The organism is Kribbella sp. NPDC050241 (assembly GCF_044459685.1).
Classification (GTDB): Bacteria; Actinomycetota; Actinomycetes; order Propionibacteriales; family Kribbellaceae; genus Kribbella.
Genome location: NZ_JBITJE010000005.1, coordinates 370,112 through 427,782 on the forward strand (window position 1 = coordinate 370,112; position 57,671 = coordinate 427,782).

At 68.8% G+C, this 57,671-nt stretch carries 45 protein-coding genes (2 of these 45 running past the window's edge); 31 read left to right on the forward strand and 14 right to left on the reverse strand.

Features of this window, described 5'->3' with window-relative positions; all coding sequences use genetic code 11:
- Positions 1 to 2,792: the 5' portion of a S8 family serine peptidase gene (locus ACIBG5_RS25295; RefSeq protein WP_396393930.1), read on the reverse strand. Its footprint begins 1,612 nt before the window's first position; the window shows 2,792 of its 4,404 coding nt (coding positions 1-2,792); its start codon is at positions 2,790 to 2,792; its stop codon lies off the left edge, out of view.
- A gap of 303 nt (positions 2,793 to 3,095) precedes the next feature.
- On the opposite strand from ACIBG5_RS25295, the gene ACIBG5_RS25300 reads away from it, so the two are divergent.
- From ACIBG5_RS25300 to ACIBG5_RS25310, 3 genes are all read left to right on the forward strand, one after another.
- Positions 3,096 to 3,701: a winged helix-turn-helix domain-containing protein gene (locus ACIBG5_RS25300; protein WP_396393931.1), complete on the forward strand. Its 606-nt coding sequence runs from the start codon at positions 3,096 to 3,098 to the stop codon at positions 3,699 to 3,701.
- Between the two features lie 66 nt (positions 3,702 to 3,767).
- Entirely contained in the window at positions 3,768 to 5,759 is a 1,992-nt protein-coding gene (locus ACIBG5_RS25305; protein ID WP_396393932.1) for a GAF domain-containing protein, read from the forward strand.
- A 26-nt stretch (positions 5,760 to 5,785) separates the two neighbouring features.
- A complete protein-coding gene (locus ACIBG5_RS25310) occupies positions 5,786 to 6,955 on the forward strand; it encodes a threonine synthase (protein ID WP_396393933.1) in 1,170 nt (389 codons plus the stop codon).
- Here ACIBG5_RS25310 and ACIBG5_RS25315 read toward each other — a convergent pair whose 3' ends face one another.
- Positions 6,956 to 8,944: an alpha-1,4-glucan--maltose-1-phosphate maltosyltransferase gene (locus ACIBG5_RS25315; RefSeq protein ID WP_396393934.1), complete on the reverse strand. Its 1,989-nt coding sequence runs from the start codon at positions 8,942 to 8,944 to the stop codon at positions 6,956 to 6,958. It abuts the gene before it with no gap.
- A 229-nt stretch (positions 8,945 to 9,173) separates the two neighbouring features.
- Between ACIBG5_RS25315 and glgP the strand changes: the two genes are divergently transcribed.
- Positions 9,174 to 11,771 carry an alpha-glucan family phosphorylase gene (gene glgP / locus ACIBG5_RS25320; protein ID WP_396393935.1) on the forward strand — a complete coding sequence of 866 codons (2,598 nt, stop codon included), beginning with the start codon at positions 9,174 to 9,176 and terminating at the stop codon, positions 11,769 to 11,771.
- A gap of 66 nt (positions 11,772 to 11,837) precedes the next feature.
- Positions 11,838 to 12,311 (forward strand): GNAT family N-acetyltransferase, encoded by a 474-nt coding sequence (locus tag ACIBG5_RS25325; RefSeq protein ID WP_396393936.1) that lies wholly within the window; start codon positions 11,838 to 11,840, stop codon positions 12,309 to 12,311.
- Here the strand turns inward: ACIBG5_RS25325 and ACIBG5_RS25330 are convergent.
- The 3 genes from ACIBG5_RS25330 to ACIBG5_RS25340 form a co-directional block, all read right to left on the reverse strand.
- Positions 12,298 to 12,831, reverse strand: a complete 534-nt coding sequence (locus tag ACIBG5_RS25330; protein WP_396393937.1) for a hypothetical protein — start codon at positions 12,829 to 12,831, stop codon at positions 12,298 to 12,300. The two genes, ACIBG5_RS25325 and ACIBG5_RS25330, sit on opposite strands and share 14 nt — an antisense overlap.
- A 105-nt stretch (positions 12,832 to 12,936) precedes the next feature.
- Positions 12,937 to 13,800, reverse strand: a complete 864-nt coding sequence (locus tag ACIBG5_RS25335) for a transglutaminase-like domain-containing protein (RefSeq protein ID WP_396393938.1) — start codon at positions 13,798 to 13,800, stop codon at positions 12,937 to 12,939.
- Between the two features lie 13 nt (positions 13,801 to 13,813).
- Positions 13,814 to 14,638 (reverse strand): MerR family transcriptional regulator, encoded by an 825-nt coding sequence (locus ACIBG5_RS25340; protein WP_396393939.1) that lies wholly within the window; start codon positions 14,636 to 14,638, stop codon positions 13,814 to 13,816.
- A 144-nt stretch (positions 14,639 to 14,782) separates the two neighbouring features.
- Between ACIBG5_RS25340 and ACIBG5_RS25345 the strand changes: the two genes are divergently transcribed.
- The 3 genes from ACIBG5_RS25345 to ACIBG5_RS25355 are packed head-to-tail and all read left to right on the forward strand — an operon-like array spanning position 14,783 to position 17,057.
- A complete protein-coding gene (locus tag ACIBG5_RS25345) occupies positions 14,783 to 16,096 on the forward strand; it encodes an alpha/beta fold hydrolase (protein WP_396393940.1) in 1,314 nt (437 codons plus the stop codon).
- Positions 16,093 to 16,602, forward strand: a complete 510-nt coding sequence (locus tag ACIBG5_RS25350; RefSeq protein WP_396393941.1) for an RNA polymerase sigma factor — start codon at positions 16,093 to 16,095, stop codon at positions 16,600 to 16,602. Before ACIBG5_RS25345 ends, ACIBG5_RS25350 begins: the two co-directional genes overlap by 4 nt.
- Positions 16,599 to 17,057 (forward strand): hypothetical protein, encoded by a 459-nt coding sequence (locus tag ACIBG5_RS25355; protein WP_396393942.1) that lies wholly within the window; start codon positions 16,599 to 16,601, stop codon positions 17,055 to 17,057. The genes ACIBG5_RS25350 and ACIBG5_RS25355 overlap by 4 nt, the downstream gene beginning before the upstream one ends.
- On the opposite strand, the gene ACIBG5_RS25360 is transcribed toward ACIBG5_RS25355, so the two are convergent.
- Positions 17,047 to 17,817, reverse strand: a complete 771-nt coding sequence (locus ACIBG5_RS25360; protein ID WP_396393943.1) for an SGNH/GDSL hydrolase family protein — start codon at positions 17,815 to 17,817, stop codon at positions 17,047 to 17,049. The two genes, ACIBG5_RS25355 and ACIBG5_RS25360, sit on opposite strands and share 11 nt — an antisense overlap.
- 63 nt (positions 17,818 to 17,880) lie before the next feature.
- Positions 17,881 to 19,977, reverse strand: a complete 2,097-nt coding sequence (glgX, locus tag ACIBG5_RS25365) for a glycogen debranching protein GlgX (protein WP_396393944.1) — start codon at positions 19,975 to 19,977, stop codon at positions 17,881 to 17,883.
- 148 nt (positions 19,978 to 20,125) lie between these two features.
- Between glgX and ACIBG5_RS25370 the strand changes: the two genes are divergently transcribed.
- The 6 genes from ACIBG5_RS25370 (at position 20,126) to ACIBG5_RS25395 (ending at position 25,946) form a co-directional block, all read left to right on the forward strand.
- Positions 20,126 to 21,145: a Gfo/Idh/MocA family protein gene (locus ACIBG5_RS25370; protein WP_396393945.1), complete on the forward strand. Its 1,020-nt coding sequence runs from the start codon at positions 20,126 to 20,128 to the stop codon at positions 21,143 to 21,145.
- Complete coding sequence (locus tag ACIBG5_RS25375) at positions 21,142 to 22,185, forward strand: Gfo/Idh/MocA family protein (RefSeq protein ID WP_396393946.1); 1,044 nt, start codon at positions 21,142 to 21,144, stop codon at positions 22,183 to 22,185. The genes ACIBG5_RS25370 and ACIBG5_RS25375 overlap by 4 nt, the downstream gene beginning before the upstream one ends.
- 92 nt (positions 22,186 to 22,277) lie before the next feature.
- Positions 22,278 to 23,057, forward strand: coding sequence for an enoyl-CoA hydratase/isomerase family protein (locus ACIBG5_RS25380; RefSeq protein ID WP_396393947.1), 780 nt, complete (start codon positions 22,278 to 22,280; stop codon positions 23,055 to 23,057).
- A complete protein-coding gene (locus ACIBG5_RS25385) occupies positions 23,057 to 24,001 on the forward strand; it encodes a class I SAM-dependent methyltransferase (RefSeq protein WP_396393948.1) in 945 nt (314 codons plus the stop codon). Before ACIBG5_RS25380 ends, ACIBG5_RS25385 begins: the two co-directional genes overlap by 1 nt.
- Positions 24,002 to 24,010: 9 nt before the next feature.
- On the forward strand, positions 24,011 to 24,871 hold the full coding sequence (locus tag ACIBG5_RS25390) for an acyltransferase (RefSeq protein ID WP_396393949.1): 861 nt from the start codon (positions 24,011 to 24,013) through the stop codon (positions 24,869 to 24,871).
- A gap of 370 nt (positions 24,872 to 25,241) precedes the next feature.
- The gene (locus ACIBG5_RS25395; RefSeq protein WP_396393950.1) at positions 25,242 to 25,946 is read left to right on the forward strand and encodes a hypothetical protein; all 705 of its coding nucleotides are present in this window, start codon (positions 25,242 to 25,244) and stop codon (positions 25,944 to 25,946) included.
- 9 nt (positions 25,947 to 25,955) lie between these two features.
- Here the strand turns inward: ACIBG5_RS25395 and ACIBG5_RS25400 are convergent, their stop codons facing one another.
- The gene (locus ACIBG5_RS25400) at positions 25,956 to 26,684 is read right to left on the reverse strand and encodes a methyltransferase domain-containing protein (protein ID WP_396393951.1); all 729 of its coding nucleotides are present in this window, start codon (positions 26,682 to 26,684) and stop codon (positions 25,956 to 25,958) included.
- 119 nt (positions 26,685 to 26,803) lie between these two features.
- On the opposite strand from ACIBG5_RS25400, the gene ACIBG5_RS25405 reads away from it, so the two are divergent.
- From ACIBG5_RS25405 to ACIBG5_RS25420, 4 genes are all read left to right on the forward strand, one after another.
- Positions 26,804 to 27,586, forward strand: a complete 783-nt coding sequence (locus tag ACIBG5_RS25405) for an electron transfer flavoprotein subunit beta/FixA family protein (protein WP_360440693.1) — start codon at positions 26,804 to 26,806, stop codon at positions 27,584 to 27,586.
- A 14-nt stretch (positions 27,587 to 27,600) separates the two neighbouring features.
- Positions 27,601 to 28,557 (forward strand): electron transfer flavoprotein subunit alpha/FixB family protein, encoded by a 957-nt coding sequence (locus tag ACIBG5_RS25410; RefSeq protein ID WP_396393952.1) that lies wholly within the window; start codon positions 27,601 to 27,603, stop codon positions 28,555 to 28,557.
- 192 nt (positions 28,558 to 28,749) lie between these two features.
- Positions 28,750 to 29,562, forward strand: a complete 813-nt coding sequence (locus ACIBG5_RS25415; RefSeq protein ID WP_396393953.1) for an NAD-dependent epimerase/dehydratase family protein — start codon at positions 28,750 to 28,752, stop codon at positions 29,560 to 29,562.
- 2 nt (positions 29,563 to 29,564) lie between these two features.
- Entirely contained in the window at positions 29,565 to 30,215 is a 651-nt protein-coding gene (locus ACIBG5_RS25420) for a nucleotidyltransferase domain-containing protein (protein ID WP_396393954.1), read from the forward strand.
- A gap of 27 nt (positions 30,216 to 30,242) precedes the next feature.
- Here ACIBG5_RS25420 and ACIBG5_RS25425 read toward each other — a convergent pair whose 3' ends face one another.
- Positions 30,243 to 30,719 carry a pyridoxamine 5'-phosphate oxidase family protein gene (locus ACIBG5_RS25425; protein ID WP_396393955.1) on the reverse strand — a complete coding sequence of 159 codons (477 nt, stop codon included), beginning with the start codon at positions 30,717 to 30,719 and terminating at the stop codon, positions 30,243 to 30,245.
- Positions 30,720 to 30,811: 92 nt separating this feature from the next.
- Between ACIBG5_RS25425 and ACIBG5_RS25430 the strand changes: the two genes are divergently transcribed.
- The 5 genes from ACIBG5_RS25430 (at position 30,812) to ligA (ending at position 38,949) form a co-directional block, all read left to right on the forward strand.
- On the forward strand, positions 30,812 to 33,427 hold the full coding sequence (locus ACIBG5_RS25430) for an ATP-binding protein (protein ID WP_396393956.1): 2,616 nt from the start codon (positions 30,812 to 30,814) through the stop codon (positions 33,425 to 33,427).
- Positions 33,428 to 33,479: 52 nt separating this feature from the next.
- The gene (locus ACIBG5_RS25435; RefSeq protein WP_396393957.1) at positions 33,480 to 34,682 is read left to right on the forward strand and encodes a cysteine desulfurase family protein; all 1,203 of its coding nucleotides are present in this window, start codon (positions 33,480 to 33,482) and stop codon (positions 34,680 to 34,682) included.
- Complete coding sequence (gene mnmA, locus ACIBG5_RS25440) at positions 34,682 to 35,776, forward strand: tRNA 2-thiouridine(34) synthase MnmA (protein WP_396393958.1); 1,095 nt, start codon at positions 34,682 to 34,684, stop codon at positions 35,774 to 35,776. Before ACIBG5_RS25435 ends, mnmA begins: the two co-directional genes overlap by 1 nt.
- The gene (locus ACIBG5_RS25445; RefSeq protein WP_396393959.1) at positions 35,773 to 36,753 is read left to right on the forward strand and encodes a methionine synthase vitamin-B12 independent; all 981 of its coding nucleotides are present in this window, start codon (positions 35,773 to 35,775) and stop codon (positions 36,751 to 36,753) included. The genes mnmA and ACIBG5_RS25445 overlap by 4 nt, the downstream gene beginning before the upstream one ends.
- Before the next feature lie 90 nt (positions 36,754 to 36,843).
- On the forward strand, positions 36,844 to 38,949 hold the full coding sequence (gene ligA / locus ACIBG5_RS25450; RefSeq protein WP_396393960.1) for an NAD-dependent DNA ligase LigA: 2,106 nt from the start codon (positions 36,844 to 36,846) through the stop codon (positions 38,947 to 38,949).
- Positions 38,950 to 39,022: 73 nt separating this feature from the next.
- Here the strand turns inward: ligA and ACIBG5_RS25455 are convergent, their stop codons facing one another.
- Complete coding sequence (locus tag ACIBG5_RS25455) at positions 39,023 to 39,514, reverse strand: hypothetical protein (protein WP_396393961.1); 492 nt, start codon at positions 39,512 to 39,514, stop codon at positions 39,023 to 39,025.
- Positions 39,515 to 39,589: 75 nt separating this feature from the next.
- Between ACIBG5_RS25455 and ACIBG5_RS25460 the strand changes: the two genes are divergently transcribed.
- On the forward strand, positions 39,590 to 40,573 hold the full coding sequence (locus ACIBG5_RS25460; protein WP_396393962.1) for a hypothetical protein: 984 nt from the start codon (positions 39,590 to 39,592) through the stop codon (positions 40,571 to 40,573).
- Positions 40,574 to 40,595: 22 nt separating this feature from the next.
- A complete protein-coding gene (locus ACIBG5_RS25465) occupies positions 40,596 to 40,820 on the forward strand; it encodes a hypothetical protein (protein WP_396393963.1) in 225 nt (74 codons plus the stop codon).
- Between the two features lie 18 nt (positions 40,821 to 40,838).
- On the opposite strand, the gene ACIBG5_RS25470 is transcribed toward ACIBG5_RS25465, so the two are convergent.
- Positions 40,839 to 41,486 (reverse strand): ACT domain-containing protein, encoded by a 648-nt coding sequence (locus ACIBG5_RS25470; RefSeq protein WP_396393964.1) that lies wholly within the window; start codon positions 41,484 to 41,486, stop codon positions 40,839 to 40,841.
- A gap of 226 nt (positions 41,487 to 41,712) precedes the next feature.
- On the opposite strand from ACIBG5_RS25470, the gene gatC reads away from it, so the two are divergent.
- From gatC to gatB, 3 genes are read left to right on the forward strand one after another with little or no spacing between them, the layout of a single operon-like run.
- Positions 41,713 to 42,009, forward strand: coding sequence for an Asp-tRNA(Asn)/Glu-tRNA(Gln) amidotransferase subunit GatC (gatC, locus tag ACIBG5_RS25475; protein ID WP_131355449.1), 297 nt, complete (start codon positions 41,713 to 41,715; stop codon positions 42,007 to 42,009).
- A 1-nt stretch (position 42,010) separates the two neighbouring features.
- Positions 42,011 to 43,516, forward strand: a complete 1,506-nt coding sequence (gene gatA, locus ACIBG5_RS25480) for an Asp-tRNA(Asn)/Glu-tRNA(Gln) amidotransferase subunit GatA (protein WP_360440736.1) — start codon at positions 42,011 to 42,013, stop codon at positions 43,514 to 43,516.
- Positions 43,513 to 45,009, forward strand: a complete 1,497-nt coding sequence (gene gatB, locus ACIBG5_RS25485; RefSeq protein WP_396393965.1) for an Asp-tRNA(Asn)/Glu-tRNA(Gln) amidotransferase subunit GatB — start codon at positions 43,513 to 43,515, stop codon at positions 45,007 to 45,009. The genes gatA and gatB overlap by 4 nt, the downstream gene beginning before the upstream one ends.
- A gap of 51 nt (positions 45,010 to 45,060) precedes the next feature.
- On the opposite strand, the gene ACIBG5_RS25490 is transcribed toward gatB, so the two are convergent.
- The 3 genes from ACIBG5_RS25490 to ACIBG5_RS25500 form a co-directional block, all read right to left on the reverse strand.
- The gene (locus tag ACIBG5_RS25490; RefSeq protein WP_396393966.1) at positions 45,061 to 45,540 is read right to left on the reverse strand and encodes a hypothetical protein; all 480 of its coding nucleotides are present in this window, start codon (positions 45,538 to 45,540) and stop codon (positions 45,061 to 45,063) included.
- Between the two features lie 131 nt (positions 45,541 to 45,671).
- Positions 45,672 to 46,793 carry a PQQ-dependent sugar dehydrogenase gene (locus tag ACIBG5_RS25495; protein ID WP_396393967.1) on the reverse strand — a complete coding sequence of 374 codons (1,122 nt, stop codon included), beginning with the start codon at positions 46,791 to 46,793 and terminating at the stop codon, positions 45,672 to 45,674.
- A 70-nt stretch (positions 46,794 to 46,863) separates the two neighbouring features.
- Positions 46,864 to 47,781: an LLM class flavin-dependent oxidoreductase gene (locus ACIBG5_RS25500; protein WP_396393968.1), complete on the reverse strand. Its 918-nt coding sequence runs from the start codon at positions 47,779 to 47,781 to the stop codon at positions 46,864 to 46,866.
- A 197-nt stretch (positions 47,782 to 47,978) separates the two neighbouring features.
- On the opposite strand from ACIBG5_RS25500, the gene ACIBG5_RS25505 reads away from it, so the two are divergent.
- The 3 genes in view from ACIBG5_RS25505 to ACIBG5_RS25515 are tightly spaced (at most 14 nt apart) and all read left to right on the forward strand, a layout consistent with a single transcriptional unit that may run on beyond the window.
- Positions 47,979 to 50,720: a LamG-like jellyroll fold domain-containing protein gene (locus ACIBG5_RS25505; RefSeq protein WP_396393969.1), complete on the forward strand. Its 2,742-nt coding sequence runs from the start codon at positions 47,979 to 47,981 to the stop codon at positions 50,718 to 50,720.
- Between the two features lie 14 nt (positions 50,721 to 50,734).
- Positions 50,735 to 57,394, forward strand: coding sequence for an RHS repeat-associated core domain-containing protein (locus ACIBG5_RS25510; RefSeq protein WP_396393970.1), 6,660 nt, complete (start codon positions 50,735 to 50,737; stop codon positions 57,392 to 57,394).
- On the forward strand, positions 57,395 to 57,671 hold the 5' portion of the coding sequence (locus tag ACIBG5_RS25515) for a hypothetical protein (RefSeq protein ID WP_396393971.1). 251 nt of this gene lie beyond the right edge of the window; the window shows 277 of its 528 coding nt (coding positions 1-277); it begins with the start codon at positions 57,395 to 57,397; the stop codon falls past the right edge of the window.

Below are 57,671 nucleotides of genomic sequence, written 5' to 3' on the forward strand. Positions count from 1 at the left end.
CTCAGCCGGCCCGCGGCCAGTGAGTAGTCGGCTGTGGTGACCCAGTCGGCCTCGACGCCCACCGTGTGCTGCGCGGTGACGTAGTTGCCGGCCTTGGCGGTGAAGCCCTGGTCGCCGGACTCCGAGGAGTACAGCCAGTAGAAGCCGTCGTTCAGACCGGTGTCCTCGGGCGTCGCCACGGTGGTCGCGGTCTCGGCCGGGTGGCCGTCACGGGTGACGACCGCACCGATCACGAAACCGTTCGTGTTGGCGTCCTTGACGTTGCCGACGACGATGCCGCCACCAGCAGGCTCACAGGTGACCTGGCTGCCGATCAGCACGTTGTCGAGCTGCCACCACCACTCGTACTGCGCGTTGTAGTAGTGGAACCGGACCTGCACAGCGGACTTGCCGGCCGCCTGCGGGATCGCGATCTCCTTGAGCCCACGGACGTCGGCTGCCTGGGTCAGCACGTTGGCCCAGGTGGCACCGCCGTCGATCGACAGGTCCACGTCGGCCTTCTCGCCGCCGAGCCAGTTGAGGTCCTGGTTGAACCGGATCACCGGGGCGGTGACCGCGGTCAGGTCCACGACCGGGCTGACCAGCGAGGTGTCCTGCGAACCGCTCGGACCGTACTTGTCGCTGTCGATGATCGCGGTACCGCCGGTACCGCCGGCCAGGTTGCCACGGGCACCCGGGTCGTTGAACTGCCAGACCTGTCCGTTGCCCTTGTTGTCGACGACGGACCAGCCGCTCGGCGTGCTGCCGGAGTCGAACGTCTGGTAGGTGCCGTCGGAGCCGTACCGGTAGCCCGGCGCCGTGGTGCAGGCGTCGGTGCGGACCGGGACAGCGATGTTCTTGGTCAGGTTGCCGGAGCCGACCGTGATCGGCTCGCTGACCGTCTGGTAGCCCGGGAACTTCGACTCCACCTTGAGCGAGTACGCCGCGCCGGCCGGAACCATCAGGCTGAAGCGGCCGTTGCTCGGGGTGGTGTAGTCGAACACGCCACCCGGACCTTCGACGCTGACCTTCGCGTACAGCGGCCAGCCGTGGCCGGAGCCGTCGGTGATGCTGCCGCCGACGTTCACCTGCGGCGAGCTCGCCAGGGCGAAGTTCTGGGTGGTGGTGTTCCCGGTGGTGATGGCGACCGTGGCGGTCTGGGTCTGGTACCCGAACGATGCCGCGGTCAGGTCGTAGCTCCCGGCCGGAAGGACGGACGAGAACGCGCCGGTGCTGGTCGTGGTCAGCACGCGGTCCGGCTGACCGGCCTGCTTCACCGTCACGGACGCGCCGGCGAGCGGAGCACCACCGGTGGCGGCGGTGACGGTGCCGGACAGGGTGCCGGTGTCGCCGATCGGCGCGGCGTTCAGCAGGGCGAGTGCGTCCAGACGGCCCTGGCCGAACACGTTGTTGTTGGCGTCGGTTCCGCCGCACTGGCTGTTCGGCGTGTCGATCGCGGTCTGGTTCAGCAGCGCCCGGGTGGCGTCCACGTCACCCTTGAGAGCCGGCGACGCGGCCCACAGCAGTGCGACGGTGCCCGCGAGGTGCGGGGTGGCCATCGACGTACCGTTGAAGGCGCCGTAGGTGTTGCCGGGGAGGCTGGACCGGACGTTGACGCCGGGGGCCGAGATGTTCGGCTTGATCGTGCCGTTCTGACCGACACCACGGCCGGAGAACGACGCGATGTTGTTGTTGATGTCGTAGGCGCCCGCCGAGTAGTTGCTGGTCAGGCTGCCCGGCGACCCGCTGCTGTTGCAGCCGAGATCACCACTGTTGCCGTTGGCGAAGGCCCCGAAGATGCCGGAGTCCTTCCAGTTGTTGGTGATGTCCTCCATGAACGGGTCGTTCGACGGCAGCTGCGAACCCCAGGAGTTGTTGATGATGTTCGGCCGCTTGCTGGCGTCGGGGTTGTTCCCGGCCAGGTCGGTCGGCTCGAGCATCCACTGACCGGAGGCGATCAGGGCCGCGTCGGTCGGGCAGCAGCCGTTCGCGGCGATCCACTTGACCCCCGGCGCGACGCCGATCTGGTTGCCGGCGCCGTCGTCACCGGCCATGGTGCCCATCGTGTGGGTACCGTGGCCGTTGCCGTCGCACGGTGCGTTGCCGCAGGTGCCGGCCGCGTCGAACCAGTTGTAGTTGTGGTCGAACGTGCCGTCGCCGTTGTTGCCGCGGTACTGCTTGACCAGCGCCGGGTGGTCGTACTGCACCCCGGTGTCGATGCTGGCGATGGTGATGCCTTCGCCCTTGTCGCCGAACTGCGACCAGACGTCGTCGGCGTTGATGTTGGCGATGCCCCACTCGACCGCGTTGATCTCGTGCTCGGTCGTGCCCTGGGAGATCTTGGGCACCTCGATCTTCATCGGGGCGTACAGGCCCTCGACCTCGGCGTGGGTGGCCAGGTTCTGGGCCAGCGTGAGCGATCCGCTGTTGATCCGGATCGCGTTCGTGCCCCAGAAGGCCTGGTACTTGACGTGCTGCGCGTCCAGCTCGGCGCGGATTGTCGCCTGGCTCTCCGCGGCGGTCTTGCGCAGTGCCGCGGCGACGGCGGTGCCGCGCTCGTTCCAGTTGGTGATCTTGCCGGCGGCGGTCAGGTCGGCCTTGGCGGCGAACCGGACCCAGTAGTCGGACGCCGCCTTGGCGTCCTTGCCGTCCAGTTGGGCCATCAGCTCCGGCTTGATCTTGCTCGCCGGAGTGGCCTCGGGCTTGGTGGGCGGTGACGCCTGCGCCTGGCCGGCACCTGCCAGCCCGGTCGCGACGACGGCCACCGTCGCCAGGGCGCCCACCAGAGTTCTGGCGAGCCCCCTTCGTCTCATGTCTGACATCTCTGCAGCCCCTCACTCGAAACGACCCCGAGTCGACTCCCCCGAGTCATTTGGTGCAGAGGTGCAAGGGTCCTCGCGTGGGCGGATTCGAGTCCCGTGCGCGAACGCTCCGTGCCCCCCAGGTCGCGACATGTGACGCCGCGAGCCTGACGAGGACCCTATGTGTCAGATCACAGGAGGAACAAGCACACATGGTGAGCAAGATGTGACTAGCCGTCGCCCTGAATCGAAGCAACGTGGTCAAAGATTGGCAGTCCGTTGACGATCCGAGGCAGAGGTTGACATCGTGATCAGATGGTCACCGCCCGTGTCCCCGCCCCCGAGGACGTCGACCTGATCACGCCCGACCGGGAATCGTTTCCGCTGCTGATCGCGGTCGCGGCCTCCCCGGAGGATCGTGTCCGGCTCGCCGAGCTCGTCGACGACGTCGCTCCGCTGCTCCTCGTGTCCAGCCTCGAGGAACTGCGCAAACTGCTGGCGCCCGCCCTGCAGTCCCCGCCGGCCCCGCCCGAGCACCCCGAACCACCCGAGCCCGAAGCGGTCGGGGCGGTCGTTGCGACGACGGCCGAGGATCCCGATACCGACGTACTGACGATCGACCGGATCCACTCGGTCGCCCGGTGGCGCGGCCGCGAGGTCCAGCTCACCGAGCTCGAGAACGACCTGCTCACCCGGCTGATGACGGCACCGCTGCGGGTCTGGACGTACGACGCCCTGCACCAGGCGGTCTGGCGCAACCGGGACCTGAGGGGGACCGCCGATGTGCACTCGGTGGTGAAGCGGCTGCGCCGCAAGCTCGACGAACTGGGCACCACGGTCACCATCGACTCGGTCCGCGGCACCGGGTTCCGGCTCACCGATCACCAGCGCCCGGCGATCATGGGGTTGCGGGCCGGCTGAGCGTTCCGTGTCTTTCCCGGGGCTGTTCTCTGTTCGCCGGGCGTTCCTCATCGCTAGCCTCATCGGGTGAGTTCCCTGCCGCACCCGCGACGGGTCCCTCGAGTCGCGGAGATCGTCCTGGCCTTCCTCGCCGGTGCCGGGACGTTCGTCGTGGTGGCAGTACTCGCCGCCTGGATCACCTCGGATGCGCTGATCGTGATCCTGGCCGTTCCGCTGGTCACCACTGTCGTCCTGGTGACCAAGTTGATCGGCATCGCGTACGCCGTTCCGATCGCGATGGCAGGCATGCTCGCCTACGACTGGTACCACCTGACGCCGACCCATCCGCTCGGGTTCCCGGGCTGGTCGAACCTGGTGGATCTGCTCGTCTATCTGGCGGTGTCGGTCCTGATCGGCGAGCTGGCGGCGCATGCGACTCGTCAGGCCCAGACCGCCGAGGTGGCACGAGCCGAGCTCGCCGACGAGCAGGCGGCGCTGCGACGGGTGGCGACCGGCGTCGCGGAGGGGGTGCCCGCACAGGAGTTGCTCGCAGCGGTGGCCGAGGAGGCCGGGACGCTGCTCGACGTGGACGGGACCCGGATCGTCCGCTACGAGGGCGACGACCTCGCGCATGTGACCGCCTGGAGCAGGCCCGGCTACGATCCCGGACCCTATGATCGCGTCAGGCTCGAGGGCAGGAGCGTGGCCGGCGACGTACGCCGTACCGGCCGCGTCGCCCGCATCGACGACTACGAAGACATCGAGCACCGGCTGCCGCTCACCCGCGGGCTGGGCATCAAGTCCGTGGCCGGAGCACCGATCGTCGTCGGCGGCGAGCTGTGGGGAGTGATGGTCGTCTGGTCCACGGCCGAGCCCCTCCCGGCCGCCACGGAATCGCGCCTGACCGACTTCACCGAGCTCGCGGCCACGGCGATCGCCAACCTGGAGGCACGACGGCAGGTCGAACGTCTCCTGGACGAACAGGCCGCGCTGCGGCGGGTCGCGACGCTGGTCGCTCGTGGTGGGCGTTCGGCCGAGGTCGTCGAGACGGTCATCCGTGAGGTCGGGGTGCTCTGTGATGCCGACCTGGCCAGGCTGGAGCGCTACGAGACGGACGGAACGGTGACCGGGGTCGGCGTGTGGAGCCGGAACACCGATCATCAACTGTCCAGCGGTACCCGCTTCGTGCTCCAGGGACCGAGCATCGCGGCGCTGGTGCGAGAGACGGGCCGCCCGATGCGGGTGGACAGCTTCGCCGGCGCGTCGGGCCCGATCGCACAGGAGGCGCAGGGGCTCGGGATCCGGTCCTCGGTCGGCTGTCCGGTCGTCGTCCAGGGCCGCCTGTGGGGTGTGATCGCGGCGTCGTCGACGGGCGATGTGCCGTTCCCTCCGGACACCGAGTCCCAGATCGGCGAGTTCACCGAGCTCCTGGCGACGGCGATCTCGAACCTGAAGGCGCACGCCGACCTCGAGGCGTCCCGCGCCCGGATCGTCGAGACCACCGACCTGGCCCGCCGCCGGTTCGAGCGTGACCTGCACGACGGAGTCCAGCAGCGGCTTGTCTCGCTGGGCCTCGAACTGCGTGGAGTCGAGGCGGCCGCAGCACCCGACCTGCGGCCCCGGCTCGCCCAGATCAGCAGCGGGCTGGACGGTGTGTTCAACGACCTGCGCGAACTCTCCCGGGGCATCCATCCGGCGATCCTCTCGGAGGGTGGTCTCGACCCCGCGCTGCGGGCGCTCGGACGGCGTTCGGCCGTTGCGGTCAAGCTGGACGTGAACGTCGGCGAACGGCTCGCGGAACGGGTCGAGGTGGCGGCGTACTACGTCGTCTCGGAGGCGCTCACGAACACGGCGAAGTACGCCGAGGCCACGCTGGTCGAGATCCAGGTCGCGCTCCACGACGACGTCCTCGAGCTGAGCATTCGCGACGACGGCATCGGCGGAGCCGATCCGGCCCGGGGCTCCGGCCTGATCGGACTCACCGACCGGGTCGAGGCGCTCGGTGGGCGGATCTCGATCACGAGTCCGGTCGGCGAGGGTACGTCGCTGCACGTCGAGCTCCCCCTCGAGGTCGCCTGATCGGCGCAGGAGTACCGTCAGCGTTCGTGCCCTTCTCCGCGTTGAGCCATCTCGACTGTCCCAAGTGCGGCCTCACCTACTCGCCGGACCAAGTGATCGGGCTGTGTTCGTGCGGGTCGCCTCTGCTGGCCCGGTACGACGTACAGGCGATCACGCTGACCAAGGACGAGCTGGCGACCCGGCCGCCGGATCTGTGGCGGTATCACGAGCTGCTGCCGGTGCGGTCGCCGGAGAACGTGGTGACGCTGGGGGAGGGGATGACCCCGCTGCTGCCATTGCCGCGGTACGGGCGTGAGCTCGGCGTCGAACGGCTGCTGATGAAGGACGAGGGGCTGATCCCGACAGGCACCTTCAAGGCACGCGGTGCGGCGGTCGGCGTGTCCCGGGCGTACGAGGTCGGCGTCCGCAAGATCGCGATGCCGACCAATGGGAACGCCGGCTCGGCCTGGGCGGCGTACGCCGCTCGTGCGGGCATGGAAGCGTTGATCGCGATGCCGATCGCGGCGCCTGAGATCTGCCGCCGCGAGGTGAAGGTGGTCGGCGCCGAACTGCACCTGATCGACGGGCTGATCGGTGACGCCGGTGCGTTCATCCGCGCGGAGCTGGCGAAGCGGGACGGCTACCTGGATGTGTCGACGCTGAAGGAGCCGTACCGGATCGAGGGCAAGAAGACGATGGGCCTCGAGATCGCCGAGCAGCTCGGTTGGCAGCTGCCCGACGTCATCCTGTACCCGACCGGTGGCGGTGTCGGCATCATCGGGATCTGGAAGGCGCTGGTCGAACTCCGCGAGCTCGGCTGGATCGACGGTCGGCTGCCGCGGCTGGTCGCCGTACAGTCGAGTGGCTGTGCGCCGATCGTCCGGGCCTGGGAGAAGGGCCTGCCGGAGAGCGAGCCCTGGCCGGACGCACAGACCGTTGCCTTTGGCATCACGGTGCCCAAGGCACTCGGCGATTTCCTCGTCCTGCAGGCGATCGCGGAGACCGACGGGTGTGCCGTTGCCGTCGACGACGAAGATCTGCTGGCCGAGCAGCACAAGGTCGCTCAGCTGGAAGGATCGTTCATCTGCCCGGAAGGCGCGGCCAACTTCGCCGCCGTCCGGCAGTTGCGCGAGTCCGGCTGGATCCGCGCCGACGACCAGGTCGTCGCCCTGAACACCGGCGCAGGCCTCAAGTACCCGGAGACAGTCCCGCTCTGATTACGCCTGGCCGCGGCGGACGGCGAGGATGTGGGCCGGTTCGCCGTTCGGGTCGAGTTTGACGTAGTTCTGCTGGCCCCAGCGCCAGGTGGCGCCGGTGATCTCGTCGTACACGGTGAAGGTGTCCTCGGGGCGCATGCCGAGCGCGGCCATGTCCAGGTGGACCATGGTTTCGCGCACCGAGTGCGGGTCGGTGTTCACCACGACGATGACGGTGTCGCTGTGGCCGTCGGGGGCGGTCGTGCGCTTGGAGTAGCACATGATCGCCTCGTCCTCGACCGAGTGCAGCGACAGGTTGCGCAGCTGCTGCAGGGCCGGGTGCCGGCGGCGGATGTTGTTCAGCAGTGTCAGGTACGGCGCGAGCGTGCGACCCTCGGCGGCCGCGGCATCCCAGTCACGCGGACGCAACTGGAACTTCTCGGTGTCCAGGTACTCCTCCGAGCCCGGCCGGAGTGCCACGTGCTCGAACAGCTCGAACCCGGCGTACACGCCCCAGGCCGGCGACGCGGTGGACGCGATCGCGGCGCGGATCTTGAACGCGCCCGGACCGCCGTACTGCAGGTAGGCGGTCAGGATGTCCGGCGTGTTGACGAAGAAGTTCGGCCGCAGGAAGTGCCCGGTCTCCTTGGTCAGCTCCTGCAGGTACTCCTCCAGCTCCCACTTCTCGTTGCGCCAGGTGAAGTAGGTGTACGACTGGTGGAAGCCGACCTTGGCCAGCTCGCGCATCATCGGCCGCCGGGTGAACGCCTCGGACAGGAACACCACGTCCGGGTCGGTCTTGCGGATCTCGCCGAGCAGGTACTCCCAGAAGTTCACCGGCTTCGTGTGCGGGTTGTCGACCCGGAACACGGTCACGCCGTGCGAGATCCACAGCCGGACGATCCGCAGTACCTCGGCGTAGATCCCCTCGGGATCGTTGTCGAAGTTGATCGGGTAGATGTCCTGGTACTTCTTCGGCGGGTTCTCCGCGTACGCGATCGAGCCGTCGGCGCGGATCGAGAACCACTTCGGGTGCTCCTTGACCCACGGGTGGTCCGGCGACGCCTGCAGGGCCAGGTCGATGGCAACCTCGAGACCCAGTTCGCGGGCCCGGCCGACGAAGTCCTCGAAGTCCTCGAAGGTGCCGAGCTCGGGGTGGATCGCGTCGTGCCCACCCTCGTCCGAGCCGATCGCCCACGGCGACCCGGGGTCACCGGGCTTCGGGTCGAGGGTGTTGTTCGGGCCTTTGCGGAACGCGTGACCGATCGGGTGGATCGGGGGCAGGTAGAGGATGTCGAAGCCCATCCCCGCCACCGCGTCCAAGCGCTTGGCCGCAGTCCGGAACGTCCCGGACTTCCACTGCCCGGACTCCTCGTCGTACGTCGCTCCCTCGGACCGCGGGAAGAACTCGTACCAACTGCCGTACAGCGCGAGGCTCCGGTCGACCCACACCGGATAGGTCTCCGACGACGTGATCAGCTCCCGCACCGGGTAGCGCCCGAGTGCGGCTCGGACCTGCGGCGAGATGCCCGCGGCCAGCCGCGCCTCCGGCGGCAGTGCGCCGTTCGCCAGCGCGTGAGCGGCGTCGCTCAGCGTGGCTCGGTCGGCGCGGACGGCGGGCGGTACGCCGGCGGCGGCGCGGTCGAAGAACGCCGCGCCCTCGGCGAACATCAGGTCCACGTCGAGGCCGGCCGGGATCTTGATCTCGGCGTTGTGCCGCCACGTGCCGTACGGGTCGCTCCAGCCCTCGACCGCGAACGTCCACGCGCCCTGCTCCTGCAGCGTCACGTCGACCGTCCACCGGTCGCTGCCCTGCCCGACCGGTGCCATCAGCATCCGTCTGGTCTGCCCGGTCGGCGAGGTCAGTACGACGTTCGCGTTCACCGCGTCGTGGCCCTCACGGAACACCGTGGCCGCGATGGTGAAGGTCTCGCCCACCGAGGCCTTGGCCGGATACGCTCCGGCGTCGACGGTCGGGGTGACGTCGGTGATCGGGATGCGCCCAGTCATGGCGTAGACGAACCTTCGCTTTCCGATTGCGGATCCGGCCGAGGGGTAGTTCAGGTCTGACGTTATCGGTTCCCAGCGGCAGACCATGACATGCGGTGGTCACGTTTCGGTCCACAGGATGGAACATCAGTGACGGACCCCGGGAATGTGTCTGCAAAATCTTGCCCGCGTTGCAAGATCGATGCATGCCGAAGGTGTCTCGTGAACCGGGGGCCGGTACGGTGTCCCGGTGCGAGCGATACGACGATTCTCCGTCCGCCCTGTCCTGCCCGAGCCGCTGACCGGCCTGGGCACCCTGGTGAACAACCTCCGCTGGTCCTGGCACCCGGAGACGCAGGACGTCTTCGAAGCGGTCGACCCGCAGCTGTGGCGGAGCACCGGCGGTGACCCGGTCAAGCTCCTCGGCGAGGTCCCGGCGGCCCGGCTCGACGAGCTGGCCCACGACGATGTCTTCCTGCGCCGGCTCGAACTGGCCGTCACCGACCTGAACGCCTACGTGTCCGGCGACCGGTGGTTCCAGACCGACGCCGGCTCCCCGGTGAGCTCGGTGGCGTACTTCTCCCCGGAGTTCGGCATCACCTACGTCCTCCCGCAGTACTCGGGTGGTCTGGGCATCCTGGCCGGTGACCACCTGAAGGCGGCCAGCGACCTCGGCGTACCGCTGATCGGCGTTGGCCTGCTGTACCGGCACGGCTACTTCGCGCAGTCGCTGAACGCCGAAGGCTGGCAGCAGGAGCGCTACCCCCTGGTGGATCCGGACGGGCTGCCGATCAGCCTGCTCCGCGACGGCGACGCGCCCGCCACCGTGACCCTGACGCTGCCCGGCAACCGGCAGCTGCACGCGCAGATCTGGGTCGCCCAGGTCGGCCGGGTGCCGCTGCTGATGCTCGACTCCGACATGGAGGAGAACGACCCCGCCGAGCGCGAGGTGACCGACCGGCTGTACGGCGGTTCCACCGAGCACCGGCTGCTCCAGGAACTGCTGCTCGGCGTCGGCGGTGTCCGCGCGGTCCGCACCTTCTGCCGCATCACCGGCCACTCGGCCCCCGAGGTGTTCCACACCAACGAGGGCCACGCCGGCTTCCTCGGCATCGAGCGGATCCGTGAGCTCGCCACCGACCAGTCGCTGGACTTCGACACCGCGCTCGAGGTCGCCCGCGGCGGCACCGTGTTCACCACCCACACGCCGGTCCCGGCCGGTATCGACCGGTTCCCGGTCGAGTTGATCCAGCAGCACTTCTCGCCCGACGCGTACGGCGAGGGTGTGCCGATCGACCGGATCCTCGAGCTCGGCGCCGAGGACTTCGAGGGCGGCGACCCGGGCGTCTTCAACATGGCGATCATGGGCCTGCGGCTGGCGCAGCGGGCCAACGGCGTGTCCAAGCTGCACGGTGTGGTCAGCCGCGGCATGTTCGCCGGGCTGTGGCCGAGTTTCGACCCGGTCGACGTACCGATCACCTCGATCACCAACGGCGTGCACGCGCCGACCTGGGTGGCGCGGGAGATCCACGGGCTCACGTACGCGGCCACCGACACGGCCGAGAGCGACGGCCTGTTCGACGGCCTCGACAAGACCTCCGACGCGCAGATCTGGGAGACCAAGCGGACCCTGCGGCAGCGGTTCATCGACGACACCCGGGCCCGGGTCCGGCAGTCCTGGATCAACCGCGGCGCCAGCGACGCCGAGCTCGGCTGGGTCGATTCCATCCTCGACCCGGACGTCCTGACCATGGGCTTCGCCCGCCGCGTCCCGTCGTACAAGCGGCTCACCCTGATGCTGCGCGACCCGGCCCGGCTGAAGGCGCTGCTGCTGCACCCGCAGCGGCCGGTCCAGATCGTGATCGCCGGCAAGGCGCACCCGCACGACGAGGGCGGCAAGAAGCTCATCCAGGAGATGGTCCGCTTCGCCGACGACCCCGAGGTACGGCACCGGATCGTGTTCGTGCCCGACTACGACATCGCGCTGGCGCAGCCGATGTACCCGGGGTGCGATGTGTGGCTGAACAACCCGCTGCGTCCCTATGAGGCGTGCGGCACGTCCGGCATGAAGGCTGCTCTCAACGGTGCCTTGAACCTGTCGATCCGCGACGGCTGGTGGGACGAGTGGTACGACGACGAGTTCGGCTGGGCGATCCCGTCCGCGGAGGGTATCGAGGACACCGACCGGCGTGACGACCTCGAGGCGCACGCGCTGTACGACCTGATCGAGAAGCAGGTCGCGCCGCGCTTCTACGACGGCGAGGTGCCGGGCCGCTGGATCGAGATGCTCCGGCACACGATCAAGGAGCTCGGCCCGAAGGTGCTCGCCACCCGGATGGTCCGCGACTACGTCGAGCAGCTGTACGTCCCGGCCGCCAAGTCGTCGCGCTCTCTGAACGCGACGTACGACGGTGCGCGTGAGCTGGCCGCGTGGAAGAAGAAGGTCCGGACGGCCTGGCCGCAGATCCGGGTCGACCACGTGGAGCTGCAGGGCCTGGGCGACGTACCGCAGCTCGGGACCACGGTCGGGATCCGCGCCTTCGCCGCGCTCGGGGATCTCGAGCCGGCCGACATCTGTGTCGAGGTACTGCACGGGCGGGTCGACACCAACGACGAGATCACGGACCCGGTCCGCGCGACGCTGGCGATGGCGGAAACCTACGAGGGCAACCGGCACCGCTACGAAGGCGAACTGAAGCTCGACCGAACCGGCCCCTTCGGCTACACCGTCCGAGTCGTCCCAAGCCACGACGGCCTCGCCAGCCCAGCCGAACTCGGCCTGGCTGCCGGACCGTCCGACCCCGACGACCCATCCGCCCCCGACCTCCCAGCAGGCTCAGAGTTCTGAGCCCTTCGTCCTGAACCCGACCCCGCCCGCGTCAGCCGGCGGGGTCGGGTGTTCTATCGTGCTCCGGTGAGTGTTGTCGTGCGTGGGTATGGGCCCGAGGACGCCGAGGGGACCTGGGAGGCGTACTTCCGGGCGATTCGGGATACGGCGTCGAAGGACTACTCGCTGGAACAGGTTGCCGCATGGGCTCCCGAGACGGTTGACCTCGTGGTGTGGAACGAGCGTCGGTCGGCGGCTCATACCTTTGTGGCGACGATCGAGGGTCGGGTCGTCGGGTTCAGCGACGTGACGGATGACGGCCTGCTCGACATGCTGTTCGTGCACTCGGATGCCGGCGGCAGTGGGGTCGCGCGGGCGCTGGTGAGCGCGGTGGTCGCCAAGGCTCGTGAGTTGGGGCTGGCTCAGCTCCACACGCACGCGAGTCGTACGGCGATGCCGGCGTTCAAGCGGTTCGGGTTCGAGGTCGAGCGGGCCAACCCTGACAACTGGATCCGGGGCGAGAACCTGCCCAACTACGACATGTGCCTCAAGCTCGACTAGGCGGCTTCTGTTTGCGGAGCAGGCCCCACGGTTTGAAGACCGACAGGACCACCGCGACCATCAGCAGCGTCGGCGAGACGATCGGCGGGAACATCATGTCGTTCAACGGAACCGCGAGGTCGTTGGACTCACCCCGGTCGGCGAGTTCGGCGACACCGGGCCGGAGGGCGATCAGGACCAGCGTGCTCAGCAGCAGGTTGATGACCAGTTTCACGACCACCCACCAGTACTTCGTCAGGCCGTACTTGCTGCCCAGGCCGAGCAGGACACCGGTGAGCAGACAGGTCAGCCCGGAGACCGTCATCGGCCAGATCGTCACCAGTTCGAGCACGCGAAAGCACAGCGCCTTGGTGCTCTGGTCGTCCGTACCGATTGCGGTGAACGTCAGCACCGCCATCACCACGTCGATCCCCAGCCACGAACCCACCGACGCCAGGTGCAGCACCAGAACGGCCTTCCGGGTCCTGGCCCCCAACCGCCACGGCTTCCCCGCCGCCACGTCCAGTGCCGCGCCGCTCATTTCCCTCTCCATCCACTCGGATCACGTACCTACGATCCTGAGCGACGACACCCACCCGCGCGTCGTCTGGACGGAGACACTCCACCTACACCCACGGAGGTACTCCTAGGCCGACGGGCGTACCAGGTCCACCCAGACGAACTGGCCTCCGCCCGCGGGGGAGGTGAGGTACGAACGACCGGCCGGCTTCAGCGACGGGTAGAGGTCTGCGAGCTCCTTGGTTGCCGAGTCGTCTCCGTTGTCGGAGGCAACCAACAGGCCGGCGATGCGGTCGGTCAGGGTGAGGTCGGCGCCGTCGAGGGATGCGGACATCTCGCCCCAGTTGTCCCAGAGCAGGAGCTCGTCGCCGTGCAGGTGGGCGAGTTGCAGGTAGACGTAGTTGCGGATGAACCAGCTCCCGCCGATCGGCGAACCCGGGTCGATGCCGAACAGCTCCGGGTCGCGCGTGCCGGCGCGGACATCCAGCCAGACCTCGGCCGCGGACAGGAACGGGCCGGCCGGCATGTCGAGCGAGTCGAACGGATGGTCGCCGGCCGGGTCGAGCTGGGCGTCGATCATCACCCACCGGTCGCCGTTCCAGTACTCCGCGACCACGTGATCGTGATTGAAACCGCTGGCGAAGTACGCCGCGAAGCCGATCCGGCTGCGGACCGGAATGCCCTGGTGGCGAAGCATCGAGACGAACATCAGTGTGTAGTCCCGGCAGCATCCGACGATCCGGTCGACCGGCTCCCTCGGCACGGCGAGCGGCGTACCGTTGCGCCGCTGGTCGGTGGCCAGCATCGACGAGACCCACCGATGGTCGATCTCCGCGAGGCGGTCGCCGGTGAATTCGATCCCGGCGCCGCGGTAGTGGATCAGCAGGTTGCGAACCACCGCCCCGACACCGGGGATGTCGTCCGGCAAGGCGTCGTACAACCCGGCGTACGCACCTGGGTCGCTGTACTCGGTCTGCACCGCGTAGTCCATCAGAGCTTCCCTTCTAGAATGGCTGAGCGAGAATCGGCTGGGCGATGTCGACGGCCGGCTGGTCACGCGGCATCAGGTGGCAGTTCGCCCGGTAGACCTCACGCGGCGGCCCGGTGATCGTGCTGCCCGCCGTACGGACGAAGTCGTCGACCAGGTCGTAGGCGAGCATGATGCGCGGGTAGGCGCACTCGTCCATCGTGATCGTGCAGTACGCCTCGTGGTGGGCCGGCTCGACCCGGATCGCGATCGGTCCGGACGGATCCACCAGCCCCTGGAACGGCACGCACACCTCGACAGTCGCCTCGGCCTCCGGTGTCACCGGGCCGTGGTAGATCACCCATGATTCGCCGGGCAGGGTCGCGCCGGCGGCTTTGAGGTACGTGCGGATCTCGTCGGTCGCGGTCACGATGATCCCGATCAGATTCTGCTGATCGGTGTCGGACCGGATCGACGCGATCTTCGTCTCCGGTACGTCGCGCGTCAGCACCGGCCGCGGCGCCAGCCCCGTCGACCCGGACCGCGAGAGCCGGTCCCGCAGGTACTGCAGGGTCGCCCGACGGGCCGCGGTGGTCGCCTCCTGGGCCGCCCACCACCGATCCAGCCGGATCAGCCCCTCTTCGTCGGAGCCCGCGAGGACCTCGGCGATCGTGGTCAGCGGCATGTCGAGCTGCCGCAACACGCTGATCCGCCGGGCCCGCTCGAGCTGCTCCTCGTCGTACAGCCGGTACCCGTTGGCCGGGTCCACCTGTGCGGGCGGGAGCAGCCCGGACACGTCGTACAGGCGTAGCGCCTTGTGCGAGAGCCCAGTACGCCGCCCGAACTCGCTGATCGTCAACACGCGAACATCAAACCCCCTGCCCCTGGGGCAGAGTAAAGCCTCAGCCCCAGACCCCTCGACTTGTGAGCTGCCTCACCCGGTGGAACGTCCGGCCTGGACGCCTCCTCTTTCAGGGCGTCGGTCACTAGAGGGAGGCGTTCGGAGATGTTGGTGGTACGGCGAGTGGTGGCGGGGGTGCACTGGGGTCTCGCGGTGGTGCATGTGTACTGGGCGACCGGTGCGACATGGCCGGCGTCCGGTGAGCGGGCGTTGTCGATGGCGGTGCTGGGCGGTCCGCTGTCCTTCAGTCCGGGCATCGTGTTGCCGCTAGCGGCTCTGCATGTGCTGCTGGGAACAGCGGTGCTCACGAGCGACCGGTTCAAGCTGAGCAGGTTCGTAGTCGGGGGAGTGGCGGCCGGCCTGGCTGCGCGGGCATCCGCAGGTGTGGTCTGGGCCTTCGGCGTGGGCACCGACACGAGTACGGCGTTCTACTGGCTGAACCTGTTCTTCTACACCCCACTGTGCATCGCCCTGTGCGTGGCGGACCTCAAACTCCTGCGGACACGCTGGATCAAAGCAACAGCAGTCGCAGCGCCGGTGGCAGGCGTCGTACTGCTCTCACTCCTCGCCTACGCGTATCAGCCAACCGAGCAGCCAAGCGCCGCACCTTCACCGGACTCGCGGTACGTCGATACGCCGCTCGCCCGGATCCACTACCGGCAACGGGGCAGCGGCTCCCCGGTCGTCCTGCTGTCACCCGGTGCCTCCCCGACCACGGCGTGGTCGTCGGAGCTCGACGTACTCTCCACGAACCACACCGTGTACGTCGTTGACCTCCCAGGCCAAGGGGAGACCCGGCTGCACGACGAGCGGTTCGCGTTCGATCTCGACGGCATGACTACATCGCTCGGCCAGTTCCTGGACGCGATGAAGCTGTCTCAGGTCGTCATCGGTGGCAACTCGTGGAGTGGCGGTTGGGGTCTCGCCTACGCGCAGCGCAACCCGGACCGCGTCAGCAAGTTGCTCCTGCTGGCGCCGAGCGGTCTGGACGAGCCAGACACGTGGAGCTGGGAGATCCTCAAGCAGCCCTTGGTCGGCGAGGCACTGGCCAAGCTGGCCGCGAGCCGCAGCATGGTCGAGTCCGCGCTGGGCGGCATGTTCGTTCACAAGCAGCTGATCACGCCGAAGCTCGTGGACACGATGTGGGCGCCGGGCACCTATCGTGACAACGTGCGATCCATGTACGCGCTGGAGCGGGGCCTCGACTGGGGAGTCACCGAGAAGGCTCTGCCCTCCACGCGGCAGCCCACGCTGGTGATCTGGGGCGACCACGACGCCGTCCTCCCGGTGGCGCAGGCAGACCGGTTCGGGCAGTTGTTGCCCAACGCAACCGTGCACGTGCTGCCCGGCTGCGGCCACGCCCTCACCGTCGACTGCGCGGACCAGGTGACACCCCTGATGGCGGCATTCCTCCGATGATCGACCCTCCGATCATCGACGTGGAACGGCTCGTTCGCGCCGCGCAGGGCGGCGACACCCTGGCGATGAACGCGTTGCTCGACGGACTGGCGCCGTACGTCGGCCGGATCTGTGGGCCGATCGCCCTGGCCGACGGAGCGGACGCGACGCAGGAGGCGCTGATCGCGGTGTTCCGTGGTCTGCGCGGTCTGCAGAACCCGGCGGCGTTGTTCGGATGGGTCCGCGCGATCGCGGTCCGCGAAGCGGTCCGGGTGGCGCGCCGTCAGCAACGCCAACAGCCGGCCGATCTGTCCGAGCTGCCGTCGCCCGACGATCCGCAGCTCGCCGTCCACGTGCAGGACGTACTCGCGCGATTGTCGCCGGAACACCGCGCGGTGCTGGTCCTGCGCGACCTGGAAGGAATGGATGAACTGGCCGCCGCCGCGGTGCTCGAGGTGCCGGCCGGTACGGCGAAGTCCCGGCTGCACCGAGCCCGGGCAAGCTTTCGGAAGGCGTGGAGATCATGACGGGTGACTGGCCACAGGTCGAACTGACCGACGTCGAGCGGTTCCGCGCACTGGCTGCCGGCGTCCCAGGCGCCGCGGTCACCGAACGCGTCCTGGCGGCACCTCCCGACCGGGTGAAGGAGTTGCTGACCGACCTGGACGCGTTCGCGACGATCCATGCGGACCTGGTCTCGGCCACGCTGCTCGAGCAGGACGGCGATCACGTCGTCGTCCTCGCGCGCGGTCGGCGGGGCCAGCGGGCGCGCCTGGAAGGTCAGTTCCGGAATGGCTGGTGCTGGTTGCAGAGCCGGTTCCTGATCATCGGTATGGCGGTGTCGGCCGAGCCCGGTGGCGGCACCCGGGTCGCACTCACCGGCGGCATCCGGGTGCCAGGCCGGGCCGCGATCGTTCCACTGCGGGTCCGGCTGGAGAGCATCAAGACGCTGGACCGGTTGGAACAGATGCTCAGGGCCTGAGTACGCCGGCCGGCAGTGCGGCGAGGAGCGCATCGGCGTGCCGGCGGTAGCCGAGGTTGTTCGGGTGGAAGCTGTCCGGCGCGAGCATCCCGCGCCAGGGCGGTCGTGCATGCCGGGACACCTCGGCGACCGTGAGGCCGCGCGCCGTCGCCGTCGCACTGATGAGCTGGTTGATGCCGGCGACGTACGGGCTCGCCACGCCGCCGATACGCCAGAGCCCGTCGGGGACGGTCAGGTCCATCACCACCGACGAGGACGGCAGCCGCTCGATCATCTGACCGAGGTGGTCGCGGAACCGCTTGGGCGGCGTCCCGAGGATGTCGTTGTTGCCGATCCCGCACGTCACCAGTGCCGGCTGCAGACCCTCGACGAGTGGCAATTGGTCCGCGAGCACGTGCCGGGTCTGTGCGCCGGAGCGGGACAGGTTGAGCACCCGCCACGGGTTGCCGGTCCTGCGGAGCGCGTTGAGCACCTGGCCGACGTACCCATGCAGCGGTGACGATGCACCGAGCCCTTGCGCGGTCGAGTCGCCGAGCACCACCCACAGCGGCCCGTCAGCGGTGAGCGCCTTCTCGTTCTGCCGGGTCCAGAAGTCGGCGTACGTCTTCGCCTGGACGTCGACGTACGCCACGCCGTCGACCCAGCGCCGGAACGCCAGGCGTGAGTTCGTTCGCTCCGCCTCGCCCCAACGCATCACCGCCCGGTGCAACGCACCGATCGGCGTCGTACGTTCGCGGGCCCCACGCCGCACCAAGAACATCGGTTCCCCCACACCTGAACAGAAGGTAACCGCCGAATGTACTGCAGGAAGGTTAACGACCCATCAGAGCGCGCGGAGGAGGACCAGGCAGCGGGGGGCCAGGGGGACGGTGGCGCCTGCTTCTACTTCGGTGACCATGCTGTTGCTGGTGTCGAGGACTACTTCGTAGGCGGGGGCCCAGGAGGGGTCGGGGACGCGGACCTGGCGGGTCTCGGGGGTGGCGTTGAGGGCCATCAGGAAGGAACTGTCGGTGAGGGCGTTGCCTTGCGCATCGGTTGCGCGGAGGGCGTCGCCGGCCAGGAACATGCCGATGGTTCGGAGGTTGCCGTCGTACCATTCGGCGTCGGTCATCTCGCCGCCGTGCGGTGCGATCCAGGACAGGTCCTTGCGCCCGCCCGCGACGACCGGCTCCCCGGAGAAGTAGTGCCATTGACGCAGAACAGGATGCGCGGCCCGCAACGCGATCAGCTTCTTCGTCAACGACAGGTGATCGGACCACGCGCCCGGCAGTGACCAGTCGAACCAGGACAGTTCGTTGTCCTGGCAGTAGGCGTTGTTGTTGCCGTGCTGCGTCCGTCCGCACTCGTCCCCGGCGGTGATCATCGGTACGCCGGTGGACAGGATCAGGGTGGACATCAGGTTCGCCATCTGGCGTTTGCGCAACGCGATCACGCGCCGGTCGTCGGTCTCGCCCTCGACGCCGCAGTTCCACGACCGGTTGTCGTCGGTGCCGTCGCGGTTGTCCTCGTGGTTCGCCTCGTTGTGCTTGTGGTCGTAGCTGACCAGGTCGCGCAGGGTGAACCCGTCGTGCGCGGTGAGGAAGTTGATCGACGCGTACGGGTAGCGCCCGTCGTCGCCGTACAGGTCGCTGGATCCGGACAGCCGGTAGGCGAGGTCCTTCACACCGTCGGACGTGTTCCGCCAGACGTCGCGGACGCTGTCGCGGAACTTGCCGTTCCACTCCGACCACGGCGGGCCGAAGTTGCCGACCTGGTAGCCGAACGGGCCGACATCCCACGGTTCGGCGATCAGCTTGACCCGGCCGAGAACCGGATCGGCCGCGACCTCGGCGAGGAACGGGTGATCGACCGTGTCGACCTCGTGCCGCTCGTTGCGGATCAGCGTCACGGCCAGGTCGAACCGGAACCCGTCGACACCCATCTCCTCGACCCAGTACCGCAGCGAGTCCATCAGCAGTCGGCGGACCTGCGGGTGCGAGGTGTCGACCGAGTTGCCGGTGCCGGTCACGTCGTACATCGTGCCGCCGTGCGACAGCCGGTAGTACGCGCGGTTGTCGATGCCGCGGAAGCTCAGCGTCGGCCCGTCGAACCCGCCCTCGGCGGTGTGGTTGTAGACCACGTCGAGGATCACTTCGATGCCGGCGGCATGGAACGCGGCGACCATCGCCTTGAACTCGGCCACCTGCTGACCGTCCGAACCCGACGACGAGTACGGCGCGTGCGGGGCGAAGTACCCGAGGGTGTTGTAACCCCAGTAGTTCGGCAGGCCGCGGGCGGCGATCGAGGGCTCGGTGAGGAAGTGGTGGATCGGCAACAACTCCACCGACGTCACGCCCAGCTCGGTCAGATAGTCGATCACCGACGGATGCGTCAGCCCGGCGTACGTCCCGCGTTGATGCTCGGGTACGTCGGGATGCAGCTTGGTGAAGCCCTTGGTGTGCAACTCGTAGATGACCGTCTCGCCCCAGTGCACCGGCCGGCTGATCGGCGGTGGTGGCTCCGACTGGGCCACCACGACACCGACCGGCACATGCCCGGCCGAGTCGCCGTCGGACGAGTCGTAGATCACAGGGCTGGAGAAGTCCAGCGAGCCGTCGATCGCTCGGGCGTACGGGTCGAGCACCAGCTTGGACGGGTTGAAGCGGAGACCGTGCGACGGGTCGAACGGACCGTGCACGCGGTAGCCGTACCGTTGCCCGTGGCCCACACCCGGGACGAACCCGGTCCAGAACTCACCGGCGTGCGCGAGGTCCAGGTTGCGCTGGCTGCCGTCGGCGGCGATCAGCGCCAGCTCGACCCGCTCCGCGGCCGGGGCCCACAGAGTGAAGGTCGTCCCATCGGTCTGGACCACTGCTCCGAGCCGCGGCCCGGTATCGGCGGTCGGGCCGAGAGCACTCGGGGCGGCGGTCGCTTCGGTCACCGGCACATTCTGCACACTCCCCTCTTGGTTATCGATAACGAAAGGTGGTTGTGTTCATGAGACGGTAGTTGCGGACGCCTGTGCGCAATGATACGCAAGGACCGTTACTAATTTACCGGGCTCCCAACTGGGCGGAGTAGGGGATCACATGTCGGAAGAGTTGGCCGGTCTGACCGTTGGTCTGATCGGCGCGGGCAACATCGCCCACTTGCATGTCGCCGCGTGGAAGGCGCTCGGCGCGCGCATCCTGGTGCACTCGCTCGAGGGCGCCGAGACGATGGCCGAACAGTACGGCCTCGAGGTCGCGGCGTCGCTGGACGGCTGCCTGGCCGAGGCGGAGTTCGTCGACGTGGTCACGCCGTCGGCGACGCACAAGGAGGTCACGCTGGCCGCGATCAAGGCCGGCCGGAACGTGATCTGCGAGAAGCCGCTGACCCTGACCGCCGCAGACTCGCACGAGGTGATCGCGGCCGCCACGGCCGCCGGCGTCCGGATCTACCCGGCGCACGTGGTCCGATTCTTCCCGGCGTACGTCGCCGCGCACTCCGCCATCCAGGCCGGGCGCATCGGCGATGTCGCGGTGGCGCGGTTCTTCCGCCAGGCGTCGTCCCCGGCCGGCGGCTGGTACGGCGACGTGGCCCACTCCGGCGGCGTGATCATGGACCTGATGGTGCACGACCTCGACCAGGCCCGCTGGATGTGTGGAGACGTCACCAAGGTGTACGCCGTCCAGAACCCGCCGACCGTGGACGGGATCAGCCCACTGACGGTGGCCGCGCACGTGACGCTCACCCACGCCTCCGGTGCGATCAGCCACTGCCGCGCGACCTGGGCCGCGGCCGGGTCCGCGTTCCAGTCCGGCTACCACATAGCCGGCTCGACCGGCGTACTGAAGTACACGTCCGCCGCGGACACCGGCTATGCCGAGGAACTTCCGGACGGCGGCGCGGCCGCTGACCTGCTCATCCCGGCCAACACTCTGGGCGAGAGCCCCTACCTCACACAGCTGCGCGAGTTCGCTGTCGCACTGCGCGGTGGCCCGGAGCCGCGGGTTCTGGCGCCGGACGGCGCGGCTGCGGTCTATCTCGCCGAGGCGGCGCGCGCCTCGATGGAGACCGGCGGTGTGATCGACATGGTGACCTTCGACCCGACGGGAGCGGCGGCATGACCCTCAAGGTGGCGATCGCGTCGTTCGCGCACGGGCACGCGATGTCGTACGCGTACCTGCTCAACCAGATGTCCGATGTCGAGGTGCTGTCCGCAGACCCCGACGGCGCGAGTGCGCCGGACCCGGGCCCGCGTGGCGCCGAGCTCGCCGAACAGCTCGGCGTCCCGTACGTCGACAGCTACGACGAACTGTTCGCGTGGGGCCCGGACGCGGTCGTCGTGACGAGTGAGAACGCGCTGCACCGCGGTCTGGTCGAGCGGGCCGCGGCCGTCGGTGCGCATGTGCTCTGTGAGAAGCCGCTGGCCACCGAGGTCGAGGACGGCGAGGCCATGCTGGCGGCCTGCGCGTCGGCCGGTGCGATCCTGATGGTCGCCTACCCGGTCCGGTTCTCGCCGCAGTACCTGCGACTCCGGGCCTCGGTGGAGGCCGGGCTGCTCGGTGATGTGTTCGCGGTCCTCGGCACCAACAACGGCAAGATCCCGATCGGTGGGCGCCAATGGTTCACCGACCCCAAGCTTGCCGGCGGTGGCGCACTGGTCGACCACACCGTGCACTGCGCCGACCTGATCGACGGCCTGACCGGCGGTGCGTCGCCGCAGCGGGTGTACGCCGCGGCCAACCGCGTACTGCACCAGGACAAGGGCGTCGAGGTCGAGACCGGTGGCCTGGTGACGGTCAACTACGACAACGGGCTGCTGGCAACCATCGACTGCTCGTGGAGCGTTCCGGACAACGGTCCGACCTGGGGCGGCGTCACGCTGCAGGTGACCGGTACCAACGGATCGGTGGAGATCGAGCCGTTCCTGCCGCGTATCAACGGTACCGACCCCGATGGGGAGGTGTACCTGGGGATCGGCGAGAACTTCGACGCTTCGATGCTCGCCACGTTCCTCCGGGCGGTCCGCGAGTCCGGTCCGGCAGTGGCGGGACAGACGCCGGCCGCCGTACCGCAGCCGGACGGTGCAGTCGGTCTGCGCACCCTGCGCATCGTCGACGCGGCCCGCAGGTCCGCAGTGTCCGGGCAGCCCGTGGAGGTTTAGCGGGCCCAGTACAGGCCGCAGTGCGGCTGGTCCGGTACGGTGCCGGGGATGTGACCGACGGGTAGGACCCCGGGACCGTAAGGAGCACCGCGATGGGCGAGTTCGTCAATCTCACCGTCAGTGAGGGGATCGGCACGATCCGGCTGGATCGGCCGAAGATGAACGCGCTGAACGTCCAGGTCCAGGAGGAGATCCGGAGCGCCGCGCTGGAGGCGACCGCGAACGACGACGTGCGCGCGGTCGTGGTCTACGGCGGCGAGAGGGTGTTCGCGGCCGGCGCGGACATCAAGGAGATGGCCGACATGTCGTACGCCGACATGGTCAAGCGCTCCGGCCCGCTGCAGTCCTCGCTGTCCGCGGTCGCGGCGATTCCGAAGCCGACCGTCGCAGCCATCACCGGGTACGCACTCGGTGGTGGCTGCGAGCTGGCCCTGTGCGCCGACTACCGGATCGCTGCGGAGGACGCCAAGCTCGGCCAGCCGGAGATCCTGCTCGGGATCATCCCCGGCGCCGGCGGCACACAGCGGCTGTCCCGGCTGATCGGCCCGTCCAAGGCCAAGGACCTGATCTACACCGGTCGCTTCGTCGACGCTGCCGAGTCGCTGGCCATCGGTCTGGTCGACAAGGTCGTCCCCGCGGCCGAGGTGTACGACGCCGCGGTCGCGTGGGCCGGGCAGTTCGCGGGCGGCGCCGCGCTGGCAATGCGGGCCGCCAAGGAGGCGATCGACTCCGGGCTCGGCGTGGATCTGTCCACCGGGCTGGAGATCGAGCGGCAGCAGTTCGCCGCCTTGTTCGCCACCGAGGACCGGGCGATCGGGATGAAGTCTTTCGTCGAGAACGGCCCGGGCAAGGCCGAGTTCAAGGGAATCTGATGTCTGCAACCGCGAAGCCGGCCGCGACCGCCGAAGAGGTCGAGGCGGCGTGGAACGACAACAAGCTCGCCCAGGTGCTCTACCACGACTGGGAGGCGTCGACGTACGACGAGAAGTGGTCGATCTCGTACGACGAGCGCTGCGTCACCTACGCCCGGGACCGCTTCGACGCGATCGCCGGTTCGAACGGCTGGCCCTACGGCAAGTCGTTGGAGATCGGCGCGGGCACCGGATTCTTCACCCTGAACCTCAAGCTGGCCGGGGTTCTCGCCGAGGCACATGTCACGGATCTCTCGCCAGGCATGGTGGAGGCGGCCGAGAAGAACGCGAAGACCCTCGGCTTCGCGGTCGAGGGCCGAGTCGCCGATGCCGAGAAGCTGCCGTACGACGACGACACGTTCGACCTCGTCATCGGGCACGCGGTCATCCATCACATCCCCGACGTCGAGCTCGCGTTCCGCGAGATGCTGCGCGTGCTCAAGCCGGGCGGCCGTTTCGTCATCTGCGGCGAACCCACCCGGTACGGCGATTACGTCGCCCGGCGACTGTCCCGGTTCACCTGGTGGGCGACCACCAACGTGACCAAGCTGCCCGCGCTCAGCGAGTGGCGGCGACCGCAGGCCGAGTTGGACGAGTCGTCGCGGGCGGCCGCGCTGGAGGCCGTCGTCGACCTGCACACGTTCGACCCCGACACGCTGGCCCGGATGGCTTCGCGTGCCGGTGCGACGAACGTGACGACGGTGACGGAAGAGCTGCTGGCGGCGTGGGTCGGATGGCCGATCCGGACGTTCGAGGCCGCCGTACCGGAGCAGAAGCTGGGCTTCGGCTGGCGGATGTTCGCGTACAAGTCGTGGCTGCAGTTGTCCAAGGTGGACAAGGTCTTGTCGGCTGTCGTCCCTGACGAGCTCTACTACAACGTCTCCATCACAGGTGTCGCGCAGTAGGGTGTGCGGATGCGGTTGCTGACCGCGGCGAATCTGAGCTGGGTGGTGCGCCATCGGGCCTGGACGCCGTACTACCTGAAGCGCTATTGGCGGTTCGCCTGGTTCAAGCTGCGCCACCGGCAGGTGATCACCGAGGGATTCGTCTTCCTGGGCAAGCATCTCGAGATCGTGGCGCGGCCCGGGCACGGCCGGATCATCCTCGGCAAATGGGTCCACCTGGGTGACGAGACCCGGCTGCGCGCGCACGAGGGCACGCTGCGGATCGGCGACAAGGTGGTGTTCGCCCGCGACGTCACGGTCAACTGCTACCTGGACATCGAGATCGGCGCATCCACGTTGATCGCGGACTGGACCTATATCTGCGACTTCGACCACAAGACCGACGACCTGGACCTGCCGATCAAGGACCAGGGCCTGGTGAAGTCGCCGGTCCGGATCGGTCCGGACTGCTGGCTGGCCACCAAGGTGACCGTCACCCGCGGAACCGACATCGGCCGCGGCGTGGTGGTCGGCGCGAACAGCGTTGCCCGTGGCAACATTCCGTCGTACGCCGTCGCGGTCGGGGTTCCGGCCGTGGTGGTGGCCGACCGCACCACCCGCTATGCCGCCGACGCCGCCCGCCGCGCCTACCTGGCCGGTCTGGCCGAGGCAAACGCCCGTACGACGGCCCGGCTCCACACCGGGGCACCTCCGCGGCCCGAAACCGTTCCGGGAGAAACCGCGGGTGACGGGGTAAGAGCACCTGGTGAGGACGAGGCCGGCGCTGAGGGGTTCTCAAGTTACTCACCAGTCCGGCACTATGTCCCGCACGAACGGTTGGATGTCCCACCCGATCGGTCGATCGTCGGAGAGGAGACGCAGCGTGGCTGACCAGACCGGGGCCGAGTCCGCGACCGACCGGTCGCTGCTCGACCAGTCCGCGGCCGACGACTCGATCACGCAGGCGCGGACGCGCGCGGTCGACCCGGTTCCGATCGTGACGGAACCCGGTGGCGCTACGTTGGAATCAGTGCTTGAAACGAGCGCTGGCTCGCGGCCGGCGGCGAGAACGGAAGTGGGCGTGAACCGAAGGTTGGACCCAGAAGTGCAGACAGTGGACGGCAGGACAGCCCCACCGGCCCCGCTCGCGGGCGCCCGGCGCAGGCTGTCGCCGCGCCCGGTCCCGGTCAGCCGGCGGAGGAGACCGCCGGCCACAGCACCGGCAACGGCGACGGATGAGGAACCGACCCCGGCTGAGGAGATGGACGACGTGGGTACGCACGACGAGAAGGCGGCAGCCGCCGAAGCCGACAAGGCGGTGACAGCCTCGAAGGACACGGATTCGCCGCAGGGCGACAGCGGCCGTGCCACGACCGCGACGGCGACGAAGCCGGCCCGGCCGAAGACCGCGGCGGAGATCGTCGCGGAGCAGCGGGCCCGGGAGAGGGCAGCTGCCGAGGCTCCGGCCGCGGCCGGTACTGGTGCGGCCGGCTCGGAGGACGCCGCAACGGGGACCGGTAAGGATGCCGCGGGCAAGGATCCGGCCGGCACCTCGGTGACGACGCCGGTGAGCAAGGTGCCGGCCACCAGTGCTGGTGCCTCGGGCAACAAACCACCGACCCGCCGGACCGCGGTCGGCTCGTCCGGCAAGGGCAAGCAGGCGCTGGGCACGGTCGGTTCCGGAGTCAAGCGGCTGCGCAACCTGCTCGCGTCGCTGATCTGGCTGGTCGCGGTGCTGGCAGCGGCGGTGCTTGCGCTCGGCGCGCTGTTCACCGCGCTCGACCAGACCAACCAGAGCAACGAGATCGTGCGCTGGGTGCTGGAGCGCGGGCAGGACCTGGTCGGTCCGTTCAAGGATCTGTTCCGGCTGGAGACCGCGAAGAACACCCTGCTGGTGAACTGGGGGATCGCGGCGCTGGTCTACCTGATCGTCGGCAAGATCGTCGAACGCTTCGTCCGGCCCTAGGGCAGGTCTCTAGTTCCGCGGTCGCGCCACGAGGATGAGGTCGAGAGATTCGTCCAGGGCTCCTGGGCGAATCTCGAAGTCCTCGTGGTGCGTGCTCTTCACGAGTGCGGTGAGTTCGGCGTCCCAGTCGTCGTACGCCGTGGCCAGTTGGGCGTCCACGCAGGAGCCGTACTGCGTCTCCCAGGCGCGGAGGCGTTCGCCGTGGTGGAGTCCCAGTGCGTGCGTGATCTCGAAGTCGCTCTCGACGAGCTCGGTGAACTCGGCGGGGGTCAGCTCGCGTGTGTGGTACCAGTTGCCGCTCGGGAAGGTCAGGCGGTTCGGCGTGCTCAGCACGAGGGTGCCTGTCGGGGCGAGGATGCGCGCGCACTCGGTGACGAACCGCGGCTGCTCCCACAGGTGCTCGATCGTCTGCAGTGACGTGACGAGATCGAAGCTGCCGTCGGCGAACCCGGTCTGGACGAGATTGCCGCGCACCACATTGACCTGTGGATAAACGCGGCGGACGTGGCGCAACGTCGTATGTTCATAGTCGAGACCGGTCACGGAGGCCGCGCCGGCCAGGCGGAGCAACTCCGCGCCGTAGCCCTCGCCGCAGCCGGCGTCGAGGACCCGGCCGGTTCCGAGGTCCAGATTGGCCGTGATCCAGCGATAGGCGGCGTCGTGGCGCGCGAACCAGTAGTTCTCGTGCCAGATCCCGGGCGCAGTTCTCTCGCCGGTCAGCGGTAACGTCTCGGTCACCCGAGTCACCCTACGGGTGCGCCGGATTGTGATGGGACTCGCACGGACTCATGTTTCTCGCGAGTAACATCCGTGGCAGGCTTGGGAGAGACCGTTAACCAGAAGGGGTCCCACACGCTATGAAGATCGTCGTCTGCGCGAAGTTCGTGCCGGATGCCACGGCGGACCGCCGGTTCCGCCCGGAGGACAGCACGGTGGACCGGGCCGGTGTCGACGGGCTGTTGTCCGAGCTGGACGAGTACGCCGTCGAGACCGCGTTGACCGTGAAAGAGGCCGGCGACGCCGAGGTGACCATCCTCACGGTCGGCCCCGAGCAGGCGGCCGACGCGGTGAAGAAGGGTCTGCAGATGGGCGCCGACGCGGGTGTCCACGTGCTCGACGACGCGATCCACGGCTCGGACGCGGTCGCCACGTCGCTGATCCTGTCGAAGGCGCTGGCCAAGCTCGAGGCCGACCTGGTCGTGTTCGGGATGGGTTCGACCGACGGTGGCATGGGTGTCGTCCCGGCGATGGTGTCGGAGCGGCTCGGCCTGCCGGCCGTGACGCTGGGCTCCGAGGTCACCGTCGACGGGCAGACCGTGCGGATCCGCCGCGACGGCGACACCGCCAGCGACACGATCGAGGGCACGCTGCCGCTGGTGCTGTCGGTGTCGGACCAGGCGAACGAGCCGCGGTACCCGTCGTTCAAGGGCATCATGGCGGCGAAGAAGAAGCCGGTGGAGACCTGGTCGCTGGCCGACCTGGAGATCGCGCCGGACCAGGTGGGTGGCGCGAGCGCCTGGACCGAGGTGGTCGAGGTGACCGCCCGTCCGCCGCGCAGCGCCGGCACGATCGTCACTGACGACAACGGCAGTGGTGCTGCCGAGCTCGTCGAGTTCCTGTCCACCAACAAGTTCCTCTGAGGGGCGATCAGTTCATGTCGAACGTTCTGGTTCTCGTTGACCACACCGGGGGCAAGGTCCGCAAGACCACCGCGGAGCTCCTCACCATCGCGCGGCGCCTGGGCGAGCCGGTCGCGGTCTTCATCGGCGACGGCGTACAGGACGCCCTGCCCGCGCTGGGTCAGTACGGCGCGACGAAGGTGATCGCGCTGACGAATGCCGACCTCACGCAGTACCTGGTGGCGCCGCAGGCCGAGGCGTTGCAGCAGGTCGCGGCGAAGGTCGAGCCGGCCGCGATCCTGATCTCGTCGAGCACGGAGGGCAAGGAGGTCGCGGCCCGGCTGGCGGTCAAGCTGGACTCGGGCCTGATCACCGACGCGGTCGATGTCACCGCTGGTGACGGTGGCCCGGTCACCACGCAGTCGGTGTTCGCCGGCAACTACACGGTGCAGGCCAAGGTCACCCACGGCACGCCGATCATCACGGTCAAGCCGAACGCGGCGACCCCGGAAGCCGCGGAGACCTCGCCGGAGGTGGAGGAGTTCGACGTGACGATCTCCGACGCCGCGAAGACCGCGCGGATCACCGACTCCAAGCCGCGGGAGGCGACCGGTCGTCCGGAGCTGACCGAGGCGGCGATCATCGTGTCCGGCGGTCGCGGCACCGGTGGTGACTTCGGTCCGATCGAGGCGTTCGCCGACTCCCTGGGTGCGGCCGTCGGTGCGTCCCGTGCGGCCGTCGACTCGGGGTGGTACCCGCACGCCTACCAGGTCGGCCAGACCGGCAAGACCGTGTCGCCGCAGCTGTACGTCGCGGCCGGGATCTCGGGCGCGATCCAGCACCGGGCCGGGATGCAGACCTCGAAGACGATCGTCGCCGTCAACAAGGACGAGGAAGCGCCGATCTTCGAGCTGGTCGACTTCGGCGTCGTCGGCGACCTGCACAAGGTCCTGCCCGCCGCGACCGAAGAGGTCACCAAGCGCAAGGCGTGACACACCTGGCTGGGGGCCGACCCCTCTGCCCCCAGCCACCCGCGGTCCGGCTCGGCTCCCCTCCCGAGCCGGGCCGCATCACGTCCGCCCGCTGCCCCTGAACCGCTGCGCCGGACCCCCTGCACCGACCACTCCGCCAGACCCCTGCCCTGACCGCTGACGCTGACCGCTGCGGTGGCTACGATGCGCCGGGTGCGGATCTGGGTGAGTGGGGCGAGGGGGAAGCTGGGGAGTGAGGTCTGCCGGCAGCTGGTGGCCGACGGGCACGAGGTGGTCGAGGCCGATCTGACCGGGCCGGCGCCTGTCGACCTGAGCGATCGTGAAGCGGTCGCCCGGTCGCTGCGTGGGGCGGACGCGATCGTGCACTGTGCCGCGATCCCCAGCCCGGAGAACATCACGCCGGTGCGCTTGGTGGAGATCAACGCCCTCACCACGTTCAACGCCCTCGAGGAGGCCTGGACTCAGGGCGTCCGCACCGCGGTCCTCGCCTCGAGCGGATCGATCTACGGCACGGCCTGGTCTCCGGAGGAGCTCACCGTCGCCGAGGTCCCGATCGACGAGGAGACCGAGCTGCGGTACGTCGACCCGTACGCGTTGACCAAGGACCTGCTGGAACGCACCGGTCAGATGTACGCGCGCCGCGGCATGCAGGTCACCGCTCTGCGCTTCCACTGGATCCTCACGCCCACCGAAGTACGCCGCTTCATCGCCGAAGTACCGCCCGAGGAGAACCGGCGCAACCTCTGGGGGTACGTCGACCTCGTCGAGGCAGCCCGGGCGTGCGTCCTCTCCCTGCGGCCCCGGCCAACCGCTCAACGGTTCGAGACCCTGCTGATCGCCGCTGAGGACACCGGCATGGAGCAGCCGACCGCCGAACTGCTCGCCCGCTACTCGCCGGATACCGCGATCCGCGGAGACCTCCCCGGCACCACATCGCCGTACGAGTGCCGCCGTGCCGCCGAGATCATCGGCTGGACCCACCAGAGCCGTTGGAGGGACCGTTGACCATGGAGCGCACGTGGTATCCGGACGGACTGGACGCGGAAGAACTCGCGTTCCAGCGGCTGTACGGGCCGTGGAAGCCGTCGACTCCCGCGGAGGCGCGAGAGGTGCTCGACGGGTACGACGGGGAGTGGTGGATCGCCGGCGGATGGGCGGTCGAGGCCTTCACCGGCGTACGGCGGGATCACGAAGACGTCGACGTGTCGCTGTGGCGGCGGGACATCGAGAAGCTGCGACTGCACCTGAAGGGCAAGTACGACCTCTGGGCGAACGCGGGTGGACGGCTCAAGCCGCTCACCGACGAGCGACCGGAGCAACCGGCCGACGCCGACCAGATCTGGCTACGGAAGCACGCCTTGGCGCCGTGGGAGTTCGACCTGGTGGTGAACCCGGACCGCGATGGCCGGTGGGTGTTCCGCCGCGACCCGGAGCTCGACTACGTCCTCCACGACATCAGCTGGGTCGCGTCCGACGGCATCCGCTACCTGAACCCCGAGATCGTGCTCGCCTACAAGGCGAAGCAGTCACGCCCGAAGGACGAGCAGGATCTGGCCGCGACGCTCCCGCTGCTGACCGACGAGCGTCGTACCTGGCTGGCCGACATGATCGAGCATCTGCACCCCGGGCACGCCTGGATCGACACCGTCAGAGGCTGACGCGATCAGGTCGCTGGGGATCTCGGCTCACGACCAGACCGGGCGGCGGGAGTCGATGCCGGTGCCGTAGTCCGGGTCGCCGCCGCGGACCAGGATCCAGTGGTCGGTCGCGTGAGCCCGGTAGAGGCGGAGCTCCTCGGGCTCGCGGAGTTCGTCGACGGAGAACGCGCGCAGCTCCGGGTAGCGGGATGCGTAGAAGGCCGCGCTGCGTTCGAGTTCGTCGTCGGGAACGCGTTCGGCCCGGGCGCGGAAGTAGACGGCCGAGGCGCCGCCGATCGGGACGCTGGAGTCGAAGATCGCGATGCTCACGTCCGGGTTGGCCGCGATGTTCACCGAGTGCGCGGCCGCGGTCGACGAGGCCCAGTAGAACGTGCCGTGACCGTCCGGGGTGAAGTAGACCGGGGTCACCCACGGCCGGCCGTCGGGGTCGACCGTCCCCAGCGTCATGTACTTGTTCGCTTCGATGACCGCCGCCGCGCGCCGGTCGAGGATGTCCTGAGTCATGGGTTCACCGTCGCATCGGACACCACGCACTGTCCTCAGTAGCGGGCACGGAACCGCCACCGAACGCACCATGGCCAGGGCATGATGGGGCGGTGGCTGGTCCGAGAGACGTGTCCGCGCGGGAGGCCGAGGTCCTGTCCGCGCTGGCCGGCGATCGCTCGAACGCCCAGATCGCGCGGCATCTGCACATCAGCGTCCGCACGGTCGAGAGCCACGTCTCGTCACTGCTGCGCAAGTACGGCGTCTCGGACCGCCGTGAACTGGCCAGACTCGCCGAGCTGGAAGGCGTGGACCCGGCACGGGCCCACGGATTCACCGCACCGACAGGTCCGGGCACCAGCTTCGTCGGCCGCGAGCAGGACCGCGCCGAACTCGTGGCTGCCCTCGCCAGCAACCGACTGGTGAGCCTCCTGGGTCCCGGCGGCGTCGGGAAGACCCGGTTGGCCCTGCGTGTCGCCGCCGAGGTCGGCGAGAACTATCCGTACGGCGGAGCAGTCGTCGACCTGGTCCCGGTGCGACCCGGGTTCGTCGTCGCAGCTGTAGCGGAGGCGCTGCAGGTGCGAGAACAACCACCGCAGACGCTCACCGACGCGGTGGTGGGACGCCTCACTCAGGGGCGAACTCTGCTCGTGCTCGACAACTGCGAACACGTGGTGGCGGACGTGGGCGATCTGGTTGCCCGCATCCTCACCGAGGCACCGGAGACCGCCGTACTGGCGACCAGTCGGGAGCGGATCGGGGTGGCGGGCGAGCGGCCGCTGCGGCTGGGACCGCTGGAGGGGTCGGAGGCCGAGCAGCTGTTCCGGGACCGGGCCGCCCTGGTCGCACCAGAGTTCTCGGGAACTGAGCAGACCGACATCGCGGCGCAAGTGTGTGCAGGAGTCGACGGCGTACCGCTGGCGATCGAGTTGGCCGCAGCCCGTGCGGGCTCGCTGGGGCCGGACGGGCTGCTGGCCGCGCTCGACGACCGCCTGCGGCTTCTGGCCGGCGGACGCGGGCCGAACGAGCGGCACCACTCGCTGGCTCAGGTCATCGGCTGGAGCTACGACCTGCTCGACGACGACGAGCGTGCACTGTTCCGGCGGCTCGGAGTGTTCGTCGGCGGGTTCGACCTCGCCGCCGTGGGCGGAGTGGCGCCCGGAAGCTCCCGCGGCGAGCTGAGTGACCTGCTGGGTCGTCTGACCGACAAGAGCCTCCTGCATCGCAGCCAGCACGCCGGCACGAGCAGGTGGCGCATGCTGGAGACGGTTCGCGTCTACGCGCTGGAGGAGCTCGGCCGATCCGGTGAGTACGACGAGGTCGCCGTACTGCACCTGGCTTGGGCCGGTGCCGTTGCGGCGGACCTGGAGGCGCGCCTCGAAGCGGGGGAGGAGTGGCAGGCCGAGTTCGATCAGGTCACCGCTGATCTCCGGGCAGCGGTCAGCCACCCGGAGGCCGACGTACGGCGGTTGGCTCGGCGACTGGCTCACCTGACCTTCGCCCGCAAGCGGTTCGTCGAGGCGCACGACCACTACCTCACTGCCGCCGCCCACGCCACCGATTCCGCGGAGCTGTACGACGACCTTCGTGACGCGGCCGATGCGACGCTGACCGTCGCCGATGGGACCGAGGCCTACCACTTGATGCTGCGTGCGGCGGACCGCGCAGCCGCCGAAGGCAATCATGAGCTTCAGCAGGAAGCCCTCGCGTACGTCGTCATGATGATGAACCGCTACGAGGTCCAGCCGCCCGTCCCGGCCGACCGCGGCGCCGGACTGCTCGCGGCCGATGCGGACACGGTTCAGGTCCGCATCGCGCGGGCCTGGGTGGCGCGCTTCGAGCTCGAGCCCGCCGAGGCCGCCGTCGCCGCGGCTCGGCAGTCGACGGACCCGCTGGCCATGATGAATGCGCTCGACGTGTGTGGCACAGCGCTCGGTGGCGCCGGCCGCCTCCGTGACGCCCGCCGGCTGGCTGAGGAGAGGCTGGAGCTGGCCGCGACCCTTCCGGAGCATGATCCGCGAGCGGTCGCCGAGATCGTGGACGCGTACCACGTCGCCTCCACGACCGCGGTCGCGGTCGGCGACCTGGTCGAGGCGGTCCGGCTGGCGCGGCTCACCGACGACCCGATGCACGGGCATCCGTTCATCACCGGCCCGCGCCAGGTTCGTGCGTTCGCTCTGGGCGGTCTGCTCGACGAAGCGGTTCGGGCCGCGGACGAGATGTACAGCAGTTGGCTGGCCGCAGGCCGCCCGCCGCACGCCTGGATGTCGTCGGCCGCGGCCCTCGCTGCGCTCGCGCACGGTCTGCTCGGCACGGGACGCGAACCGGTCTGGCACGCCCGTGCCCTGGAGATGGCACGTGTCCGCACCCCGGCCGCGGGTCCCAATCTGCAGGCCGCGTCCGCGTTCGTCGCCGCGCGTCTGGCTCTCCACCACAACGACACCCGTGCCGCCGGGGCGGTGGTCCGGGGAGCCTTCGCGGACTTCCCCGAGCCCTGGTGGGTCCCGTACGCCCACGCCGCCGGCGCCGAGCTGGCTGTCGTCGCGGGACTGGCCGACGCCGAGCGCTATGTCGAGCGGGCCTCGGCTGCCGAGAACCTGTGGTCGGACGCCGTCGTACTCCGGATCGGAGCCCGCCGGACCGGCGACCCGGCAGCCGTCGCCGAGGTGGCGACCGCGTTCGAGCGGATCGGGGCCAGGTTCGAGCAGAAGGTCACGCTGGAGCTGTGAACCGGCCCGGATGAGCGGGAACAACGGTGGCGGACATACCCTTGAAACCGATATGACTGCTTCCGACCGCCGCCCGGTGTACCTGGACCACGCGGCGACGACCCCGATGTTGCCGGCAGCGATCGAGGCGATGACCTTCCACCTCGCGCGCACCGGCAACGCGTCGTCCCTGCACGGCTCCGGCCGCTGCGCCCGGCGGACCGTCGAGGAGTCGCGCGAGACGATCGCCGCGGCGCTCGGGGCCCAGCCGAGCGAGGTCGTGTTCACTTCCGGCGGGACCGAGTCGGACAACCTGGCCCTGAAGGGGCTGTGGTGGGCGCGGCTGGCCGAGGATCCGCGCCGGCGCCGGATCCTGCTGAGCGGGATCGAGCACCACGCCGTACTCGATCCGGCCGTCTGGCTGGCCGAGCACGAGCAGGCCGAGATCGAGTGGCTGCCGGTCGACGAGCTCGGCCGGGTGCGGCCGGACGACGTACGGCGGGCGATCGAGCAGGACCCGGAGTCCGTGTCGTTCGTCACGTTGATGATGGCGAACAACGAGGTCGGCACGCTGCAGCCGGTGCGTGAGATCGCGGAGCTCGCGAAGGAGTACGGCGTCCCCGTGCACACCGACGCGGTCCAGGCGGTCGGGCAGGTGCCGGTCGACTTCGCCGAGCTGGGCGTCGACGCGATGACCGTGTCGGCTCACAAGCTCGGTGGTCCGTACGGGATCGGTGCGCTGGTCGTCCACAAGGAGACGAAGCTGACGCCGGTCCTGCACGGCGGCGGCCAGGAGCGTGACGTACGCTCCGGCACCCTGGACGCTCCCGCGACGGCCGGTTTCGCGGTCGCGGTCGAGCACTCGGTCAAGCACCAGGCGGACGAGGCGCGGCGGCTGACCGAGCTGCGGGACGCGCTGATCAGCGGCGTGCTGAACACGGTCGAGGGCGCCAAGTTGTCGGGGGACCCGGCGAACCGTTTGCCCGGTAACGCACACTTGTCCTTCAGCGGCTGCGAGGGCGACTCGCTCCTGCTGCTGCTCGACGCACGCGGGATCGAGGTCTCCACCGGCTCCGCGTGCAACGCCGGGGTCGCCGAGCCGAGCCATGTCCTGCTGGCCATGGGGTACGACGACCAGCGGGCGCGCGGATCGCTGCGGTTCACCCTCGGCCACACCAGCACCCGCGCCGACATCGACGCCGTACTGGACAACATCGGACCGGTGGTGGAGCGGGCGAAGTCCGCCGGACTGCAGAACGTGGGAAGGAACAACTGATGCGGGTACTCGCAGCCATGAGCGGCGGGGTCGACTCCGCCGTCGCGGCGGCGCGGATGGCCGAGGCCGGGCACGACGTGGTCGGAGTGCACCTGGCGCTGAGCCGCAACCCGCAGTCGTACCGCAGTGGCGCGCGCGGCTGCTGCACCATCGAGGACTCCCGCGACGCCCGCCGGGCCGCGGACGTGATCGGGATCCCGTTCTACATCTGGGACCTGGCCGAGCGGTTCCACGCCGACGTGGTCGAGGACTTCGTCAGCGAGTACGCCGCCGGCCGGACGCCGAACCCGTGCCTGCGCTGCAACGAGAAGGTGAAGTTCAGCGCCGTACTCGAGCGGGCGCTGGCGCTCGACTTCGACGCGGTCGCGACCGGGCACTACGCGCGGATCGTGGACACCCCGGACGGCGCTCGCGAACTGCATCGGGCGGTTGATCCGGCGAAGGACCAGTCCTACGTGCTCGGCGTGCTCACCCAGCAGCAGCTCGCGCATGCGTTCTTCCCGCTCGGTGACACGGTCAAGACCGAGGTGCGGGCGGAGGCCGAGCGTCTCGGGCTGTCGGTGGCGGCCAAGCCGGACAGTCACGACATCTGCTTCATTGCCGACGGCAACACTTCCGGCTTCCTCGATCAGCACCTCGGCCAGGCGCCCGGCGACATCGTCGATGCGCAGGGCAACAAGCTCGGCGAGCACAAGGGCACGCACGGCTTCACCGTCGGCCAGCGCAAGGGCCTGCGGATCGGTACGCCCGCCGCCGACGGCAAGCCGCGGTTCGTGCTGGACATCAGCCCGGTGGACCGCACGGTCACCGTCGGCTCGCGCGAGGAGCTGGCGGTCTCGCACCTGACCGCCTCGAAGCCGCGGTGGTGCGGACCCGCGCCGGCCTCGGAGCTGCACGTCAAGGCTCAGCTGCGCGCGCACGGCGAGGAGGTGGCCGTCACCGCCCGCCTCGAGGGTGACCAGGTGCAGGTTTCCTTCGACGAGCCGACGTCAGCCGTGGCGCCCGGTCAGGCAGTCGTGCTGTACGACGGGACGCGAGTCATCGGCTCGGCCACGATCGACACGGTCTCGCGGGTGGCGGCGCAGCACGCATGACGACAACCGGCCTGGGCTCGCTCCCAGGTGACGACATCCGTGAGTGGACGAAGGTGCTGCTCGAGGCTGTCGACATCCCGTTCCTCGCTGAGCTGCCGACCCGTCCGTACGGCGACATGCTCAGCCGGGCGGTCGCCGTACTGGACGAGCTTGCCGCGGACCTGCAGCCGGCGGGCTGGCGGCTCACCGGGGGTGGTGATCCGCGGGCGAGCCTGGACCAGCGGCGGGCACGGTCGCTGCTGGCTGAGGACCTGGATGTGCTCGAAGAGTTGGCGGACGGTTACACGGGGCCACTGAAGCTGCAGCTCACCGGACCGTGGACCCTGGCGTCCACTGTGGAGTTGCCGCGCGGTGACAAGGTGCTGGCGGACCACGGTGCCCGGCGGGACCTCGCTCAGACGCTGGCGTTGGGCCTCAGCGATCACGTGGCCGAGGTACGACGCCGTGTGCCTGGTGCGGAGGTCGTCGTACAGATCGACGAGCCGGGGCTGCCTGCTGTGCTGGCTGGAGCCGTCCCGACCGCCAGTGGCTGGAGCAAGCACCGGTCTGTGGACGGTCCGGGTGCGGTCGAGTTGCTCAGTCTCGTGACCACACAGGCACCGACAGTGATCCACTGCTGCGCCGCACGACCGCCGATCGAGGTCTTCACCAAGGCCGGCGCCGCAGGGGTCGCCGTGGACATCTCGCTGCTGAACAACGCTGCCTGGGATCAGATCGCCATCGCTGCCGAGGCCGGCAGCACTCTCTACGCAGGCCTGGTCCCGACGACCGGCGCGCTGCCGAACGAGGAGCAGGCCGCCGACCCACTGGTCCGGCGCTGGCGTGAACTGGGCCTCGACCCCGAGATCCTCAAGCAGGCCGTGATCACACCCGCGTGTGGACTGGCAGCCTCCCCGTCTCCGGCCGATGCGCGGTCCCGCCTCGAACTCCTCCGGCGTACCGCGGATGCCGTCGCCGAAGCCGCGGAGAACAGCTGAAACGTCGGCAGGTCCCGCCCCACACCCCGTCGCCGAAGGCGGCCGTTCTTCTTTCCCGGGAACGTCGGTGGTGGGCTGTAGGTTTTGCACATGAGCACGGAGATTCCTGCTGCGCCGGCTGAGGTGCGGGAGCGGCATGCCGATTTGAGCAAGGAGATCGAGGACCACCGGGTGCGGTACTACCTGGCCACCTCGACGATCTCGGACGCGGACTTCGACGCGCTGATGCACGAGTTGCAGGCGATCGAGGAGCAGTACCCCGAGCTTCGCACGCCGGACTCGCCGACGCAGAAGGTCGGCGTACCGATCTCCACCCTGTTCACCCCGGTGCAGCACCCGACCCGGATGGAGAGCCTGGGCAACGCGTTCTCCGCCGAGCAGATGGAGGCCTGGGCGAAGCGGCTGGAGCGGGAGGTGACCGTCAAGCAGATCCAGCACAGCGGCTTCATGTGTGAGCTGAAGGTGGACGGTCTCGCCCTCGACCTGGTCTACGAGAACGGCCGCCTGGTCACCGGCGCCACCCGCGGCGACGGCCGCACCGGTGAGGACGTGACGCCGAACGTCCACACGATCAAGAGCATCCCGAACGAGTTGGAGGGCAAGGACCACCCGGCCTTCCTGGAGGTCCGCGGCGAGGTCTACTTCCGGGTCGAGGACTTCGAGGAGCTGAACGCGCAGCTCGTCGAGGCCGGCAAGGACCCGTTCTCGAACCCGCGCAACAGCGCCGCCGGTTCGCTGCGGCAGAAGGACCCGCGGGTGTCCGCGAGCCGGCCGCTGCGCTTCGTCGTCCACGGCCTCGGCCGCGTCGACGGGTACCACGTCGCGCGGCTGTCGTCGGCGTACGACCAGCTGAAGGCCTGGGGCCTGCCGGTCAGCGACCGGGCCCGCAAGGTCGAGACGCTCGACCAGGTGAACGAGTTCATCGCGTACTACGGCGAGAACCGGCACTCGGTCGACCACGAGATCGACGGCGTCGTGGTGAAGGTGGACGAGGTCGATCTGCAGCGCGCGCTCGGCTCCACCTCGAGCGCGCCGCGCTGGGCGATCGCGTACAAGTACCCGCCCGAGGAGGTCACCACCAAACTCCTCGACATCGAGGTGAACGTCGGCCGGACCGGCCGCGTCACGCCGTACGGGAAGATGGAGCCGGTCCGGGTGGCCGGCTCGACGGTCGAGTTCGCGACCCTGCACAACGCGCAGGAGGTCAAGCGCAAGGGCGTGTGGATCGGTGACACCGTCGTACTGCGCAAGGCCGGCGACGTGATCCCGGAGATCCTCGGCCCGGTGATCGACCTGCGGCCCGACGACGCCCACGAGTTCGTCATGCCGACCGAGTGCCCCTCCTGCGGTACGACGCTGCGCCCGATGAAGGAAGGCGACGTCGACATCCGCTGCCCGAACAACAAGTCCTGCCCGGCGCAGCTGCGGGAGCGGCTGTTCCACCTGGCCGGCCGATCCGCCTTCGACATCGAGGTGCTCGGCTTCAAGGGCGCGGACGCGCTGATCAGTGGCGGCCTGATCACGGACGAGGGGGACCTGTTCGCGCTGACCGAGGAGGACCTGGCCCGGAGTTCGTTCTTCACCACCAAGGCCGGGGCGCTGTCGGCGAATGCCCAGCGCCTGATCGCGAATCTGGAGCAGGCCAAAACCCAGCCGCTGTCCCGCGGCCTGGTCGCGCTGTCGATCCGCCACGTCGGCCCGACCGCGGCGCAGGCCCTGGCCGCCGTGTACGACGACATCGACGCGGTGCGGGCGGCGAGCGAGGAAGAACTGTCCGAGATCGAGGGCGTCGGACCGACCATCGCGCACGCGGTGATCGAGTGGTTCGCGGTGGACTGGCACCAGGCGATCGTGGACAAGTGGAAGGCGGCCGGCGTCGAGCTGCGGCAGGAGCGGACCGGACCGACCGTCGAGCAGACATTGACCGGTCTGTCGATCGTGGTCACCGGGACGGTCGAGGGGTTCAGCCGTGACGAGGCGACCGAGGCGATCGTGTCCCGGGGTGGCAAGGTGGCCAGTTCGGTCTCGAAGAAGACCTCGTTCGTGGTGGTCGGTGACTCGCCGGGGTCGAAGTACGACAAGGCCGTCCAACTCGGCGTACCGATCCTCGATGCCCCCGGTTTCCGTGTCCTGCTGGACGACGGCGCGGAAGCTGCCAGCGAAGTTGCGACCACCCCCGAACCCGGAGACGCGTAGCGCACCGGATTCCACGGATCCGGCGGCCGGATTGAGCCGTCGGACTGTTAACTTTGCACGTCTACACGTGGGTTCAGAAGGAGCGAATATGACGACGCCGCCGCAGGGACCGTGGGGTCCTGGGCAGCCGGGGGGCCAGCCAGGCGGGCAGCAAGGGGGACAGGGAGGTCAAGGCGGCTGGGGACAGCAGCCTCCGGGCCAGGGTGGTGGCGGTTGGGGTCAGCGCCCGCAGCAGCCGCCGCAACAGGGTCAGCCTCCACGCCAGGGGCCCCCGCAGCAAGGCCAGCCGCCGCAGCAGGGTCAGCCGCCGCAACAGGGTCAGCCCCCGCAAGGGCAGCCTCCGCAGCAAGGCCGGCCCCCGCAGCAGGGTGGTGGCGGCTGGGGACAGCAGCCTGGGCAGCCGCCTCAGCAGGGCCAGCCAGGCCAGCCCGGTCAGGGGCAACCCGGGCAGGGCCAGGGCGGTTGGGGTCAGCGCTCCCCGCAGCAGCGGCAAGGCGGCGGCTCCTACCAGCAGCAGCCGTGGAGTCAGCAGGGCCAGCAGCAGGGCGGTTGGCACCAGCAGCAAGGCGGTCAGTCCGGCCAGCAGCAGTGGCAGCAGGGCGGTTCCGGCAAAGGTCCCGGTGGCATCAGCAAGGAGAAGATGCCGCTGGTCATCGGTGGCGGTGTCGTCGGCATCGTGCTGATCGGTCTGCTGATCTTCCTCGGTGTCCGCGCCCTCGGCGGTGACGACGAGCCCGTGGCCGGCCCGAGCAACGGGCAGTCGCAGCCGAGCGGCAACCAGAGCAACGGCGAGGACGACGGTTCGCTCGGCGAGTCGACCGGTCAGGCGAAGACCGCGACCGAGAAGCTGCAGGGCATCGGGTTCCGGTGCAGCGACCTGTTCAACACCGAGCAGGGTGCGCACCGCGGCTGCTTCAAGTACGACGGCGCGACCGAGGCCGAGGCGGTCTTCCAGTTCCAGAAGGACGGCACCATCCTCGGCGTCCTGCTGCGGTCGCAGAACGAGGACAACGTCAACAACGCCGGCGTCACCTTCGACGCTGAGCTGCAGGCGATCGGCAACGACACGTTCGGCGGCAGCGAGGTCAAGAAGATCCAGGACGCGGTCAAGACCGGCCAGAAGTCGCAGAAGGTCGGCAGCAGCTGGGGCGAGTTCGAGCTGCGCAACGACGGCGACGACGTGCAGCTGTCCGGCGGCAAGTCCGGCGCCGACTCGCTCGACCTGCCGCGGAAGGCGTTCGACACGACCGAGCCGCAGCTGGTCGCCGCGCTCAAGACGAAGAAGTACGTCTGCACGAGCTCCTGCAGCAAGCAGGTCGGCAAGTACGGTTCGCAGCGGGTCTACTCCTACGCCGGCAAGGGCGAGGGCATCCGGTCGCTCGAGGTGAGCGCGTCCGGTGACCCGGCGGACGTGAAGACGGCGTTCCCGGCCGCGGTGAACGACGCGTTCGGCGCGCTGAAGGGCGAGGACGTGGCCGCGGTGAAGGAGTACGTCGACAAGCACAGTGACGGCAAGTCGTACGCTGCTTATGTGGCCGGATGGCGGGTCGAGATCACCGGCAACAGCGAGGACGACTACGCCTCGCAGCGGATCTCGGTCAGCTACGAGACCTTCTACGTCTGAGCAAGCGCACAACGGAGGCCGGATGAAGTTCCCCCGCGAGAAGCGGGATCCCCGGACGGTGGTCAAGCCGCCGCCGGAGGCATCCCAGCGGGTCGACGGTGGTGGGCCCTGGGGGCCCACCCAGTTCGACCTCCCGGAGCGCTCCGGCAGCAACAGCCAGGCGATCCTGATCGTGGCCCTGGTCGGGGTCGTCGTCCTGCTGGTGATCGCAGGGCTGTGGACGCTCGCCTACTTCAAGTTCACGTAGGCGAGCGGTCGGGACTGCTCAGGCGGTCGCGCGGATGGTGACTGCCAGCGATGCCAGGTAGCTGAGCCGGGCGACCTCGGAGGCCAGGAACTCCGGCCCGCCACGACGCCCGATGACCAGCATCCGGCGGTCGGACTCCAGCGGCGCGGCCACCAGGACCGACTCCGCCAGACCCTTGTGCTCCAGTGGGGACGCCATCGTGGTGGCCTTCTGCAGTGGCAGCCAGGTCGCCGCCACGTCACCGAACTCCGGGGTGGCGCTGGTCTCGAGGGCGACCTTCACCTCACCGCCCGTGCCGTCGAGCAACGCGGCCCAGTCGGCGTGCAGCACGGCCGGGGACTGCTCGACCAGGATGTCGATCGCGTCCGCGGGGGCAGACGTCATCTGCTCCACGGCCTCGAGGTCCATGTGCAGTCCGCCGCCGGCGCCGTACCGGGAGAACCAGATGACCTCGACGTCCTCGACGCTGTTGCACGCGGAGACCAGCCGGTCCGGCAGCACGCCGGTCGGCACGTCGACGACGATGTCGTCCACGGCGGTGCCGTTCTCACGGCGGTGCTCGACGATCTCGATCGCGTGGATGTCGGCGTTCACCTCACCGAGGGCGGTGGCCACGGTGCCGAGCGAACCGGGCCGGTCCGGGATGATCAAGCGCAGCAGGAACACCGAACGATCATCTCCCAGCCGATCACCTTGCGCGTAACGCCCTGTCGCGGCCCATGTTACAGAGCGGAACCCGAAGACACGCCCGGCCCTCTCGCCCAACGCACCTCGCAGCGTTGTCCACAGCCCGGGGGACAGGGAAACGCGACCGATACACGAGCCCACTAGGATGGCCGGGTCCGGGCCGATTTCACCCCGGTCAATCCTCAAGAAGCCATTGGATCAGTTCATGCCATCGATTACCCGCGAAGAGGTCGCGCACCTGGCGCGACTGGCGCGGATCGAGCTCACCGACGACGAGCTCGACCACCTCGCCCCGCAGCTCGACCAGATCATCACCTTGGTCGGGCAGGTCAGCCAGGTGGCCGCGGACGACATCCCGCCGACCTCGCATGCCCTCCCGCTCACCAATGTGATGCGCGCGGACGAGAACGTGCCGTGCCTCACACCCGAGCAGGCGCTGTCCGGTGCGCCGGCCGCCGAGGAGCAGCGATTCCGGGTGCCGCGGATCCTGGAGGAGGATTGAGATGAGCGACCTGATCCGCAAGACCGCGGCTGAGCTCGCGGAGCTGATGACGTCCGGCCAGGCCAGCTCGGTGGAGATCACCCAGGCGCACCTGGACCGGATCGCCGCCGTCGACGGCGACGTGCACGCGTTCCTGCACGTCGACACCGAGGGCGCGCTGGCGCAGGCCGCCGCCGTGGACGCCCGCCGCGCGGCGGGCGAGGAGCTCGCTCCGCTGGCCGGTGTCCCGCTGGCGCTGAAGGACGTGCTCACCCAAGAGGGCGTTCCGACCACGGCCGGCTCGAAGATTCTCGAGGGCTGGAAGCCGCCGTACGACTCGACCATGGTGAAGCGGCTGAAGGCGGCCGGCATCGTCATCCTCGGCAAGACCAACATGGACGAGTTCGCGATGGGCTCCTCGACGGAGAACTCGGCGTACGGCACGACCCACAACCCGTGGGACCTCGGCCGGATCCCGGGTGGCTCCGGCGGTGGGTCCTCGGCCGCGCTGGCGGCGTACGAGGCACCGCTCGCGATCGGCACCGACACCGGTGGCTCGATCCGGCAGCCCGGCGCGTTCACCGGCACCGTCGGGGTCAAGCCGACGTACGGCGGGACCTCGCGGTACGGACTGATCGCGCTGGCGTCTTCGCTCGACACGCCTGGTCCGTGTGCGCGGACGACGCTGGATGCGGCGTTGCTGCACGAGGCGATCGCCGGCTACGACCCGATGGACTCGACCTCGATCAACCAGCCGGTCCCGGCCGTCGTCGCGGCGGCCCGCAACGGTGACGTGACCGGCCTGCGCGTCGGCGTGGTCAAGGAGCTCGGCGGCGAGGGATACCAGCCTGGCGTCGAGGCGCGCTTCCACGAGGCGGTCGAGCTGCTCACCAAGCTCGGCGCCGAGGTGGTCGAGGTGTCTTGCCCGCACTTCCAGTACGCGCTGCCGGCCTACTACCTGATCCTGCCGAGCGAGGCCTCGTCCAACCTGGCCAAGTTCGACGCGATGCGGTACGGGCTGCGGGTCGGCGACGACGGCACGAACAGCGCGGAGAAGGTGATGAACCTGACCCGTGAGGCCGGCTTCGGCGCCGAGGTGAAGCGCCGGATCATGCTCGGCACGCACGCGCTGTCCAGTGGGTACTACGACGCGTACTACGGCCAGGCGCAGAAGGTGCGGACGCTGATCGCCCGCGACTTCGTCAACGCCTACGAGCAGGTCGACGTGCTCGTCTCGCCGGCGACGCCGACGACGGCGTTCGCGATCGGTGACCGGATCGACGACCCGATCGCGATGTACAAGAACGACCTCTGCACGATCCCGTCCAACCTGGCCGGCAACGCGGCCGCGTCGTTCCCGTGTGGTCTGGCCGACGAGGACAACATGCCGGTCGGCTTCCACGTGATGGCGCCGGTGCTGCGCGACGACCTGTGCTACACCGTCGGCGCCGCGCTGGAGTCCGCGCTGGCCGAGCAGTGGGGCGGCGTACTGATGACCAAGGCTCCGGAGCTGGAGGTGACCCGATGACCGCAGACGTCCTCGAGATCGACGACGCGCTGGCGCAGTACGACCCGGTGATGGGCCTCGAGGTCCACGTCGAGCTGAACACGAAGTCGAAGATGTTCTGCGGCTGCCCGACCGAGTTCGGCGCGCCGCCGAACACGCAGACCTGTCCGGTCTGCCTCGGCCTGCCGGGCGCGCTGCCGGTGGTGAACCGCCGCGGCGTCGAGTCCGCGATCAAGATCGGCCTGGCGCTGAACTGCGAGATCGCCGAGTGGTGCCGGTTCGCCCGGAAGAACTACTTCTACCCGGACATGCCGAAGAACTTCCAGACCTCCCAGTACGACGAGCCGATCGCGTACAACGGGTGGACCGAAGTGGTCGTCGACTCCGAGACGTACCGGATCGAGATCGAGCGCGCCCACATGGAGGAGGACACCGGCAAGTCCACCCACGTGGGCGGCGCGACCGGCCGGATCCACGGCGCCTCGCACTCGCTGGTCGACTACAACCGGGCCGGCATCCCGCTGATCGAGATCGTGACCAAGACGATCGAGGTGCCGCCGGCGAAGGCGGCGGCGGTGGCGCGGGCGTACGTGAGCATGCTGCGCGACCTGCTGTTCGCGCTCGGTGTCTCCGACGTCCGGATGGACCAGGGCTCGCTGCGCTGCGACGCCAACGTGTCGCTCAAGCCGCGCGGCTCGTCGATGCTGGGCACGCGCACCGAGACCAAGAACGTGAACTCGTTCCGCTCCGTCGAGCGTGCGGTGACGTACGAGATCACCCGTCAGGCGGCGGTGCTGTCGAGCGGCGGCAAGGTCGTCCAAGAGACCCGGCACTGGCATGAGGACACCGGCATCACCACCTCCGGCCGGGAGAAGTCCGACGCCGAGGACTACCGGTACTTCCCGGAGCCCGACCTCGTCCCGGTGGCTCCGTCGCGCGAATGGGTCGAGGAGATCCGCGCTTCGTTGCCGGAGGCACCTTCACTGCGACGGGTCCGGCTGCAGGAGGAGTGGGGCTTCACCGACCTCGAGATGCGCGACGTCGTCAACGGCAACGCGCTCGAGCTGATCGTCACGACGGTCGACCTCGGGGTGAGCCCCGCGGCGGCCAAGAAGTGGTGGCTGGGTGAGCTCGCCCGGGCCGCGAACGAGAGCGGCAAGGACCTGGGCGAGCTGGGTATCAGTCCGACTGATGTCTCCAACGTGCAGGCACGGGTCGACAAGGGCGAGCTGAACGACAAGCTGGCTCGTCAGGTCTTCGATGGTCTGCTCAAGGGTGAAGGCACCATCGACGAGATCATCGCCGCCCGGGGCCTTGCTCTGGTGTCTGACGACTCGGCTCTGATCGAGGCGATCGACCGCGCGATCGCGGCCAACCCGGACGTGGTCGAGAAGGTCAACTCGGGCAAGCCGGCCGCGGCCGGTGCGCTGATCGGCGCGGTCATGAAGGACATGCGCGGTCAAGCGGATGCTGCCAAGGTCCGCGAGCTGCTGAACGCCAAGCTGGGCATCTGAGCCTGGTCGCCGGACCCCCGCGGGTATCGCCTGCGGGGGTCCGACGCGGTTTCACGCTGCTTTCTTGTCCTTGTGGGGTGCGTTCGCGATGACCTCGCGTTCGACGCGGCCGTCGTCGTCGACGTCCGTGGCGTCCGCGAGCAGCGTTCGCGCGACGGACAGTTCTTCGGACGGGCAGCGCACCTCGAAGCGCGTCGGCACGACCTCGGTCGTCACCGCGTCGGGCCGGTTCCGCACCAGTCCCCGGAACAATCCCCACAGCGCACCGATCAGTACGCCGTACACGAAGCCCCAGACGACGACGGCAAGGCCGGTCAAGGTCGTCTCGGCGACGAGGGTGACGAACACGGCGGCGAGGATGCCGAGCAGCGCGCCCTGCAAGGCGCCGGCACCGGTCAGCTTGGCGACCGGGACGACCCGTTTCCTGCGGGCCTGTCTCAGGTCGGATCCGACCACCTCCAGGCTGCCCGGTTCCATCCCGTAACTGCGCAGATAGCTGACCGTCTGCTGAGCATCCTCGAAGGTGCTCACCGAAGCGACCACACTGCTAGGGACAACGGACACCTGATCGGGCCGCATCACCAACTCCTCCCTCAACCGGTTGTTCTGTAAGGCTTCCCCCCACTAGTACCAGACGAGCAAAGCCTTGAAACGGTTGGCGGTCAACGGCTGATGGCGATGCGGAGAATTCTGTCGTCGCCGTCGCGCGTGCCGCCGCGGCCATCGGTGTTGGAGGTGGTCAGCCAGAGCGAGCCGTCCGGCGCGGCCTCGACCGTGCGCAGCCGGCCGAACTGGTTGGTGAAGAACGCCTGCGGCTCGCCGGTTCGCTTGCCGTTGGCAACTGGTATGGCCCACAACCGCTCGCCGCGGAGCGACGCCATGAAGATGTGCCCCTGCGCGAACGCGATCCCGCTCGGCGACGCGTCGCTGGTCTGCCACTGCGCGATCGGGTCCGCCATGCCGTCGAGTCCGCTCACGCCCTCAGCGGCCGGCCATCCGTAGTTCGTGCCGGCGGTGATCGCGTTGAGCTCGTCCCACGTGTTCTGGCCGAACTCGGCGGCGTACAACTGCTTGCCGTCGAAGGCGAGGCCCTGCACGTTCCGGTGGCCTTTGGAGAACCAGAGCCGGCCGTCCGGGTTGCCGGGTGCTGCCTTGCCGTCGGTGGTGATGCGCAGGATCTTCCCGCCCAGCGACCCGTCGTCCTGGGAGTTCGGCCGCTCGGACCCGTCACCCGTCCCGGCGTACAGGTACCCGTCGGGGCCGAATCGCAGTCGCCCGCCGTTGTGGACCGCCGACTGCGGGATCCCGTCGAGGATCACCTGCTGGTCGGACAGTTTGTTGTTCTGGTACGTGATCCGGGCGATGCGGTTGTCGTCGCCGGTGGAGTAGTAGGCGTAGATGTACGGCTTGCCCGGATACCCAGGATCCACCGCCAGCCCGAGCAGTCCGCCCTCGGACGACGGGTCGACGTCGTCCACCTCGCCGACCTCGCTCACCTGTCCGCCGGCGACCCGCTTGATCTTGGCCGAATCCCGCTCCGCGACGAGCGCACTCTTGTCCGGCAGGAACGCGAGCCCCCACGGTATGTCGATCCCCGTCGCCACCGTCGACGCCACAGTCAGCTTGACCGGCCCTTGCTGACTCGTGCTCGGCGCGGCGCTGGACGTCGTACCGGTGCTGCTCGGTGCGGGCGTCGTACTGGGTGCGGTCGTGCCGGGATTCGCTGTCGTCGCGCCACCGTCATCGGAGCACCCCGCCGCCAACGCCAGCGCGGTCAAAACCACCGCAGCCCGTCTGCGCTGCCTGACCCTGGTCCCGCCCACGCCGTCTCCTCAGGTCGTCCTGCCTCCCAAGCTAGCGTCCAACACCAGCCCGTACGGCGGGAATCACCCGAGCTGAAACCAATTCGAGAGACCGCAGCGCCGCCTCATGCGACACGGTCGGAAGCCGCAACCAGTGGGCGAACTGCACGAACCGGGTCGCCGCGTGCAACTCGATCAGTCGGTTGGCGACGTCCTCCGGCGTACCGATCAGATAGTCCTCCCGCCGCAACGCCGGTGGCTCCGTCCCGCCGTACGACGCGATTTCCCCTTCCAGATAAGCGATCCCGGGCGCCGCGTCGGCCCAGGCTCGATCCGCGTCCTCGTCCACCTGCATGATCCCGCTGCAGATCAGCGGCGGCGGCTCGTCGACGACCTCGTCCATCAGCTTCCGCCGGGCGATCAGATCCGCCGGGGTCGCGCAGTAGATGATCACCCCGTCGCCCACCCGCGCCGCCCGCCGCAGCCCCGCCGCCGTCACTCCAGCGGCGTAGATCGGGATCCGATGGCCGGGCCGCGGTGTCACCGACAGGTCGCCCGCCCACGCCCGCCGGATTGCCTCGACACCTTCCTCGAGCAGAGCCCCGCGCCGTCGTCGATCGGCTCCGAACGCGGCGAACTCGCGCTCGGCGTACCCCTGACCGACCCCCAGCACGAACCGCCCACCCGACACCAGGTCCAGCACGGCCGCGTCCTCCGCCACCCGCAACGGATGATGCAGCGGCAACACCAGCACGTTCGTCCCGATCCGAATCCGCGCGGTCCGTCCCGCGAGCACCCCCGCCATCACCAAGGGCGAAGGCAACACGCCATCCGCGGTCAGATGGTGCTCCGACAACCAGGCCCCCGCGAACCCGAGCTGGTCGGCAACCACCACCTCCTCCACCCGTTCCCCCGAGTACCCCGCCCCCTCCTCCCGGACATCCACCAAAACCCCGAACTCAACATCCACCCCACCACCGTCCCCCGGCCCCTCCGCCACCGTCCAATGCCAACCACACCCGCAGTCCATGCACCCCACACATGGGGTACTGGGGCGTTCCGGTTTGTATGGGTGAACTGTATGGGTTGTACCTGTTGGTCACCGTGCGCGCTCCTTAGGATCCGTACCGCATCTATGGCTCGGGGGAGTCGAGAGCGGTGGGCGCGATGTACGGGTGGGGTCTGCCCCAGGGGCGGAAGACTTTGGCGCGGCGTGCGATGGCGGGTTTCTGCGCGCTGGCAGTGGGACTGTTCGGATCGGTGGTCGTGGCGCCGGCCGAGGCTCAACCGGCGGCGGTGAGCAGCACGGCCGCCGACGACTCTCCGGCCAAGCGGGCGAAGGCGACCGGGAAACGGGTCGAGGTGCCGGAGAAGCGCACCGAGACCGAGCAGACGTTCGCCAACCCGGACGGCACCTTCACGCTCGAGCAGACCAACATCCCGGTCCGCGTGAAGCGCGGGGACCAGTGGGCCGACATCGACACGACACTCGCGAAGAGCGCCGACGGCCGGGTGCGACCGAAGGCGACCGCGCTCGGCATGACGTTCTCCGGCGGCGGCACCGGTCCGCTCATCGTGATGACGTCCGACGGCCACGAGCTCGCGCTCAGCTGGCCCGGGACGCTGCCTCAGCCGGTCGTCGACGCCGACAACGTCACCTACCCGAACGTGTTCCCCGACGTCGACCTCAAGATCACCGCCTTCGCCGACTCCTACAGCGAGGTCCTGATCGTCAAGACCCCGGCCGCGGCCCGGCTGCCGCAGCTGCAGAACCTCGACCTCGGGATGAAGGCGCCCGGCCTGACCGTGGCGAAGTCCAGGGGTGGCGTGATCGAGGCGAAGGACCACCTCGGCAAGCTGGTCTTCAGCGGATCGCAGCCGATCATGTGGGACTCCCGCGGTACGGCGACCGCACCGACGGACGACGACCGGACCGAGGCTCCGCTCGAAGGCGACAAGGTCGTCCAGCTTCCGGCCGCGGTCTCGAAGACCGCGCTGACGATCAGCCCGGCGCTCGCGCTGCTGAACGACGCCGCGACGCGGTACCCGCTGCACATCGACCCGACGTTCAACTCGGCGCAGTCCGGTCGCGCGATGATGAACGAGCACTACCCGACCACCCCGTCGTGGAACTGGGAAGGCCCGGAAGGCGTCGGGTACCAGTCGTTCGAGCCGTGGAGCCGCAAGCGCCTGATCTACAAGATGGGGATCTCCGGTCTCGCCGGCGCCCACATCACCTCGGCCATCTTCAGTGCCTACGAGACGTGGGCCGCCAGTTGTACGCCGAAAGCGGTGGAGGTCTGGAAGGTCGCCGCGATCAACACCGAGGTGAACTGGAGCAACGGATCGGGCTCGAACGTCTGGCTGAAGAAGCTCGCTTCCGCGACCGACGCGGCCGGCCGGGACGAGTGCCTGCCGAACGGCAAGTGGCTCGAGTTCAACGTGCTGACCGCGGTCGCCGAGCAGGCCGCCGCGCGGAGCGGCTGGGTCCACCTGGGTGTGCGCGCGACCAACGAAGCCGACTCGCTGGCCTGGAAGAGATTCCACAAGGCGGTCAAGTTGACGATCACCTACAACTGGATCCCGCAGGTCTCCGGCATGCGGACGACGGATCCCACGTCGGGTTGCGCGACCGACTACCAGAACCCGGCCCGGCTCAACCAGACCAGCCCGGTCCCGCACGTCAAGATCCTCGACAGCGACCTGCAGCCGTCGTCGGCAGGCTTCGAGTTCTGGTACAACGGCGGCGGGGCGGCGGCCCAGCGGCTGCCCAGCGTCACCAAGGTCAGTGGCAGCACGATTGACTTCACGCCACAAGCCGATGTCGCACCGCTGGAAACGAACCGGTTGATCGGCTGGCGGGTCCGTGCCTGGGACGGTGTCGACTACTCGGCCTGGTCGCCGTTCTGCTGGTTCATCATCGACACCTCCAAACCGGTGGCTCCGGACGTCACGATCACGTCGGGGGACGACAAGATCTACTCCCTCGGTGAGACGGTCAGCGTCAAGATCGTCGCGACCGCCGTCGACCAGAACTACTTCCGCTACACCATCGACAGCGAGGAGCCGACGAGCGCGAACATCCCGGTCAATCCCGGCACCTTCACCTTCACCGCCACGAAGACCGGCCCGACGGTGATCAGGGCCTGGGCCTACGACCGCTCGAACAACCGCAGTGCCTTGTACGGCGAGGCGGTCGCAAAGGTCCAGACGGGCGCCGCAGCCGGCATCTGGAGGATGGACGAGGGCTCGGGAATCACGACAGCGGACTCGAGTACGTTCGGGCGTCGACTCAACCTGGCCACGACGGCGACCTGGGCGCCCGGGGACCGGTGGGATCCGTCGGCGACGAAACAGGACTGGTCGGTCGCGCTGACCGGCGGTGCCACGCTGGGTTCGCCGGCGAGCGACATCGTCGACACCAGCCGGAGCTTCAGCGCCAGCGTGAGAGTGAAGCTGGGAAACACACCCGGGCGTCAGATCGCGTTGAGCGAGGACCGCGCCGGCACCAGTGGATTCATGCTGGGAGTCCAGAGCCAGGACTTGTCCGATCCTGGCGATCCCAAGGCCGTGTGGTCCTTCTCGATCCCGAACCCGAACGGATCCGGCGAGTTGTCGGTCCTGTCGCAACCCACGCCGTACCTGGCCGGTGACTGGGTCTACCTCACCGGCATTTACGACTCCGGGGAACACACGCTGACCCTGTTCGTCGGCGAGGACGCGGTGGCGACGACCGCGAACATCCCTCCGACGACGGACGCACCCGGGCTGCTGCGAGTCGGTACCGGCACGGTCGCGAGTGTGGCCCGTCCGATCGACGGCCAGGTCGACGACGTTCGCATCTACCCCGGTCCGATCGACAACGCCGCGGTCTTCACCGACCTGTACGACTCCGCCCCGACCAGTTGATACGAGGAACTCGAGTGCGATCACTTCACCGCAAGCGGCCGGCACTGGCCGCGCTGGTCACCTTGCTCGGCGTCAGCCTGGTTGCCGGGGTGGCGTCGTACGTCCCGGAGGCTGCGGCCACGACGACGAGCCGGCCGGCGCCGGAGGTGAAGAAGGAGAAGTCCACGCCGGGGAAGGATTTCGTCCCCGCGCCCGCGAAGCAGTCCAACCAGGCTGCCGAGGCTTCGAAGGCACCTGCGGCGCCGGTCTGGCCGGCGGCGTCGGTGTCGACCTTGGGCGCCTCGGTGCAGAGCAAGGTCGCCAGCTCGCCGGTCACCGCCGTCGTCACCTCGTCGGCACGCGGTACGGCGTCTCCGTCGGCGCGGCTGGAGGTGCTCGATCAGGCCGGCAGCCAACGGCTCGGTGTCACCGGTGTCGCGATGCGTGTCGCCCGGACCGATGCGCAGGCGGTGCCCGCGAAGGTGAAGGTCCAGTTCGACTACTCGAAGTTCGCCACCGCGTACGGCGGTGATTGGTCGTCCCGGCTCCAGTTGGTCCAGCTGACCTGCACCAGCGGGAACGCTTGCACTCAGCAACAGCCTCTCGCCACGACGAACAACAACGTGGACACCAAGGTCGTCTCCGGTGAGGTCGACCTCGCGCCGGCCGCGGCCGCCCAGTTCACCACACTGGCGCTGACGGCCGGCGTGTCCGGTCCGGCAGGTTCGTACGCCGCGACGTCTCTTTCGCCCTCGGCGACGTGGAACGTGGGTGCCCAGACCGGTGACTTCACCTGGAGCTACCCGCTCCGCGTCCCGCCGGGGACGGCCGGGCCGAAACCGGAACTGTCGATCAGCTACAGCTCGGGCTCGGTCGACGGGCAGGTCGCGTCGACCAACAACCAGACGTCGTGGATCGGTCAGGGACACTCGATGGAGCCTGGCTTCATCGAGCGCAAGTACGTGTCCTGCGCCGATGACATGACCAACAGCAACACGACCGTGAAGACCGGCGACCTGTGCTGGAAGTCCGACAACGCGGTCCTCTCGCTGGGCAGCCACTCCGGTGAACTCCTGAAGATCAGCAGCGACCCGGTCGCGAAGATCGACACGTTCCGGTTGAAGAACGACGACGGTTCGCTGATCCAGCGCCGCTACGGCGCGACGAACGGCGCCAAGGACGGCGAGTACTGGCAGGTCACGACCACGGACGGAACGAAGTACTCCTTCGGTCTCAACCCGAGCGTGCCCGGCAACGCCCGTTCCGACTCGGTCAGCACGGTCCCGGTCTTCGGCAACCAGGTCGGTGAGCCGTGCTACCAGGCGACGTTCGCCGCGTCGTACTGCACCCAGGCCTGGCGCTGGAACGTCGACCGGGTGGTTGACCTCAGCAACAACCTGATGAGCTACCGGTACATCCAGGAGAGCAACTACTACGGCCGCAACAACAACACCGGCGTCTCGATCTACCAGCGCGCCAGCTACCCGTGGATCATCGACTACGGAAAGGTTGCCGGCAGCACCGAGACGACCACGGCCGCGCCGACCCGGGTCTGGTTCGGCGTCTCCGAGCGGTGCCTCCCCGGTGGAACGGTGACCTGTGACCCGGCCCAGCTGACCGCGGCGAACGCCTCGCGCTGGCCGGACACGCCGTTCGACCAGCTCTGTACGTCGTCGACCACCTGCCCGAACCGGACCTCGCCGTCGTTCTTCACCCGCAAGCGGCTGACCACGATCAACACCGAGGTCCTCGGCAGCAACAACACCTACAACCCGGTCGACACCTGGACCCTGACCCAGGACTATCCGGCCACGGACGTCGCGCCGTCGTTGTTCCTGCGCTCGATCACCCACCAGGGCCGGGTCGGCACAGCCCTGACGAATCCGAGTGTCACGTTCACGGGAATCGACAAGCCGAACCGGGTCGACGCGATCGGCGACGGTGCTCCGGCCATGGTCAAGTACCGGGTGTCGTCGATCCAGTCGGAGTCCGGCCAGATCACCAACGTCAACTACAGCGACGCGGACTGCACACCGACCTCCAAGCCGGCCAGTGCCGCGACCAACACCAGACTGTGTTTCCCGGTCTACTGGACGATCGACGGCGGCGCCGCGCCGACGATGCATTGGTTCAACAAGTACGTGGTCACGTCGATCGCGGTCGACGACAACTCCACCGACGCTCCGGACCAGTTGACGTCGTACGAGTATCTGGGCACGCCGGCCTGGCACTTCGACGACAACGAGTTGACGCTGCTGAAGTACCGCAGCTGGGGTGACTGGCGCGGGTACTCCAAGGTCAACGTGAAGACCGGACCGGTCGGCAACCAGACCCAGACGCAGTACCTGTTCTTCCGAGGCATGCACGACGACTACCTCGATGCGGCGGGCACGACGAAGAAGACGGTCATCGTGACCGACAGCCAGGGCGGCACGGTCGAGGACGCGAATCGCTACAACGGCTTCGTCCGCGAAGAGATCACCTACAACGGCGCGGGTGGTGCCGAGGTCGAGGGCACCATCTCCACGCCGTGGGTCACCGCGACGGGCACCGCCGGCGGCGACACGGCGATGATCCTGCGGACGAAGTCGTCGGTCACCCGGACCCGGCTGAGCAGCGGCAGCTACCGGACCGCGGGGTCGGTGACCACGTTCGACACGGTGGGTCTGCCCACCCAGGTCGACGATCTCGGCGATCTTGCGATCACGTCGGACGACCGGTGTACCCGGTACACCTACAACCGCAACCAGGCCCTATGGCTGCTGAGCCCGGTCAGCCGCGAGGAGAAGGTGTCGGTCGCGTGCGGCGCGACGCCGAGCCGTCCCGCGCAGGTGATCTCCGACGAGCGCAGCTACTACGACGGCAAGACCGGCCTCGCGGACGCACCGGTGCGCGGTCTGGTCACCAAGGTCGAGAGCATGAGTGGCTGGGCCTCCGGCCCCGTCTACGAGCAGCGCTCGCGGACCGCGTACGACTCACTCGGCCGCATCACCGGGACCTGGGACGGCCTCAACCGGCAGACCAGCACCGTCGCCTTCACCCCGGCCACCGGCGGCCCGGTCACCGGTGTGACGACGACCGACGCGAAGGGCTACGCCAACGTCACCACGATCTCGCCGGCGTGGGGAGCCACGCTGTCCGAGGTCGATCCCAACGGACGCCGGACGGACCTGACGTACGACGCGTTCGGTCGGCTGACCGCGGTCTGGCTGCCGAACCGGTCGAAGGCCGGCGGTGCGACCGCCTCGATGATCTTCAGCTACCTGCTGTCGAAGACGGCGCCCAACGTCGTCGCCACTCAGGAGCTCAAGCCCGACGGCACGTACAAGACGAGCCGGACGCTGTTCGACGGTCTGTTGCGGCAACGGCAGGTGCAGACGCCTGCGGCGACCGGTCTCGGCCGGGTGCTGATCGACACCAGGTACGACGAGCGCGGCAATGTCGCGAGCCAGGACGGGCCGTACTACGACAACACGTCCGCACCCTCCAACGTCCTCTTCGACGCCAACGAGCCGAACCTGCCGGCCAGGACTCTGAACACCTACGACGGGGCCGGCCGCAATGTGCTGTCGCAGTTCGTCGTCCAGAACGCCGAGCAGTGGCGGACCGAGACGATCTACGGCGGCAACGCGGTGGCGACCATCCCGCCCGAGGGTGCGACCACCACCATCAAGATGCTCGATGCCCGGGGCAAGGTCTCGGAGCTGCGGCAGTTCCACGGCCGTGCCGCGGGTGGTGACTACGACTCGACGAAGTACACCTACACGCCGGACGACCAGCTCGAGACGGTCACCAATGCCGCGGGCAGTGTCTGGCGGTACGGCTACGACCTGCGCGGCCGCCAGATCCAGGCGGAGGACCCCGACAAGGGGACCACAACCACCGCGTACGACGCGGGGGACCGGGTGGTGTCCACCAAGGACGCGCGCGGGCAGGAGCTGTTCTTCTCCTACGACGAGCTGGACCGGAAGACCGCCGTACGCAACGGATCGGCGACCGGGCCGGTGTTGGCCAGTTGGGTGTACGACACCCTGGGCAAGGGGCTCCTGACCTCGTCCACCCGCACCGTCAACGGCAACAACTACGTGTCGGCCGTGACCGGGTACGACTCGATGGACCGGCCCGTCGGCACTCAGGTCGTCATCCCGGCGTCCGAGGGCAAGCTCGCCGGCACGTACACCAGCACCACGCAGTACAACCCGGACGGCACTGTCAAGAAGGCCAAGCTGCCCAGCACGCCGGGCCTGCCGGACGAGACCGTCGACCTGTACTACGACGCGTCCGGAAACCTGAACGCGATGGGTGGGTGGCAGGCGTACGTCAGCGAGACGACGTACGGCGAGTACGGCGACCCGCTGCAGTACCACGCCGGTCAGCAGACCGGGAAGGGTGTCTACCAGTCCTTCGAGTACGAGCAGGGCACGCGGCGGCTGGCCAAGATGAAGGTCGACCGTGAGGGCGTGCTGCAGACCGACGACACCTTCGTCTACGGGTACGACGACGCGTCCAACGTCAAGTCGATCTCGCATCAGTACGGCACGTCGGTCGATCTGCAGTGCTTTGCGACGGACTACCTGCAGCGGACAACGGAGGCGTGGACTCCGGCTGGTGCGTGTTCGGATGCCCGTTCGGCGTCCACCGTGGGCGGACCCGCGCCGTACTGGCAGTCGTATGCGTACGACGCGTCGGGCAACCGCACCTCTCTGGTCGACCACAAGGTGGCGGGGGACACCACGTCCACCTACGCCTACCCGGCGCCGACAGCCGTTCGGCCGCACGCTGTCACCGGCGTGGCTGCCGCAGGGCCGTCGGGCACGTCGGCTGACACCTACGGATACGACGCGGCGGGCAACATGTCGACGCGAACCGTTGCCGGTGACACCGACACGTTCAACTGGGATCCGGAAGGCCACCTGGAGTCGGTCAGCGGGCCGGACGGAGACACCAGCTTCGTGTACGACGCGGACGGCAGCCGGCTGATCCGCCACGATCCGAAGGGGGCGACGCTCTACCTCGCGTCGGCCGAGGTTCGCTGGGACAAGGCCGCGGACTCGGTCAGCTCGACCCGGTACTACGACTTCAACGGCGCGACGATCGCCATGCGCAACAACAGTTCCTCGGTCGAGTACCTGATGTCCGACCCGCACGGCACGGCGTCGGTCTCGGTCGACGGCCTGACGGCGGGCGTGTCCCGCCGCTTCATGGACCCGTTCGGCAACGCACGCGGTACGACGTCGCCGACGTGGGAACCGAACTCCCGCGGCTTCGTCAACGGTGTCGACGATCCGTCGACCGGGCTGACGCACCTCGGGGCCCGCGAGTACGACGCCAAGCTCGGCCGCTTCATCAGCGTCGACCCGCTGGTCGACATCGGTGACCCGCAGACGCTGAACGCCTACGCCTACTCGAACAACAGCCCGGCAACGTTCAGCGACCCCGACGGGATGATGTTCGTCGGTGGCAAGGGCGCCGACGGGTTCGAGGCCCGCAACGGCGGCTCGGACAACGTCGAGCAGTACCAGAAGTCCAAGAAGGAGGGCCGCGGCGGCTTCATCTCCTACAAGGACGACGACGGCAAGCAGGTCAACAGCTGGGAAGAGTCCGAGATCTCCCAGCACACCCAGAAGGTCAAGGAAACCAAGAAACGCATCAAGAAGGTCATCAAGGACCTGGTCAAGATCGTCGCCGACGAACTCGGCATCACCGACGCCCTCAACTGCTTCACCAACGGCGACCTGGGCGCATGCGTCGCCACCGGCGTCACCGTCCTGGCCTCCTTCGTCGGCGGCATAGCCGGCAAACTCATCAGCAAATACCTCTTCAAGATGAAGAAGGCCTGGAAACTCATAGGCCGGATCAAAGACCTCGTCGGCGAAGCCATCGACGGCATCAAGGGCCTCCGCAAAGCCGAAGACGACCTCAAGGCCGCCGCACGATGTAACTCGTTCGAACCCGGGACACTGGTACTCCTCGCGAACGGGAAGACCAAACCGATCGACAAGATCGAAGTCGGTGACGGGGTTCTGGCCTCGGAGCCGAGCAGCGGAGAAGTCGCCTCGCATCCGGTCGTGGCTACCATCATCGGCGAAGGCACCAAGAAGCTCGTCGATATCGCGGTCGCGCCGAAGGATGCGGATTCGCGGGGAGTCCAGCACCTCGTGGCGACCGACGGGCATCCGTTCTACCTGCCTGGCCCGCACCAGTGGGTCACAGCGGCCGACCTCGCCGTAGGCGACGAACTGTCGAGCCTTGGATCGTCGGAGCCGGTGCGGGTTGTTGCGCGGACCCGGTACGAAGCCGTCGCCCGGGTCCACAACCTGACGGTGGCTGGCCCACATACCTACTATGTGATGGCTGGCGCGACGCCGGTGCTCGTCCACAACTGTGGTGGCGAGGACGAGGTAGCCGAAGCCGCCAAACGCAGTCGCGCGCAGGGACTGTCTCCGGATGAGAACGCAACCGGCGATCACACTGTGTTCGAGCGGGACGCGAACGGCGTGGTGACCAGGTACCAGACCTTCTTCAAGAACGATCGTCATCCGGCGGGTTGGCAGCCGGGCCCGCGCTTCCGTGGTACGGGTGGCAAGCACTCCGGGATGAGTCCGCCGCTCTATTACCCTAAGGGCAGAGGTCAGGCCATCCCGGGGGCGGACGTCCCGGATCGCATTCCGCCAGGTTATCTAGATGGAGATTAGATGGACTCCGCTGCCGTGCGCAGGCTCTTCCAGGCTTCGTTCCCCGACGTGGAGTCCGAGGATCCGGTCGCGTATTTCGGGGAGATCGGTTCGGCGGTCGACGCACTGGTTTACGGATGGCTGTACTGGCCCAAGCTGGTGGAGCTGCATGGGGCGGTATTCCTGGCCCTTAACGGAGATGACGAGGCGTACATCACCGAGCGGCTCGCAGCAGCGATTGCTGCGAGCCGGGACGAGCCGCGTGGGTCGTGGGCAGAGGCGGTCGACAGCTTCAACT

Bases quoted from the DNA above. Each gene is read 5' to 3' on its own strand.
- gatC (WP_131355449.1), top strand. From the start codon at position 41,713: ATGCCATCGATTACCCGCGAAGAGGTCGCGCACCTGGCGCGACTGGCG.
- ACIBG5_RS25445 (WP_396393959.1), top strand. From the start codon at position 35,773: ATGACGACAACCGGCCTGGGCTCGCTCCCAGGTGACGACATCCGTGAG.
- ACIBG5_RS25330 (WP_396393937.1), bottom strand. From the start codon at position 12,831: ATGAGCGGCGCGGCACTGGACGTGGCGGCGGGGAAGCCGTGGCGGTTG.
- ACIBG5_RS25420 (WP_396393954.1), top strand. From the start codon at position 29,565: ATGGAGCGCACGTGGTATCCGGACGGACTGGACGCGGAAGAACTCGCG.
- gatA (WP_360440736.1), top strand. From the start codon at position 42,011: ATGAGCGACCTGATCCGCAAGACCGCGGCTGAGCTCGCGGAGCTGATG.
- ACIBG5_RS25410 (WP_396393952.1), top strand. From the start codon at position 27,601: ATGTCGAACGTTCTGGTTCTCGTTGACCACACCGGGGGCAAGGTCCGC.
- ACIBG5_RS25315 (WP_396393934.1), bottom strand. From the start codon at position 8,944: ATGACTGGGCGCATCCCGATCACCGACGTCACCCCGACCGTCGACGCC.
- ACIBG5_RS25405 (WP_360440693.1), top strand. From the start codon at position 26,804: ATGAAGATCGTCGTCTGCGCGAAGTTCGTGCCGGATGCCACGGCGGAC.
- ACIBG5_RS25355 (WP_396393942.1), top strand. From the start codon at position 16,599: ATGACGGGTGACTGGCCACAGGTCGAACTGACCGACGTCGAGCGGTTC.
- ACIBG5_RS25380 (WP_396393947.1), top strand. From the start codon at position 22,278: ATGGGCGAGTTCGTCAATCTCACCGTCAGTGAGGGGATCGGCACGATC.
- mnmA (WP_396393958.1), top strand. From the start codon at position 34,682: ATGCGGGTACTCGCAGCCATGAGCGGCGGGGTCGACTCCGCCGTCGCG.
- ACIBG5_RS25385 (WP_396393948.1), top strand. From the start codon at position 23,057: ATGTCTGCAACCGCGAAGCCGGCCGCGACCGCCGAAGAGGTCGAGGCG.
- ACIBG5_RS25460 (WP_396393962.1), top strand. From the start codon at position 39,590: ATGCCGCTGGTCATCGGTGGCGGTGTCGTCGGCATCGTGCTGATCGGT.
- ACIBG5_RS25505 (WP_396393969.1), top strand. From the start codon at position 47,979: ATGTACGGGTGGGGTCTGCCCCAGGGGCGGAAGACTTTGGCGCGGCGT.
- ACIBG5_RS25360 (WP_396393943.1), bottom strand. From the start codon at position 17,817: ATGTTCTTGGTGCGGCGTGGGGCCCGCGAACGTACGACGCCGATCGGT.
- ACIBG5_RS25395 (WP_396393950.1), top strand. From the start codon at position 25,242: ATGGACGACGTGGGTACGCACGACGAGAAGGCGGCAGCCGCCGAAGCC.
- ACIBG5_RS25465 (WP_396393963.1), top strand. From the start codon at position 40,596: ATGAAGTTCCCCCGCGAGAAGCGGGATCCCCGGACGGTGGTCAAGCCG.
- ACIBG5_RS25335 (WP_396393938.1), bottom strand. From the start codon at position 13,800: ATGGACTACGCGGTGCAGACCGAGTACAGCGACCCAGGTGCGTACGCC.
- ACIBG5_RS25345 (WP_396393940.1), top strand. From the start codon at position 14,783: ATGTTGGTGGTACGGCGAGTGGTGGCGGGGGTGCACTGGGGTCTCGCG.
- ACIBG5_RS25425 (WP_396393955.1), bottom strand. From the start codon at position 30,719: ATGACTCAGGACATCCTCGACCGGCGCGCGGCGGCGGTCATCGAAGCG.
- ACIBG5_RS25375 (WP_396393946.1), top strand. From the start codon at position 21,142: ATGACCCTCAAGGTGGCGATCGCGTCGTTCGCGCACGGGCACGCGATG.
- gatB (WP_396393965.1), top strand. From the start codon at position 43,513: ATGACCGCAGACGTCCTCGAGATCGACGACGCGCTGGCGCAGTACGAC.
- ACIBG5_RS25435 (WP_396393957.1), top strand. From the start codon at position 33,480: ATGACTGCTTCCGACCGCCGCCCGGTGTACCTGGACCACGCGGCGACG.
- ACIBG5_RS25390 (WP_396393949.1), top strand. From the start codon at position 24,011: ATGCGGTTGCTGACCGCGGCGAATCTGAGCTGGGTGGTGCGCCATCGG.
- ACIBG5_RS25350 (WP_396393941.1), top strand. From the start codon at position 16,093: ATGATCGACCCTCCGATCATCGACGTGGAACGGCTCGTTCGCGCCGCG.
- ligA (WP_396393960.1), top strand. From the start codon at position 36,844: ATGAGCACGGAGATTCCTGCTGCGCCGGCTGAGGTGCGGGAGCGGCAT.
- ACIBG5_RS25300 (WP_396393931.1), top strand. From the start codon at position 3,096: ATGGTCACCGCCCGTGTCCCCGCCCCCGAGGACGTCGACCTGATCACG.
- ACIBG5_RS25370 (WP_396393945.1), top strand. From the start codon at position 20,126: ATGTCGGAAGAGTTGGCCGGTCTGACCGTTGGTCTGATCGGCGCGGGC.